Here is a 44,895-nt window from a genome sequence, read left to right as displayed (position 1 = left end):
CCAATGGGCAGCCAACTACAACCTGGCACGCCCACACTCGGCCCTTGGAGGCATCAGCCCGTTCCAAAGACTGAACAACCTTCTTGGAAACGACACCTAGGCCGAGAACCGTGCCTCGACCTGAATCTCCGCCAGCCGCTCGACCTCGCCATAGGTGACGGCCAGTTCGGTGTCGCGGTCCGTCTCGATCCGCGCGCCCAGCGAAGCCAGTAGGGATGCGGTGGTGTAGTTGCGCACGACAAAGATGGCGCCGAAGCCAAATTTTTCCTCATAGGCGCCGAGCAGTTCCAGCAGCAACTGCTGCTGGCCGGCGGTCATGGCGTCGAGGCTCTCTGCGTCCTTCTCGTCGGCGACAATCCTTGCGGCCTTGATGCGCGGATCGAGTGGCGTGTAGGCCTTCACCACCTCGAATTTCTCGGCCTCGTCGGCAGCACGGAACTGGGTACGCAGTGCAAAGAACAGGCCATAGGGGCTATCATTGACAGGCGCCAGCTCGCCATCGAAGGCGCGTTCGGCCAGCACTTCTCCATTGCGGAAGCATTGACCGAAGGTCTCGACAAACCCAACCTTGTCCATCTTCGACGGCACCAGCTTCGGCTTCACATAGGGATGTTCCTTTGCCCAATGCCGGGCGATGTCGATGCGGCGGGCGATCCAGACCTTGTCGTGGCTCTGTACATGTTCGATGAAGCGCTTGAGTGCCGCGATACGGCCGGCGCGACCGACGAGGCGGCAATGCAGGCCGATCGAAAACATCTTCGGCCGGCCGGCCGCCCCTTCGGCATAGAGATAGTCGAAGGTGTCCTTGAGATAGGCGAAGAACTGGTCGCCTGAATTGAAGCCGTTCGGCGTGCCGAAGCGCATGTCGTTGGCTTCGAGCGTGTAGGGGATGATCAGTTGCGCGCGGCCCTGATGCTCGCGCCAGTAGGGCAGGTCGTCGTCATAGGTGTCGGAGACGTAGGCGAAGCCGCCCTCCTCGGAGACCAGGTCAACGGTGTTGACCGAGCAGCGGCCGGTGTACCAGCCGGTGGGGCGCTCGCCGGTGGCCAGCGCGTGCAGGCGGATCGCTTCCTTTATCTGGGCACGCTCCTCATCGGCCGGCATGTCCTTGTGCTCGACCCATTTGTAGCCATGGCTGGCGATTTCCCAATCGGCCTGCTGCATGGCGCGCAACTGTTCAGGTGCGCGCATCAGCGCGGTTGCGACGCCATAGACAGTGACCGGCACGTCGAGGTCGGTGAACAGACGATGCAGCCGCCAGAATCCGGCGCGGGCGCCATATTCGTAGACCGACTCCATGTTCCAGTGGCGCTGGCCCGGCCACTGCGCAGCACCCGGGATTTCCGACAGAAAGGCCTCGCTCGCGGCATCGCCATGCAGGATGTTGTTTTCGCCGCCTTCCTCGTAGTTGAGCACGAACTGCACGGCAACATTGGCGCCGCCTGGCCAGTTGGCATGGGGCGGGTTCTCGCCGTAGCCGCGCATGTCGCGTGGGTATCGCATGAAGGCCTCCTCGGATGCGCGGTCGCTTCCCGCGCGAATGACTGTGTGTTGACGTCCGACGTCGCGGCATAAGCCCGGCGCCTCATATTCGGTTCACTGTGAAAATCGTATCCAATAATTCGGCGAAAGGACTATGGCAGGCCTCTACGCAACGCCTGTGTCAGCCGCGCGACAGGCGCCGCCTGGTCCCACGGCACCTGGCGCGTTCCAAACTTCGCTGCCATCGCCAGCACCGAGGCAAATTCTTCGACGGCAACCGGCGGCTGGTTCTTGAGCCAGTGCCGGTCGAACACCGGCATGGCGAACTGGCCGGCATGCATCTCGATCCAGACTTTCGCGTCGGGCAGCAACGGCCTGATACCATTCCAGTCGACAAAACCTTCGCCGAGCGGTGCCAGAAAGCGTCGGATACCGTTCTCCTGGAAGCGCATGACGGCATCGTCGACATAAAGCTGAGTGGCATATGGCGCAACACGCCGGGCCGCCGCGACAGGATCTTCCAACCGGCAGAGCACGTTGACCGGGTCGAAGGCCACACCGAGCACATCGGCCCCGATCCTTTCGACCAGCGCCACAATCTCTGATGTTGCTATTTCCTCATGCGTTTTGAGCAGCAGCTTCGAGCCATTCCGGCGCAGGGCCGGAGCGCAGCGGCAAAGCAGCTCAGCTACGCCGTCGAGCTGGGCCTGCCAGCTCACATCGGCCTCGAAGCGATCCTCGATCATGCCGATGATGAAGAACATGTCGCGGATGTCGATGCCGGCGGCGAGCTCGACCAGTCTCTCGATACCTGCCTGCATGTCGCCGCCACCGGCGTCGACGATTGGCTGGCTGCGGGCGGGCAGCGCCGGATTGACGATGCCGAGCATCGACGAGATTTCCAGGCCCAAGCGGTTCGCCTCGGCGCGGGCGGCGGCCAATTCTGCCGGATCGAGCGTCGGGCTGACGTCGAAGAGTGAGTTGAACAGCAGCCCCTGCAGCCCCAGCTTCGCGGCGGCCTGCAGCGCCTCGACAGCAGTGAGGTTCCTACCGCCCGGCAATGAACTCTTGATGATGCCGATCATACTGACGCCTCGCCGGAAAAATGGTGCGCAGCAGCCATCTGGGCGCGTCGGACAGCGGCCAGCCTGGCAGCCCAAGCACTTGGATACTATCCTGTATCAAAAAATCCTTGTCAATGGATACAATCGCTGTCATCAGCATCAAACGGAGTTGCCGCGCCTCGCGCGTATCGAAGGAGCCATCCCATGACCCAGACCTATGAAAGCGTCGCCGGCCTTTCAGTCCACCCGGCGCTGCGCGCCTTCGTCGAGCAGGAGGTGCTGCCCGGCGCCCGGCTTGAACCAGCCGCTTTCTGGAGCGGGCTTGCGGAGATCATTCGCGACCTCGCGCCCCGGCATCACGAACTGCTCGCCATTCGCGACGAACTGCAGGGGAAGATCGATGCCTGGCATCTGGAGCACAAGGGCAAGCCGCATGACGGCACCGCCTACGAGCAATTCCTGCGTGACATCGGCTATCTGGTGCCGGCACCTGCCGCCGACGCCTACCAGGTGGCGACCAAGAACGTCGACGCCGAGATCGGCACCATCGCCGGCCCCCAGCTGGTGGTGCCGCTGTCCAATGCCCGCTACGCGCTGAATGCCGCCAATGCGCGCTGGGGTTCGCTCTATGACGCGCTCTACGGCACCGATGCCATTCCCGCGACCGGTGGCGCCGAAAAGAGCAAGGCGTTCAACCCGGCCCGTGCCAGGCTGGTCATCGCCCGTGTCCGCGAATTCCTCGATCAGGTCGTGCCGCTGGCTGCCGGCCGCCATGCCGACGCTGTCGGCTACATCGTCGAGCACGGCAAGCTGCAGGTGACCTTGGCCGACGGCAAGAAGATCGGCCTTCGTTCGCCCAGCCAGTTTGCCGGCTTCACCGGCCCGCGCCATGAGCCGAGAAGCGTGCTCCTGGTCAATAACGGCCTGCATATGGAGCTGGTGCTCGACCGCGAGCATCAGGTCGGCGCGCTCGACGCCGCCGGCATATCAGACGTGGTCATCGAGGCGGCGATCTCGATCATCATGGATCTCGAGGATGCGGTTTCATCAGTCGACGCCGAAGACAAGATTGTCGTCTACCGCAACTGGCAGCGCCTGATGGACGGCAGCCTGAGCTCGGAATTTGTCCGGGACGGCAAGACCGTCACCCGCAAGCTGGTCGAAGACCGGGTCTTCACCGCACCCGGCGGCGGCACGCTTGTGCTGCATGGCCGTTCGACAATGCTGGTGCGCAATGTCGGCCACCACATGTTCACAGACGCCGTGCTCGACGCGGCCGGCAAGCCGGTGCCCGAGGCAATCCTCGACGCGGCGATCACCGTTGCCAGTGCGGCACAAGACATCCGCGGCGAAAATGCCATACGCAACAGCCGCACCGGTTCGGTCTATGTCGTGAAGCCGAAAATGCACGGCCCCGACGAGGTCGGCCTCTCCGACCTGTTGTTCAAGCGCATCGAGGAGCTCGTCGGCCTGCCCAAATACACGATGAAGATCGGCGTCATGGACGAGGAGCGCCGCACATCAGTCAACCTCGCCGCCTGCATGTCCAAGGTGCGCGACCGCACGGTGTTCATCAACACCGGCTTCCTCGACCGCACCGGCGACGAGATCCACACCTCGATGGAAGCCGGCCCGATGATGCGTAAGGCCGAGATGGCAAGCGCCACCTGGCTGAAGGCCTATGAGGCGAACAGTGTCGATGTCGGCATTGCCCGCAACCTTCCCGGCCGCGCCCAGATTGGCAAGGGCATGTGGGCGGCCCCCGACCAGATGGCCGGCCTGCTCGACAAGAAGATCGCCCATCCGCTGGCCGGTGCCAGCACCGCCTGGGTGCCGACACCGACGGCAGCCGTGCTGCATGCCATGCATTATCACCTCGTCGACGTCGCGGCAGTCCAGGACGAACTGCGCGGCAGGGAGCATGCCTCGCTGACCGATCTGCTGACCATTCCGCTGGCGACCCGCAGCTACAGCGCCGACGAGATCAAGGCCGAGCTCGAAAACAACCTGCAGGGCCTGCTCGGTTACGTCGTGCGCTGGGTCGGCCAGGGCGTTGGCGTGTCGACCGTACCCGACCTCGACGATGTAAGGCTGATGGAAGATCGCGCGACGCTGCGCATCTCTTCCCAGCACGTCGCCAACTGGCTGCGCCACGGCATCGTCGGCGAGACGGAGGTGCGCGAAACGATGCGGCGCATGGCAGCCGTCGTCGACAGGCAGAACGCCGAGACCGAAGGCTACAAGCCGCTGGCACCGGGCTTCGACAGCCCTGCCTTCAAGGCCGCCGAGGACCTTGTCTTCAACGGCCGTACGCAGTCGAGCGGGTACACCGAGCATGTGCTCCATATCAGGCGTCGCGAGACCAAGGCGCTGTCGGCCTGAGGCCTTCGACATCGAGATTGGAAGGCCCCGCTTGTCGGGGCCTTTCTTTTCCCCCAGTCGAACATCGGTTGCACCGACTGCCCGGCTGAGGGAATGTCGGCCGAAAGCAAATCGGCCGGAGGTGCATCATGGGCGCAGGCATCCATCACATCACGCTCATCACCCGCAAGGTGCAGGCCAATGTCGACTTCTATGTCGGTTTCCTCGGGCTCCGGCTGGTCAAGCAGACCGGCGGTTATGAAGACGCGACGCAGCTTCACCTGTTCTATGGCGATGGCGCAGCCAAGCCGGGAACGTTGATCACCTTCCTCGTCTGGGAGGACGGCGGACCCGGCCGCATCGGCCACGGCCAGGCGAGCGAGATATCGCTCGCCATCGATCCGGCCAGCATAGGGTTCTGGCTGACGCGGGCGCTATCGCATCACATCGAGATTTCGGGCCCGATGGAAGAGATGGGCGAGCCGACGCTCAGGCTGAAAGACCCCGACGGAGTGATCGTCAAGTTGGTTGGGGTGGCAGGCTTCCCTGCCCCGGTGGATTGGGACGGTTCGAGCGTTCCGGTCGAGCACGCCATCCGCCGCATCCGCGGCGCCACCATCATGACCGAGGTGCCCGAGCTGACCGAAAGTTTCATTGCCAAGCATTTTGGCTATCGGCCCCAGACGAGCACCGAGTTCATCCGCCGGCTGATTTCCGACTCCGGCGACGTTGTCGATATCCGCGACGCCAAGGGTTTCTGGTCGAGCGCGCCGGGTACCGGCACCATCGACCACATAGCCTTCCGTGCCCAAGACGTCGCCGAGGTCGAACGGGTGCATGGCGAATTGGGCTCCAGCAATTCCTCGATCACCAACGTGCATGACCGCAAGTATTTCTACTCGCTCTATGTGCGCGAACCGGGCGGCACGCTGATCGAGCTGGCGACCGATGCGCCCGGAATGGCGGTGGACGAAGCCCTGGACGAACTCGGCACGCATCTGTTCGTGCCGCCCGACCGCGCCGACAAGATCGATGAGCTGAAGACGATGCTGCCGCAATTCGCCTGGCCGGGCGAGGAGCGCGTCATCTATCGCGAACTGCCTTTCGTGCACCGCTTCTATACGCCCGAAAATGCAGATGGCACGACGATCGTGCTGCTGCACGGCTCGGGCGGCAACGAGACCAGCCTTCTCCCCTTCGCCGCCAAGGCCGCGCCGAATGCCACCCTGCTGGCACTGCGTGGCCGCGCCACCGACGAAGGCGCACCACGCTGGTTTCGCCGCTTCTCGGCCAACAAATTCGACCAGGCCGACATCAGGTCGGAGGCCAAGGCGCTGGTCGCCTTCGTGGAGGGAGCCATCGAGGCTTACCGGCTCGATCCGGCAAAGCTAGTGTTTCTTGGGCACTCCAACGGCGCCAACATGCTGGCTGCCGCCATGCTGTTGCATCCTGGCGCCATCAGGCGGGCGGCGCTGCTGCGCGCAGCGATGGTGCTGGAACAACCGCCGGCGGCCGACCTGTCGGATACCGAGGTGCTGTCGATCGCGGGCGACGTCGACGTGTTCAGCAGCTTCGGCCCCGAACTCGCCGACCTGCTGCGCGACGCCGGCGCCGAGGTCGATGCCCGCACCATATCCTCAGGCCACGCTTTCGAGGCGGCCGATATCGAGATCGTCAGAGACTGGCTGGCCGCTCGCAATCTCTAACGGCGCGCCTTGCCGGGTCATACCAGAGGCTTGAGCCTGGCCTCGATCGACGCCCGCCTGTCCTCGAGGAACGGCGGCAGCGACAAGCGTTCGCCGAGCGTCTCCATCGGTTCATCGACGGCGAAACCCGGGCCGTCGGTAGCGATCTCGAACAGCACGCCGGCGGGCTCGCGGAAATAGAGCGAACGGAAATAGTAGCGCTCGACCTCGCCACTCGACGGCAGCCGAAACTCCTGCAGCCGCGCTGTCCATTCGTGGATCTGCTCGACGTCTGGTGTGCGGAAGGCGACGTGATGGACGCCGCCTGCACCTTGCATCGCTGGATTGAGTTTCGGCTGGACGGTGACGTGCAACTCGGCCGCAGGCCCGCCCTCACCCATTTCGTAGGCATGGACATGGCCTTCGCCATCGGGCGAGGGAAAATCGAGCAGCTTGCGCAGATTCATCACCCTGGTCAGCACCAGCTCGGTGTTGGCGAGGTTGGGCACGCTGATGGTGATCGGCCCGAGGCCCCTGATCTGGTGCTCTGATGGAATTGTACTTGCCGACCACTCGTTGGCCGGTCCCTTGCCGCCGTCGTCGACCAGCCGCAGGCGCTGACCCTCGGGATCTTCGAAGTCGACCGACTTGTAGCCGCCAATGTCCGTTGTCTCCGAGGCGTCGATGCCCTTGGCTGCAAGGTGCTCGCGCCACCAGTCGAGCGACGTTTCGCCGGCGACGCGCAGGCCGGTGCGGCAGATGCTGTGGGTGCCGCGCTTCTCACGCCCCACCGGCCAGTCGAAGAAGGTCAGGTCCGAGCCCGGGCTTGCCTTTCCGTCGGCATAAAACAGGTGGTAGGCGCTGGTGTCGTCCTGGTTGACCGTCTTCTTGACCAGCCGCATGCCCAGCGTCCCTGTGTAGAAGCGCAGGTTACCAGGCGCATCCGCGGTAATGGCGGTGAGGTGGTGAATGCCCGTCAGTTGCAGCGTCATCAGAGCCTCCTGTTACCGGGAAGCCTAGAGATAGCGCCTTTGGGCCGTGGCGGCCACGCTCAATATTGCTCGCGCGGCAGGTGCACGACGAGGCCGTCGAGGGCGGCTGACATCTTGAGCTGGCAGGTAAGCCGGCTCCGCTCCGTCGGGTTCATCAGGCATTCGATCATGCCCTGCTCGGAATCGTCTGCTGCCGGCAGCTTTTCGGTCCAGCTCTCGTCGACATAGCAGTGGCAGGTGCCGCAGGCGCAGGAACCGCCGCATTCGGCGAGGATCTGGTCGATGCCGTTGGCAACAGCCACGGACATAACGCTCTGGCCTTCATTGGCCGTGAGTTCGGTTGCCTGGCCGTCGGCATCGACGAAGGTTACGCGGTACATAAGTCATCTCCTGAATCAGGCCGGGGTCAGCGTCAGGCGCAGCGCCTTGGGGCCACGCACGGACAGGCCGGGCTTGTATTGGGGCTCGGCTTCGGCGAGCGAAATCGACTTCAGCCGCTTGATCAGCGTGGTGAAGATCACCTCCATGTCGAGGCGCGCCAGATGGTTGCCGAGGCAGAAATGGGCGCCGCCGCCGAAAGCGAGGTGACGGTTGGGGTTGCGGGCGACATCAAAGCTGCCGGCGTCTTCGCCGAAGGCTGCCGGGTCGCGGTTGGCGGCGCCATAGAGCAGACCGAACTTGGTGCCGCGCGGGAACGCCTTGCCGCCGACCATGCAGTCGGTGGTCGAGTAACGGTGGAAGAAGGGCAGCGGCGATTCGAAGCGGAACATCTCCTGGATCGCCGTGTGGATCAGGCCCGGATTCTGCCGCAGACGCTCCATCTGGTCGGGAAAGCGCAGCAGCGCATGCATGCCAGAGCCGAGCACGTCGATGGTCGAGCCGTGGCCGGCCATCAGGATAAGCATGCAGGTCGAGACCAGCTCGTCTTCATTGAGGAGACCGGCATCCTGCGCCGCCATCAGGCGGGTGATCAGGTCTTCCTGCGGTGCGGTGCGGCGCTCGGCCATCAGCTTGAGCAGGTAGTGGTAGAATTCGGTCGTCGCCTGCTCGGCCAATGCCTTGCGCTCGTCGGAGCGATTGATGTCAAAGAACTGGACAACCCGTTCCGACCAGACGCGCAGCTGCGGGCAATCCTCATCAGGCACGCCAAGCACGCGGCCGATAATGTGGCCCGGCACCTGGGCGGCGAGGTCCTCGACGAAATCGATCTCGCCCTTGCCTATCAGGCCGTCCACCAACTTGTCGACGAAACTCTGGATCATGCCACGCTGCCGAGCAATGAAAGCAGGCGTGAACTCTCGGAACACCTGCTTGCGCAGCCGGTCGTGCACGTCGCCGTCGCTGTCGAGCATGGAGAACTGCACGAAGCGCTGATGGTGTGGCATGTCGAGCCAGTTCTGCCGGCGCTTCTGCTCAATGATCTCTTCTTCGGACATGAAGAATTCGGGCGAACGCACCATCGAGTTGTCGCGGGCGATGCCGGCGACGTCGTCGAAGCGGGCGACCAGCCACATGTCGAAGTCGGGGAAGAACTGCGGCTCACCCTTGTCGCGCAGCGCCGCATAGGCCGGATAGGGGTTCTGGGCGAAGGCGCGCGACAGCGGCTCGAATGCCGTGCCTGATTCGCTTGCCTTTGGGGTAGCGGTCGCCATCTTGTCGCTCCAACTGGATTGCCACCACGATGCGGCAGCTGTCGTCACAGGCTAGCGCCAACGGCGCCGATATGAATGCACCCCAGTCGCGCCTTGATGGATAAAACTCGCATCGTCGGTGACATGCCATTACAACGCTGGCAACGGACGAGCTTACCGGCCTGCGCAAAAATGACCAAAGACCACTGCGACGAGATCCTGTTTCACACGCCTGGGCGGCACGCCGAGGCCTATCCCTACAAGATCCTGGTCGCCGGGCGCACGCACTTCACCGAAAACGACGGGCTGGTGACGCGCCGCTTCCACCACCACACGCTGATCCTGACCATGTCAGGCCGCGGCCTGATCGAGATCGCCGGTCAGCGCTTCGCCGCCGGAGCCGGCAGCGTCGTCTGGCTCGATACGGCGATGCAATATGCCCATGGCTGCCACGCCGAGGCCGACCATTGGCACTATTTCTGGATGAGTATCGACGGCCACGGCCTCGACGCCGTGTTCGCCTTCCTGCGTGTCGGCCAGTCGCCGGTCTTTTCGGGATCGAACACTGCCGAGTCGCTGTTCGAGCAGGCGATCGGCACGCTCGGCCATCGCAGCCAGACCACCGACGCGCTGTCGAGCGCCATTGTCGGCCAGCTGATCGCGCTGCTGGTCGCCGAGCGCGGCGAGCAGGAGGAAGACAGCAGCGAGCGCATCCAGCGGCTGATGCGGGCGCTGAGGGCCGACATCGCCCGCAACTGGCAAATCGAGGACATGGCGGACATTTCCAGCCTCAGCGCCTCACAGTTGCACCGCCAGTTCCGCCAGAAGACCGGCACCACGCCGATGGACTGGATGCGCCACGAACGCATGAACCTCGCCAAGCGGCTTTTGACCTCCTCCGATGCCAAGATCTCGGCGGTGGCCTTGAGCTCAGGCTATGCCGATCCCTATCATTTCAGCCGCGACTTCCACCGCATTTCAGGCCAGTCGCCGAGCGAGTTTCGACGCGCACGCGGGCAGTGACGCATCCGCAACCCTGGCCCATGTCCTGCCCGTCGACATGCCAGATGGTTTCGGGCAGGCTGCGGTCAATCCAAACCAGCAAGATGAGCACGCCGCATGACATCGAAGCCAGCCGTCTACGAATTCAACGCGGCGATCGTGCGCGAGCCGGCGCGCTCGGTGGTCAACGGCCTGCGCGCCGACGATCGCGGCAACCCGACCTATGATGGCGTCAAGGCGGAGCACGCGGCCTACATCACAGCCATGCAGGCGGCGGGCGTCGAGGTCACGGTGCTGCCGGCGCTGGATAACTTCCCCGACTCGATCTTCGTCGAGGACCCCGCACTGGCTTTCCCTGAGGGTGCGATCCTGCTCCGGCCCGGCGCCGAGACCCGGGTCGGGGAAACCGCAGAAATCGCCCCGACACTGAAGGCGATGTTCAGCACCGTGCTCGACCTGCCGTCATCAGGCTTCGCTGACGGTGGCGACGTGCTGACCACGCCCCGGAGCGTGATGATCGGGCTGTCGGCCCGCACCGACCGCGCCGGTGCCGAAGGCCTCGTCGCCAGCCTCGACCGCCTCGGACGCAAGGGCGAGATCGTGCAGACCCCGGAAGGCGTGTTGCATTTCAAAACCGACTGCTCGCTGCTCGACGAAGAGACGATGCTGACCACCGAAAGGCTCGGCCGTTCTGGTGTGTTCGATGGCTTCCGGCAAGTCACCATCCCGGCAGGTGAGGAGCCAGCCGCCAACGCGCTGCGTGTCAACGGCGTGGTGATGGTGGGTTCCGACTATCCACGCACAATCGAGATGCTCGACCGGCTCGGCTACAATGTGGTGCCGCTCAAGACGACCGAGATCGGCAAGATCGACGCCGGCCTATCCTGCATGTCGCTGCGCTGGCATCGGCCAGCCAGCTAAGCGGAGCTTTTGGCGTTGCAGTCGCACGCCGTGACGCTGGGCGATCGTTTTATATATGCACAGACATGCATCACACGTATCGGTCAAGGAAGATCGCTACTCGTTCGGCTGATTAATCTTTCGACCCTTTGATCCACCCCGCAGCGATTGACAGATCCATGCATTTTCATGAATATGCATTTTCATAGATATGCAGCTCGACGCCCGGCAAGCCTGGCGGCCCTGAGGGGCGTCGAGCCATGGTGGCAGCGGTCTTGCCACGCCTGGGAGGGTCGACATGGCGGAACGGTCTTTTGCGCGGGAGGTCGAAGACCTCAAGCTCGGTGAGGGCGATCTCTTTCGCGGCGAGGGCATCCTCGCCATCACCAAGGCGCTGCTGCAGTCCGGCGTCTCTTATGTCGGCGGCTACCAGGGTTCGCCGATCTCGCATCTGATGGACGTTCTCGCCGATGCCAAGCCGGTGCTCGACGAGCTCGGCGTGCATTTCGAGTCTTCCGCTTCCGAAGCCGCTGCGGCCGCCATGCTGTCCGCCTCGGTGATGTACCCGCTGCGTGGCGCGGTGACCTGGAAATCGACCGCCGGCACCAATGTGGCCTGCGATGCGCTGACCAACCTGGCGTCGAGCGGCGTCAAGGGCGGCGCGCTGATCATCCTCGGCGAGGACTATGGCGAGGGCTCGTCGATCCCGCAGGAACGCAGCCATGCCTTCGCTATGAAGTCGCAGATGTGGCTGCTCGACCCGCGCCCCAATCTCGAATCGATCGTCAAGTCGGTCGAAGACGGTTTCGAGCTGTCGGAAGCGTCCAACACGCCCGTGATGATGCAGGTGCGCATCCGCGCCTGCCACGTGCATGGCCAGTTCGTCGCCAAGGACAACAAGCGTCCCGAATTCACGATCAAGGAGGCGCTGGAGAATCCGGTGCGCGATCTCGACCGCATCGTGCTGCCGCCGGTGTCGATCACCGTGCATGACCGCGAGAAGATCGAGAAACGCTGGCCGGCGGCCATCGATTTCATCAAGAGCCGCAAGTTGAACGAATGGTTCGGCCCCGACGCGGGTGATGTCGGCATCATCCTGCAAGGCGGCATGTACAACTCGGTGATGCGGGCGCTGCAACTGCTGGGGCTCGCCGACGCCTACGGCAACACAGCAATCCCGCTCTATGTGCTCAACGTCACCTATCCGCTGATCGACGACGAGGTGTCGGCATTCTGCGCCGGCAAGCGCGCCGTGCTGATGGTAGAGGAAGGGCACCCCGACTATCTCGAGCAGGCGGTGAACTCGATCCTGCGCCGGCGCGACATCAACACCAGGCTCGCCGGCAAGGGTGTGCTGCCGATCCGCGGCGACTATACGGCGGCCGTGCTGATGAACGGCATCCAGGCGTTTCTCGAGGAGCATGCCGTAGCCCTTCTCGGCAACCGCCCGCCGTTGCCCAGCGCCGATGCGGTGCTTGCCGATCCGAAGGTCAAGGCGCTTAACGCCGTCGTGCCCGCGCGCCCCGCTGGCTTCTGCACCGGCTGTCCGGAACGGCCGATCTTCGCCGCCATGAAGCTCGTCGAGCAGGAGCTCGGCGAACACCACGTCTCGGCCGACATCGGCTGCCACCTGTTTTCCATCCTGCCGCCGTTCAACATCGGCGGCTCCACCATGGGCTACGGCCTCGGCCCGGCCTCTGCCTCGGCCTTCAATGTCGACGCCGGCAAGCGCGCCATCTCGGTGATGGGCGATGGCGGCTTCTGGCACAACGGGCTAACCACCTCGGTCGGCAACGCCGTCTACAACAAGCATGACGGCGTCATCATGGTCGTCGACAACTACTATTCGTCGGCGACCGGCGGGCAGGACATATTGTCGTCACGCGCCGACAATCCGGAGCGCTCGACCAACAACTCGATCGTCAAGGCGGTAAAGGGCATCGGCGCCAAATGGGTGCGCCAGATCGACCGCACCTATGATGTGGCGAAGATGCGCGACACGCTGAAGGAGGCGCTGACCTCGAAGGAGGAAGGGCCGAAGATCATCGTCGCCTCCTCTGAATGCATGCTCAACCGTCAGCGGCGCGAGAAGCCGCTATTCTCCAAGGCTGTCAAGTCGGGCCAGCGCATGGTGCGCGAACGCTTCGGCGTCGACGAGGACACCTGCACCGGCGATCATGCCTGCATCCGCCTGTCAGGCTGTCCGTCGCTGTCGCTCAAGCATACCGACGACCCGCTGCGCGACGATCCGGTGGTGGCGATCGACAACACTTGCGTCGGCTGTGGCAATTGCGGCGAGGTCTCGGAGGCGGCAGTGCTATGCCCGTCCTTCTATCGCGCCGACATCATCTACAACCCCACCCGGCGCGACCGTTTCGCAGCCAGACTGCGCAACGCCGTCATCGGCTTCCTGCAGCGCCGCCGCGAAGCCAGGCGCGTGGTCTTCGGGTGAACGACATGAGCAGTCCGATGACCACCATAGCCGCCGACGACAAGCCGATCTCGATTGCCATCCTCGCCATGGGCGGGCAAGGCGGCGGCGTGCTCGCCGACTGGGTGGTGGCGCTCGCCGAGGCCGAGGGCTGGGTCGCCCAGTCGACCTCGGTGCCCGGTGTTGCCCAGCGCACCGGTGCCACGATCTATTATGTCGAGATGCTCAAGCCGAAGGACGGCCAGATGCCGGTGCTGTCACTGATGCCGACGCCCGGCGACGTCGATGTCGTGCTGGCAGCCGAATTCATGGAAGCCGGCCGCTCGATGCTGCGTGGACTGGTCACGCCGGACAAGACGACGCTGATCGCCTCGACGCATCGATCCTATGCGGTCGGCGAAAAGGAAGTGCCGGGCGACGGCACCGGCGATCCGCTCGCCGTCGCCGATGCTTTCGGCGTCGCGGCCAGGAAGACTATTGTCTTCGACATGCAGACGCTGGCCGAAAAGAATGGCAGCGTCATCTCGTCGGCGATGTTCGGCGCCTTGGCCGGCGCCAATGTCCTGCCGTTCACGCGCCAGGCCTTCGAGGCTGCGGTGCGCGCCGGCGGCAAGGGCGTCGAGGCCAGCCTGCGTGCCTTTGGCGCCGCATTCGACAGAGCCCGCGACGGCACGCCTGATAAACTGGCCAGGAAGCCTGAAAAGCTGCTGCCGGACGCACCTTTGTCGGTCGGCCATCCAAAGCTCGACCGGCTGCTCGACCGCATCCATTCCGAGTTCCCGCCAGTGCTGGCGCCGATGCTTTATGCCGGCGCGAAGAAGCTCGTCGACTTCCAGGACCCGCGTTATGCCGAGGAGTATCTCGACACCGCGTCGCGCCTGCTCACGCTTGACCGAAACGCCGGCGGCGAAACGAGGAACTTCGGCTTCAGCCAGGAGATCGCCAAATATCTCGCCATCGCCATGGCCTATGACGATGTCGTGCGGGTCGCCGACCTCAAGACGCGCGCGACGCGGTTCGAACGCGTCCGCAAGGAGATCGGCGCTACCGGCGAGCAACTCGTCTACACCACCGAATACATGCACCCGCGCGCCGAGGAGGTTGTCGGCACGATGCCGGCGTCCCTCGGCCAGTTCATCGAGAACCGCCCGGCGCTGCTCAAGTTGCTGGAGCGCCTGTTCAGCAAGGGCCGGCGCGTGCGCACCGGTACCGTCGGCTGGTTTTTGGCCCTCTATGCGCTCTCCAGCCTGAAGCCGATACGCCGCACCATGCTGCGCCACAAGCGCGAGATGGCGCATATCGCAAGCTGGCTGGAAATGGCGTCATCCCTGCTGCCCGCCAATTATGAGCTGGCGTCAGCGGTGGTCGGCAGCCGTCGGCTGGTGAAGGGCTATTCCGACACCCACAGCCGCGGCCAGGGCAAGTTCGACAAGGTGCTGTCGGCAGTGCCCCTGCTCAAGGGGCGTGAGGATGGCGGAACCTGGCTCAAGCGCCTCGTTCAGGCGGCGTTGCAAGACGAGGCCGGCAAGTCGCTCGACGGCGCATTGGCGACGGTCCGCAGCTTCGCCTGACGCGCTCGCGCCGTAGCTTAAGTCTCGGCGTCGGCCTTTCCGTCGCCGTTCTTGACCGTTGCGTCACCGCCGCCGCCGATCCGGTCGATGTTGCGCAGGACCTTGTGCAGCGTGACGATGAAAGCGTCGTATTCGTCGGGCTCGATGCCCTCGAACAGCTGCGAGAAGATGCCGAACAGCACCGGCCAGAACTGCTGGAAGACGTCGCGGCCAGCGTCGGTGATGTGCACTTCGCGCACGCGCATGTCGTCAGCGCGCGACTGGCGGCGGACAAAGCCCTGCTCCTCCAGCGCGTCGAGCGTACGGCTCATCGTCGACTGTTCGACAACCGCGAGGAATGACAGCTCATTGACGGTAAGCCCGGGCGAGATGGTCAAGAGCGCGATCGCCCGCATCTTCGGCGTGGTCAGGTCGAGCGGGCGCAGCCGTTCCTGCAGGTTGGCGTTGTAGCTTGCCGACAGGCGGTTGATGAGGTGCGGGGCAAAGCGGTTGAGCCCGATTTCGCCGAGGCTGGGCAGACGGTTGCCATCTCCAGCTTCCCTGAACGACCCGGTGAAGTATTTCGTGATCATTGCTACCCGTTCGGCTCGATGGAGTTCGACGCTGTCCGGATTGCCATGAAGCCGATTATCCGGCAACCGTCCAGAGCGTCTCACCTGGCATCAAATGAAAAGGCCGGGCGCCACAAGGCAACCCGGCCCTACGCCTCGAGATGGCTGGTACCCATTCATCTCGAGGCGACAGCGGCGGTGGGAGCCGCCGCAGTCCCCACTGAGGCCCGATCAGGCGCGTGGCGCGAGCGCGAAGGCGCGCACCGGGCTGCCAGTGCCGCCGACAATCTTGAGCGGCGCCACGACCAGAACGGCACCGGTGGCTGGCAGCTTGTCGAGGTTGCACAGGCTGGCGAGGCCGTAGCTGCCGACTTCGAGCAGCAAGCTGTGCGCGGGGAACGGCGGATCCATCGCCACCGCGCTGCCGGCATCGGTGCCGACGCATTCGTTGCCGAAACCGAGCACGCCGCGCTCGACCAGCAGACGAACGCAGTCGACGCTCGGCCCGGGCGTATGCGGGCCATTGTCGTCTGCGTTCAGGAAGGCCTCGGTCGAGGTGTTGCGCGGATACCAGTCCGAGCGCATCAGCACCCAGGCGCCACGCGGAATTTGACCGTGCACCGCCTCCCAGGCCTTTACGCCATCGGCGGTCAGCAGGAAGTCCGGATTGCCGGCGACCTCCTTTGAACAGTCGATAACGACGCAAGGTGCTACGAATGACTGCGGCGACACGGTGTCGGTGGTGCCCTGGGCGACATCCTTGCCGGAGATCCAGTGCACCGGGGCATCGAAATGGGTGCCGGTGTGCTCGCCGAGCTCCATCCAGCCCCAGGCCCACCAAGGACCGTTGGCATCATAGCGCGAGATCTCGTGCATCTTGAACTTCGGCGTGTTCTTGGCGAAGTCCGGCGGCAGGTACAGGACCGGCGTATCTGGCCCCAGCGGTGCGGTCAGGTCGACGATCTGGACCGCGCCCGTGGCGATTGCCGACGCGAAATCCGCCAACGTCTGGTTGGCTGTCATCTTGGCTCTCCTCCTCTTTGCCCGGTCCGGAAGGCCAGGTTTGTTTCAGCCTAATCAAGTCATATGCATTTGCAAATATTATTTTTGCCTAGATGCCAACAAGGCTGGCATCCTTCAAGCTCGAATATCCCCGTATGCATGGTTTCGGTGGGGTTTGACTGACCAAGGGGCAGCTGTCGAGATGCCAGCGTGCCTGATCTTGGCCCCGGCAGGCCGCTGCATTGTGCCTGCTTTCGCCTTCAGGGCAGGTGAAAATCTTCCGAGCCGGCACAAATTCGACAAAAATCCGAAATTCGGACGCTTCGCTTTCCTCCTGCGTTAGGCGGCTACGAAAGACGCTGCTAAATAAATCAAACGTCTGATTACAATCACGTATTTCGGCATTTCCTCCGCCGTTGCGGTCTCAACTCCAGTCTTCCGGCCTCGCTTTACAACCGCAAAATTTTGTGCGCTTATGATCAAATGATGGAAGTGAGGAACGTTTCCGCGACGGCTTGACCAACGGGGCACCAAGGCCTGAGACGAGCACGCGGCTGCCATCATCCATACAAGGGGAACGGACTGATGAACAAAACCAAGGGCCTGATGCTGGCCAGCCTGCTTGCAGCCACCGCATTTTCCACCACCTCGGCAATGGCCCAGGACGCCGCTTGCCCGGTCAAGATCGGCGGCGTGCTGTCGCTGACGGGATCGATGGGTGCGGTGGGCAAGGCCATCGGCAACAGCGCACAGCTCGCCATCGCCAACATCAACGAAGGCGGCGGCGTCAAGGGCTGCCAGGTCGAGTTCGTGCTGCGCGACGATCAGGGCCAGCCCAATGTCGGCGTCGACGCCGCCAAATATCTCGTCGATGTCGAGGGCGTGAAGGCACTGTCGGCGAGCATCGGCAGCGGCGTCACCATCCCGATCCTGACCTCGGTATCGGCTCCGTCGCAGATCCCCCAGATCGCCTGCTGCTCGTCAGCCCCGGTGCTGACGACGATGGCGCAGGAAGGCAAGACCGGCGGCTTTTTCTTTCGCACCTTCCCGGTGGTCAAGAACCTCTCCTACCTGCCGGCCAAGATCGCGGCCGACCGCGGCCTCAAGCGCATCGCGATGATCTATGTGAACACCGACTACGGCGCGAGCTTGGTCAAGGATTTCACCAAGGCGACCGAGAAGTTCGGCGGCGAAGTGGTCAAGGCTGTCGCCTTCAACGAAAACCAGGCGTCTTATCGCGCCGAAGTTTCGGCGGCGCTGGCCGAGAAGCCCGATGCGATGTTCATCGTCGCCTTCCCACAGGACGGCGCCACCATCGCCCGCGAATGGATCTCGCTCGGCGGCACGCAGCAGCTGATCCTCAACAACGCGCTGCGCAGCCCCGACTTCGTCAAGGCGGTCGGCGCCAAGTACCTGACCAAGGCGTTCGGCACTGACAACACCTCGACCCAGAGCGCCACGCTCGACGAGTTCAAGGCGGCGTTCAAGGCGGCTTACAACATCAGCGCCGACGGCCCTGGCATTTCCAACGAATATGATGCCGTAACGATCCTCGGCCTTGCCATGAACATCGCGCCCGACCTGTCCGGCCCTGCGATCCGCGATGCGATCCGCAAGACCCAGACGCCTGGCGGCGAGGTCATCGGCACCGGCCCGGCAGAGTTCAAGAAGGCACTGGAGCTGGTCAAGGCCGGCAAGCCGATCAAGTATGTCGGCGCGCTCGGTCCAATCGAGTTCGACGTCAACGGCGACATCAGCGGCCCCGCGCTGACCTGGCACATCGAGGGCGAGGAACTGGTCATCGACAAGACCATCAGCGCCGAGGATATGGCGAAGCTGCTGGCGGAAATCGACGGCTAAGGCAGCGGCAACAGGTACGGGACGGGCATGACCAGCTACACGCTTTCCCATTGGGGCACCTACGAGGTCGAACCCCGCGGGAATGGCTTGCTCGCCCTCAAGCCGTTCGGGCGCGATCGGGACCCGAGCCCGATCGGCCTTTACCAACTCGACCCGGCGCTCGACAGGCTCCGGGTCCGACGCCCGGCGATACGCAAGAACTGGCTCGATCACGGCCCTGGCACTGCAGCGGAACGACGCGGCAGCGATCCCTTCGTCGAGGTCGAATGGGACCTCGCCCTCGACCTCGCAGCCGGCGAGATCGACCGGGTCCGGACGAGCCACGGCAATGCGTCGATCTTCGGTGGCTCCTATGGCTGGTCGAGTGCCGGCCGCTTTCACCACGCGCAAAGCCAGGTGCACCGCTTCCTGAATGCCGCCGGCGGCTATGTCCGGCATGTCGATTCCTACAGCCTGGGCGCTGCCAACGTCGTGCTGCCGCATATCGTGGCCAGCATGGACGAACTGATGGCCGGCCATTCCTCCTGGGACACGCTGGCCGCGCATTGCGAGCTGTTCGTCAGCTTCGGCGGCGTGCCGGTCAAGAATGCGCAGATCAATGCCGGCGGCGTCGCCCTGCACGGCGTGCCGGCGGGCCTTGCCGGCATGCGCGCGGCCGGCACCCGCTTCGTCAATATCGGCCCGGTGCGCGACAATTTCGGCGCCGTCTCCGATGCGGCCGAATGGATCGCCTGCCGACCCAACACCGACACCGCCCTGATGCTGGCGCTGGCCTGGGTACTCTACAGCGAAGACCTGCACGACGAGGCCTTCCTCGACCGCTGCTGCACGGGTTTCGAGAACTTCGTCCCCTACCTCACCGGAGCCACCGACGGTGTGCCGAAGACACCCGAATGGGCCGAAGAGATCAGCGGCGTGCCTGCCGGAACCATCGTCGATCTTGCCCGCCATATGGCATCGGCACGCACGATGCTCAATGTTTCGTGGTCGATGCAGCGCGCCAGCCATGGCGAACAACCCTACTGGATGGTGGTGACGCTGGCGGCAATGCTCGGCCAGATCGGGAAGCCTGGCGGCGGTTTCGGCGTCGGTTATGGCGCGGCAAATCTTGTCGGCAGCGCCCACACCCGCATCAAGGGGCCGACGCTGTCGCAGCTCAAGCCGGGCATTCCCGACTTCATTCCGGTCGCCCGCATCGCCGACATGCTGCTCAATCCCGGCGCGCCCTTCACCTACAACGGCAAGACGCAGACCTACCCCGACATCCACCTGATCTATTGGGCCGGCGGCAACCCGTTCCACCATCACCAGGATCTCAACCGCCTGCTCAAGGCCTGGCAGAAGCCCGACACAGTCATCGTCAACGAGCAGTACTGGACGCCGACGGCCAAGCGCGCCGATATCGTCTTGCCGGCGACAATCTCGCTCGAACGCGACGATATCGGTTCCGCCACGCTGGAGGCCTTCATCGTTGCCATGAAGCAAGCAGTGCCGCCGGCGGGAGAGGCGCGCGACGACTACGCCATCTTCGCCGAATTGGCCGAGCGGCTCGGCTGCGGCGAAACCTTCTCCGAAGGGCTCGACGCGACGGGCTGGCTGTCGCGGCTCTACGAGGAATGCCGGCCACTCAATCGCGCGCGCGGGCTCGACCTGCCCGATTTCGAAACCTTTTGGCGCGACGGGCTGATCGACCTGACCCCGCTCGACCAGCCGGTCACCATGCTTGCCGATTTCGTCGCCGATCCGGAGCGCAAACCGCTCGGTACACCGTCGGGCAAGATCGAGATCTTCTCGCAGCGTATCGCCGGCTTCGGCCTGGACGACTGCCCCGGCCATGCGACATGGATGGCACCGGTGGAGTGGCTGGGCGCCGGGCTCGCCACCAGATATCCGCTGCACCTTCTGACCGACCAGCCGGCGCGCCGGCTGCACAGCCAGCTCGACGCCAGCCCCCACAGCGCCGGCGGCAAGTCGAATGGGCGCGAGCTGGTCTACATGAACCCTCGGGATGCTGCGCAACGCGGGCTGGAACAAGGACAGATCGTCGAGCTGTTCAACGACCGCGGCCGCTGTCTGGCCGCCGTCACCATCACCGGCGACATCATGCCCGGCGTGGTGCGGCTCAACACCGGCGCCTGGTTCGATCCGGACCCCGTGACCGGGCTCGAAAAGCACGGCAACCCGAACGTGCTGACGCTCGACATGCCGGCGTCCGGCCTGTCGCAAGGCTGCAGCGCCCAGACGTGCCTTGTAGAGATCGCCGCCTTTGCCGGCCCGCTTCCACCTGTCACCGCCTTTTGCCTGCCGGACTTCGCGACATCATGACCACCGCACAGAGCGCGCCGCACCAACACATGCGTACTGTGTGGTGGCAAACCGCCAATCCGGCCCCTGTCACCCAGCCCTTGCGCGCTGCAAGCAAGGTCGACGTGGCAATCATCGGCGCCGGCTTCACCGGCCTGACCGCTGCACTCCACCTCGCCCGACGCGGCGCGCGTGTCGCCGTGCTCGAGGCGGAGACGATCGGCAGCGGCGCGAGCGGACTCAATGCCGGTTTCGTGGTGCCGAATTTCGCCAAGGCCGACCCTGCGGCGGTGGTTCGCAAGCTTGGCGAGGAACGCGGCTACAGACTGCTGCAGATGATCGGTGGCGGCGCCGATCGCGTCTACGCGACCATCCACGAACATGGCATCGCTTGCGATGCCGAGCAGGTCGGCTGGATGCATGTCGCGCATTCGGAAAAGATGCTCGGCATCCTCGAACACCGGGCGCAGGCCTGGCAGGCGCTGGGCCGTCCGGTGCGCATGCTCAATGGCGGCGAGGCGCGCCGCCGCGCCAGCCTCAGGCACAATGCCGGCGCCCTCATCGATGAGAGCGGCGGCACACTGCATCCGCTCAACTACGCCTATGGATTGGCGAGTGCTGCCATCAAGGCCGGTGCATCGATCCACGAACACGCACCTGTCCAGGCCGTGGAGCGGTCGAACGATGGCTGGCGGCTGACCAGCGGACAAAGCACGATCGACGCCGATAAGGTCCTGCTGTGCACCAATGCCTCGGAACAGGGCGCCGCCCGCCGCCTCGGCCGCATCGTCGTGCCGCTGCGCGTCTATCAGATTGCCACCGCCCCGCTCGACGAGGTCACTGTGCGGCGTATTTCGCCGGAGCGGAACCCCGTCGCCGACACGCGTGCCAATCTCTTCACCTTCAGGCTCGACCGCGACAACCGGCTGATCAGCGGCGGCATGTCGATGCTTCCGCTTGGCGCCGAGGCGCGCATGGCCGCGATGGTCGCCGGGCGCCTGCAGGCCGAGCTCGGCTTGCCTCGACCGCCTGCCGTCGAAAGCATCTGGCGCGGCACCGCCGCCATGACCACCGACTTCCTGCCACATGTCTATGAGTTCGGCCCGCGCTTCATCGGCGGCATCGGCTGCAACGGCCGAGGTATCGCCTTGACCGCCATGCTCGGCGAGGTGCTGGCCGACGCTGCGTCAGGCACGCCGCTCGACGCGTTGCCGATCCCCGAGGCTTCGCCGCGCGCCCTGCCGTTTCGCAGTTTCGCCGCTGCAGCCCCGTCGGTCGCCATCGCCCAGGCCAGGTGGCAGGACCGGCGCCAGGGATTGTAATCGCCCGCTAGCGCGGCATATCTCTGTCTGGCCTCGCAAAGGAGCCGTTTCGATGCTGATCCTCAACCGGCAGGCTGTCGCCGCCGCCTTGCCCATGGCCGACTGCATCGATGCGATGCGTACAGCGTTGTCGGACTTTGCCACCGGAAGCTACCGGCTGTTTCCGCGCCAGCAGCTCAATGCCGGCCCCGGCGAGGTGCTGATGGGGCTGATGCCGACATTCTCGCAAGCAGGCGGCGAGAAGCTCTGGTGCCTGAAGGATGTGCTGGTCGCTCACGACAATGCGGCGCGTGGCCTCGACAACCACCAGGGCGCCGTGCTGCTCAATGACGGCGAAACCGGCCAGTTGCGCGCCGTGCTCGACGCCACCGAAATCACCGCCCGGCGCACCGCCGCGACCTCTGCCGTGGCAACCGCGACCCTGGCCCGGCCCGGCGCCAGGACGGTTGCCATCCTCGGAACCGGCACGCAGGCCGAGACGCATATCGAGGCACTGCGCCATGTCATACCGGACGCAGCCTTCGTGCTCTGGGGCCGCTCGCGCGACAAGCTCGTGGAACTTGCCCGCAAGAGCGGCGGCGCGGTGGCCGACAGCGCGCAGGCCGCGGTCGCAGATGCCGACGTCGTCTGCACCTTGACCGGCTCGAAGGAACCTATCGTCGAGCTCGGCTGGCTGAAGCCGGGCTGCCACATCAATGCCGTCGGCTCGAGCAACCGAGCGGCCCGCGAGCTTGGCGACGACATCGTCGCCACTTCCGCCTTCTTCGTCGATTCGCGCAGCCAGGCCGCCGTCGAGTGCGGCGAGCTGCTGCAGCCGCTCGAGCGCGGCGTGATCGGTCCCGACCATGCCCGTGCCGAGCTCGGCGAGGTGCTTGCCGGATTGCATCCGGGGCGGTCTTCACCGCGGGAGCTTACGGTGTTCAAGTCGCTCGGCATTGCCGTGGAGGATGCAGCGGCGGCCATCCGCGCCGTGAAGAACGCGACCGACAGGGGCCTCGGCCAAAGGATCGACTGGTAGAGCCATCGCGGGCAAACAGTTCATGCGCGCCGTGCCGGCTTGATACCGTACGGCGCGATTTCTATGCTATGTACGAATTCATCGTTTGATCAAAAAAGGATGCTGGATGAGCGTCGATTTCCTGGAGCCCGTGTCGTCGCGCTCGACGATTCAGGACGGTATCTATCGCCAGCTGCGCAAGGCGCTGATGTCGGGCCATTTCGACCCCGGCCAGACACTGACCATCGCCATGCTGTCGGACACGTTCAAGACCAGCCACATGCCGGTGCGCGAGGCGCTGCGTCGCCTGATCGCGGAAAACGCGCTTGTGGTGCTGACCACCGGCTCGGCGCAGGTTCCCACCGTCAGCCTGGCCGCCCTGGACGATCTGTGCCTGACGCGCATCGCACTGGAAACGCTGGCGACCAAGCTCGCCACCGAGCGTTCGACGCCCGCCGACCGCAAGACCTTCCGGCATCTCGTCGAAGAGCATGAGGCGGCCGCCAACGACCGCAACCTCGAGGACATGATGGTCCGGAACCAGGAGCTGCATTTCGCCATCTACGAGTGCTGCGGCTCGCCCGTCATCATCCAGTTCATCCAGAGCCTGTGGCTGCGCTTCGGCCCCTACATGCGCATGTTGTCCGGCCATATCGAGCCGGTGTTGATCTCCGGCAAGTACCAGCCGAGCTCGCACCATCGCGACCTGATCGAGGCGATGGATGCCGGTGACGCGCGTGGCGCCGCCAAGGCGATCAAGGGCGACATCGAGACGACGCAGGCGTTGCTGCGCCGCCTGTGCAAGGAAACTGTCGAGACGAACTGACGGGCCGGCGCGCCGGCGCCGGCCCTTGCTGTCAGGCCGCTCAGACGGCGTGGCGCGAGGTGACCGGTTGCTCGCCGATCAGGCCGCGTGGGCGCAGCAGCAGCACCAGCACCAGCGCCAGGCCGATGATCATCGCCTGGGCGGCACCGCCATAGATCTGGAGCTGCACCGGCAACATCTTCGACGCCACAGCACCAATGACGCTCCAGATGCCCCAGACGACGATCGCGCCGAGGATGGCGCCGCGATTGTTGCCGCTGCCGCCGATGATCAGCATCGCCCAGATCTGGAAGGTCAGGATCGGCAGGAAGTCGAACGGGCTGACGAAGCCGATGAAGCTGGCATAGAGCGCGCCTGCAAGGCCCATCAGCGTCGAGCCGATGACGAATGCCTGCAGGCGGAAGCTGCGGGTGTTCTTGCCCAGCGTCTCGGCCGCGACCTCGTCCTCGCGAATTGCCTTGAGCACGCGTCCCCATGGCGATCGCGCGATGCGCTCAAGCGCGACATAGGCGACGGCAAGGATCGCAACGATGACGGCGAGGTAGCCGAGATTGTTGGCCAGCGGCGTGGCAAACAGGCCGCGGAACGGGTTGGGGATCGAGGCGATGCCCATCGTGCCGCCGGTCAGTGCCTCGAAGTTGGTGGCGACGAGCTGGATGGTGACGGCGATGCCGAAGGTGGCGACAGCGAGGTAGTCGCCGCGCAGCCGGACCGTTGCCAGTCCGGTGATGAGCGCCGCAAGTGCTGCGGCCGCCATCGCGCCGACCACGCCGACGATCCAGGGCAGTTCGAAATTGCCAAGCAGTTCCGGCCGCGGTGGTGCCGTCAGGATCGCAAAGGTGTAGGCGCCGATGGCGTAGAAGCCGACGATACCAGCGTTGAACAGGCCGGTGCCGCCCCATTGCAAGTTGAGCCCAAGCGTCGCGATGCCGAGTATCAGCGCAACGGTGAGGAAGAATACGAGATACGAAACAAATCCAATCATCTGAGCCTCACACGCGTGCCGACCTGGAGAACAGGCCCTGCGGCCTGAGATAGAGGATGATGAGCAGCAGGCCGAAGGGCACCGCCGCCTTGTAGCCGGTCGGAATGACCAGCGCCGACAGGCTTTCGGTGAGGCCGACGATCAGGCCGCCGGCGACCGCGCCAAACAGGCTGCCGGTACCGCCGAGGATCGCCGCCGTGAACAGCGCCAGAAGCATGTTGAAGCCCATCTCCGGACGGATCTGCACGGTCAGGCCAGCAAATACGCCGGCTATTGCGGCAAGGGCGCCGCTCAGCATCCAGGTCCAGCGGACCACCTTGGCAATGTCAATGCCGCAGACCTGCGACAATGCCGGGTTCTCGGCCATCGATCGCATGGCGACGCCGATGCGGCTGTGTTTCAGGAACAGGTGCAGTGCCACGACCAGCGCCACGGTCAGCGCCAGGACGAGCACCTGGTCGGGCATCATCCTGACGTTGGGCAGGATCTCCAGCGAGATCTGCAGCTCCTGGCCATAATAGTGGGCGTCGGCACCCCAGACGAAGAGCACCAGATTGCGCAGGATCAGCGCGATGCCGAAGCTGGCGAAGACCAATGTCAGGCTGCTTGCGCGGCGCTTTCTGAGCCTGGAAAACACCAGCGTGTCGGCGGCGATGGCGATCAGCCCGGTGCCGATGCAGGAGACGACGATTGCCACGAGCAGCGGCCAGCCGAAGGAAAACGGGCCGATGGCTTGACCGGCGGGCAGGACGGTGACGACGGCAAGCGCCATGTAGGCGCCCCAGGTCAGCATTTCGGCATGGGCGAAGTTGGCGAATTTCAGCATGTGCGCGCACAGCGAATAGCCGATTGCCCCGAGCGCGAGGATACCGCCGGTCAAGAGACCGTCGGCGATGGCTTGTCCGATCATGATTTCCTCCGGAAGCCCAGGAATGCTTCGGCAATGGCGTCGTTGTCGAGCAGGTCGGCCGCCGTTCCCGTCATGTGGTTGCGGCCCTCGACCAGGACATAGGCGCGGTCGGAAACCCGAAGGGCTGCCTTGGCATTCTGCTCCACCATCAGCACCGCGACCCCGCTCTTGGCGAGGCGGCGCAGGTCGTCGAGCACCTCGTGCACGATCTTGGGCGCCAGGCCAGCCGTGGGCTCGTCGAGCATGATGACGCGCGGGTCGGTCATCAGCGCGCGTGCCACCGCGAGCATCTGGCGCTGGCCGCCCGACAGCACGTTGGCAGCGGCGCGGCGGCGATCCGCCAGAGCAGGAAAATGCTCGAAGGCCCGTTGCACGCGTTCGCGCAACAGCGAACGCGGCAAGGTGTGGCCGCCGCTGATCAGATTGTCCTCGATCGACAGCGACGAAAAGACGTTGCTGGTCTGCGGCACGAAACCGACGCCCGCGGCGATGATCTCATGCGTCGGCAGCCCGGAAATGCGCTGGCCGCCGAGCCTGACCTCGCCGCCCTCGACCAGCACCAGGCCGGCCAACGCCTTGAGGAAAGTCGACTTGCCGGCCCCGTTCGGGCCGATCAGCGTGACCAGTTCGCCGGCATCGACGATGACCGAGATGTCGAAGACGATCGGCATGCCGGGGATATAGCTGGCGCGCAGGTTGCGCGCCTCGCAGACGGGTGCGCTCATGCCAGTTCTCCCACACTGACGTCACCGAGATAGGCGTCGACGACGCGCTGCTCCTTCATCACGCCGGCCGGGTCACCTTCGAAGATCACCCGGCCCTGCGCCATCACCACGATGTGGCGGCAGATGCGCATCACCATGTCCATGTTGTGCTCGACAATGAGGAAGGCGACGCCACGTTCGTTCAGCGCCACGATCTTGTCGATCAGCGTCTCGATGAGCGTCGGGTTGACGCCGGCCGTCGGCTCGTCGAGCAGGATGAGCGGCGGATCGACCATCATGACGCGGGCAAGTTCGAGCAATTTTTGCTGGCCGCCCGAAAGCACCCCGGCGAGGTCGCGCGCCTTGTCGGCGAGGCCGGTGAAGGCGAGCACCTCCATCGCCCGTTCGCGGGAGCGGCGCTCCTCGGCGGCGACAAGGCCGCTGCGGAACCAGTTGTTCCAGAATGTCTCGCCCGACTGAGCGGTGGCCGACAGCATGACGTTCTCGAGTACCGACATCTGGGGAAACGGCCGCGGGATCTGGAAGGTCCGCGCCAGGCCGGCGCGGAAGATCCTATCGGGCCTGAGGCCCGAAATGGGCTTGCCGTCGAAGATCACCTCGCCGGCGCTCGGCTGGACTTCGCCGGCAATGAGGCCGAACAACGTGCTCTTGCCGGCGCCGTTGGGACCGATCAGGCCGGTGATCTGGCCCGCCTTGACCGAAATGTCGACACCGTCCACGGCCTTGAGCGCGCCGAAGCTCCTCGAGAGGCCCCGGGTCTGCAGGATGACATCGCCGGTCTGTGTCATGCGCTGCCCCGCCTTTCGCCGCTGGCCGGCGCGCCATCGCGGCCGTCCCATAGATTGTTGAAGAACCTGGACAGCCGATCCATGCCTTCGTCCAGCCGCTCGAGGCTTTCGGAGCCGAAGCAGACGCGAAGATGGCCTTCGCCCGACCGACCATAGAAGCTGCCGGCCTCGACGACCACATCCGCCTCGTCGAGGATCCTCTCCGCCAGCGCCTGCGACGGGATGCCGAAGGCCGAGATGTCGGGGAAGGCGTAGATGGCGCCTTGCGGCGACGGGCACTTCACACCCGGCATCTGGTTCAGGCGGCGAACGACGAGATCGCGCTTTTGGCGGTCGTGGTCGACCAGTTCGGCAAGCACTGCGGAAGGGCCGGTGATCGCGGCACGACCACCGGCCTGGATAAATGTATTGACGTGGGTGGCGTCGTTGGCGGTGATCTTCAGCAGCCCGGGCATCGCCCAGGAAGGGGCTGCCATGTAGCCGAGACGCCACCCATCCATGGCAAAGGATTTGGTGAATGCAAAAGCGGTGATGGTGCGCTCGGCCATGCCGGGCAGTGCCGCGATGCTGACATGCTCGCGGCCATCATAGACCATGTCTTCGTAGACCTCGTCGGAGACGACGAGCAGGTCGCGCCGGATCGCCAGTTCGGCGAGGCCCTCGAGCTCGGTGCGCGAGTAGACGCGGCCGGTCGGGTTGACCGGATTGACCAGCACGATCATCCGGGTGCGCTCGGTGATGGCGGCCTCGATCAGCTCGGGCCTGAGGGCGAAGTCGTCGGCTGCATCCAGCGTCACGAACACCGGTCTGGCGCCGGCCAGTTCGATCTTGCCGATGTGCTGGGGATAGAATGGGTCGAGCAGGATCGCTTCGTCGCCCGGATCGAGCAAGGCAAGGAACGCCGCGAACGAGGCATGCGTCAGGCCATTGGTGACCAGGATGTCGGCTGCGCTCACATCCATGCCGTTCTGGTTGCGCAGCTTTTCGGCGAGCGCCTCACGAAAGCTCGCGGTGCCTTTGAGGTCGCTGTAGTGGACGTCGCCGGCCAGGATCGCCGCGATCGTCGCCTGCTTGATGTGTTCGGGCGTGTCGGCCGCCGGGCGGCCGAGTTCGAGATGGATGAGGTCGCGCCCGCTGCCGGCGAGTGCCGCAGCCTTCTGGTACATGCCGAATGATTTCTGTGGCGTCCCGGAGATACGCCGCGCGACCCGCCTCATTGTCCCACCTTGGCAACATCTGCAGCGGTGTCGGCCTGACGCCGCGCGATGACCTCGAGCTCGACCTTGATCTCCTCGACGGCGAAACCGACGATGACGGTGGTGTTGGTCGGGCGCGGATCGGAGAAGGTCTGGCCGAGCAGGCGCGAGACGGCATTGACGTCGTCGCGGCTGGCAAGATTGACGCGCACCGACACTATGTCGCGCATGCTGGAGTCCGCCTCGGCCAGGGCGGCGGCGATGATGTCGAGCGCGCGGCGCGTCTGCACCGCCGCGTCCGGGTCGAAGCCGCCGATCTCGGGATCGTATCCCGCCGTACCCGAAACGAAAATCCAGTCGCCATCGACCACGGCTCGTGAGTAGCCAGCCAGTTCCTCGAAGGGAGAACCTGAATAGATCGCTTTTCGGGTCATTGGTCGCCTCTGCCTTTCGCGCTCATTTGATCAAACCATCATCGTGATAACGTAAGTTCGCGGTGAGATCAACCGCCTCGGATTGGTGTCGGCGTTTTGCCTTGATGAACGGACGCTGCAGGGAAACGGTCGGTAGCCCCGGACACCGGCTCGCGACCGCCGGCCTGACCGGCGCAGCAGTCAAATGCGCGTGACCCACGGCGATATCGCGTAACAAAGCCACCTCCATCTCCGTATCCTCTACTGGCGGGCCGAACAGGTCCCCGGGCGTCCCGCAAGCGGCATGGCCCAGGAACGACAAACGGGAGTAGTTCGATGACAAGGAAACTCGTTGCGGCAAGACGGACCGTTGCCAGCTGTCGCCCGGCATTCTGGCTTTCGGTCGCGGCTGCCGTATTTGGCGCCTGGGCTCTGACGACCCCTGGCGTGGCGCAGGAGGGGATAAAGATTCCGCCGCCGGCGATCGACGCGACTGCGCAAGGCAATTCGGAGGTGGCGGTACTCGCAGGCGGCTGCTTCTGGGGCGTGCAAGGTGTGTTCCAGCACGTCGAGGGCGTCACCAACGCCGTGTCAGGCTATGCCGGCGGCGACAAGCAGACGGCGCAATACAACGTCGTCGGCAGCGGCGCGACCGGCCACGCCGAGGCGGTCAAGGTCACCTTCGATCCGAGCAAGATCAGCTATGGTCGGATCCTGCAGGTCTATTTCTCGGTCGCGCATGACCCGACCCAGCTCAACCGCCAGGGTCCAGATACCGGCACCCAATACCGCTCGACCATCTTCCCGACCGATGCCGAACAGGCGAGAGTTGCCAAGGCCTATGTCGCACAGCTCGACAAGGCCAAGGTCTTCGACGCGGCGATCGCGACGACGATCGAACCCGGACGCGCCTTCTACAAGGCCGAGGACTATCATCAGGACTTCCTGACCTTGAACCCGACCTACCCCTACATCGTCTACAACGACCTGCCGAAGATCGAGAACCTCAAGCGCCTGTTCCCGGATCGCTACCGCAATGACCCGGTGCTGGTCTCGGAGGCCAAGGCATCCAACTGATAACAATGGGCGTTCCAGCAGGCAGCATCTTGGCGCGATGTGCCCGACCGGAACGTCGCAAGCAGGCGCCTGGAACAACCGCGTGGGTGAAGCCTAGTCCTGCTTCGGGAACCAGCCGCCACCGGAGCTGCGGCTGAGGCGCGGCGAGGTAATGGCGCCGTGGATATGGGCGATGTAGCTGGCATCGAGCTCGGTGATCGCCCGGCGCCAGACATCGCCCTGCAGCATGGCAAAAATGGCCGCGACCGGCCGGATGTTCGCCTTGGCCAGCAGCTTCAGCACCGCCAGCATCGAGGTGCCGGAACTTATCACATCGTCGACGACCAGCACTCGCCGTCCCTCGAGCAGCGGCAGCATGCGCGGGTCGAGATAAAGCCGCTTGGCGTGCTCCGGACTGGTGATCGAGCTCATCGGCTCGGAAAGGTCCTCGCTGTACCAGAACTTTCGCGACGTCCCGAGCGCCACCATCCTGTCATGCCCGAGACGCCGGGCAACGCCATTGGCCAAAGGCAGGCCGAGCGTCGGCACGCCGATGACGACCTCGGGCGCGTAGACCCGGGCATGGGCCGCCATGGCATCCGACAGCGCATCCTCGACGGCGAAGCTCGCCTGGTTGACGATCATCGAGGCCACTGCCTGGCTACCGTCGCCCGGCAGGACGCGGACGGGCAGCGCGATCTGACGTCCGTCGGGCAGCGATGCCGGATAGAGGTCGTGGAAGCCGTCCGCCGGTGCAGCGTCGAACGTGTCCGCGGGATAAACTGTCTGCCAGAATTGATGCGGAGCGAGTGGCACAACGGGCCTTTCTGTTGCAGAAGGGGACATGCGGCGCCGATGGCCCTGGGCGCCTTAGATTGCAGAACCGGGCCGAACGGAGTTTGCGTGATGACATCGACGGCCGGGCACGACAAGGGCGAAATCGAGCTGCTGACGGCGCTGCGCCGCGACATCCACGCCCATCCCGAGCTGGGCTTCGAGGAACTACGCACATCAGGCATCGTGCAGAAGATGCTGGCCGAGGCCGGCATCTCGGTGCAGACCGGGCTCGGCAAGACCGGCGTCGTCGGCACGCTGAAGCTCGGCGACGGCTCGCGGCGCATCGCGTTGCGCGCCGACATGGACGCGCTCGCCATGCCCGAGATGGCCGAAGACCGGGCCTACAAGTCGACCGTGTCAGGCAAGATGCACGCCTGCGGCCATGACGGCCATACCGTCATGCTTTTGGGTGCCGCCCGCGAACTCGCCCGTCGCAAGAGCTTTTCCGGCACTGTGCATTTCATCTTCCAGCCGGCCGAGGAAGGTCGTGGCGGCGCCAGGGCGATGATCGAGGACGGTTTCTTCAAGCAGTTTCCGGTCGATGCCGTCTACGGTCTGCACAACATGCCCGGCATCGCCACCGATAGCATGGCGGTTGTTTCAGGGCCGCAGCTCGCCTCGTCCGACCGCTGGACCGTCACCTTCAAGGGCATCGGCACCCATGGCGCCAAGCCGCATCTCGGCCGCGACGCGATGACGGCAGCCGGCCAGTTCCTGACAGCACTCCACACCATCGTCGCACGCCGCGTCGATCCCCTCCAGCCGGCGGTGGTCAGCGCCTGCGCCATGGAAGCGGGCAGCTTCGAGGCGCTCAACGTCATCCCCGATCTGGTCAAGATCGGCGGCACCTCGCGCGCCTATTCGGCCGCCGTGCGCGACCAGCTGGAAAAAGAGATCGGCGCGCTGGCCGAGGGCTCGGCGAAGCTCTACGGCATCGAGGCAGAGTATCGCTACTTCCGCCAGATGCCACCCGTGGTGAACGACAGGGACGCGACACGCCGCGCGCTGGCTGCGGCCCAGGCGGCCTTGGGCATCGACAAGGTGATGACCGAGTTTCCGCCATCGACCGCCGGCGACGACTTCGCCATGTTCAGCCAGGAAGTGCCCGGCGCCTATGTCTGGCTCGGCAACGGCCCCGCCGTCGACGGCGCCCTGCACCACAACAGCCACTACGACTTCAACGACGACGCACTGGCGAGCGGCGTGAAGTTCTGGACGACGCTGGTCGAGCAGGAGCTGGCGGCGTAATTGTTGGTCGTCAGCGCGCGCTGAAAGCCCCCTCTCCGTCACGGCTTCGCCGTGCCACCTCTCCCCACTTCGTGGGGCGAGGAAATGCTAATCGCCAGCGATGCCCTGAACACATAGGTTCACCCAGAATGAACCAAGCTTTGCTGCAGCAACGATATCCGGACCTCAGAACTTGGGTTCCTCACCCCCACGAAGTGGGGGAGAGATGGCACGGCAGACCCGTGACAGAGATGGGGCCTTCCCTTCTGCTACGAAGCGCTACTCCGCCTTCAGCCTGGCATAGAGCAGCTTCAGCACCGCAGCGCTCTCGACCTTCAATGCCACCGAAACCGCAGCCCCATCTTCTGAAACCGTCAGCGCGCCCGCATCGCGAGTCGTGCCGGTGTCGACCGCCAGCTTCAGCGTCTCGCAGCCAAACAACTCTTCGTCCAGCGCCAGCAGCATCACGCAGGGGTCGTGCAGCGGCCGGCTTTCGCCGCCAGTGGTCGACTGGAAATAGGCGTCGATCAGCGCACCCGAAGCGACAGCCGCCGGTACATCGGATGCCTGCAGCATGGCCGTGTCGTCGCGCGTGGCGCGGACCTTGCGGGTAACGTCGAGCGGGATCAGCGTCATGTCGAGCCCGGCGCCAAAGACGATCTCGGCGGCCTCCGGATCGGCGGCGATGTTGAACTCGGCGCGCGGGCCGATATTGCCCGGCTCGTGCACCGCACCACCCATGGCGATGACGCGGCCGATGCGGCCAGCGGCCTCCGGGTACTCGGTAACCAGGCGAGCGATGTTGGTCAGCGGGCCGAGCGCCAGGATGTCGATGCTGCCGGTTTCCGCGGCCCGGAGCGTGTCGCGCAACCAGGTGACTGCGTCGCCGGCCACGGGCTGTGAAAGCGCATCGGGGAAGGCCACACCGCCGAGGCCGTCATTGCCGTGAATGTCGGCGGTGTCGAAACACTTGCGCGACAGCGGCCCGGCGGCACCGGCGATGACAGGCACGTCGACCCGGCCCTCAAGCGCGAGGATGCGGCCGGCATTGCGCGTCGTCGTTGCAATGCCGATGTTGCCGGCGACCGTCGTGATTCCGATGACGTCGAACTCGGCCGACTTCAGCGCCAGCAGGATCGCCACTGCATCGTCGATGCCGGGATCGGTGTCGATGATCACCTTGCGGGTGGGTTTCAGCTGCATGGCGCGACCTTTCGTTCCAGTCTCAAATCAAGTCCGTCTGGCTTCACATCATCGCATCAAGGGAATCAAGCCGAAATGCTTGTCCCAGCACCGCTCGACCGCTCACTGCTGGCACAGTGGAAACGGGTTCCGATTTCGCTGGTGATGCAGTAGAGGCGAGGCCATGACCAAGACAGCTCCTTTGCCCGCCGACCTCCTCATCGATCCCGCCGACGAAATCCTGATCAGGCAGGACCTCGTGCTTGTTGCCCTCGGCAAGCGCGAAGCCGATCGCCTCGTCCAGCTCGGCCGCGTGCTCGACGTGCACACCGGCACCTGGATGGACGATTGCGAGGTGGCGATCCGCGGCCGCCGCATCGCCTATGTCGGCCCCGCCGGCAGCTTCCCGGGCACGGCGCGCGAGACCATCGACCGCACGCATCTTGCGGCGGTGCCGGGCTTCGGCGAGGTGCACAAGCACATCGAAAGCTCGCACCTGACGCCAGAGCACGAGGCAGCCCTTGTCATGCCGCGCGGCAACACCTGGACCTGCGAGGCGAGCCACGAATTTTCCAACGTCAACGGCCCCAACAATCTCGAATTCTGGCTGACGGCGCGCCGTGCCGGCTCGCCGATGAAGATCTTTCCGCTGCCCGGCTCGGCGGTTCCGCCGACGGCTTATGAAGGCGGCGGCGGCCATTTCGGCTATGCCGAGCAGATCGGCTTCCTCGGCGAGAGCACGATGGTCGCCGGCCTCGACGAGGTCATGGACTGGCCGGCCGTCTGGAACCCCGAGAACCCGTCCTATGGCAGGCTCTGGGGCATGATCCAGGCGACATTCGAGAAGCGCGGCGTGGTCGAGGGCCATGGCGCCGGCCTGCGCGACCTGCCGTCGATCAATGCGTTCGCCGCCGCCGGCCTGTCCTCCGACCACGAAGCGTGGACGCCCGAGGAGGCATGGGACAAGCTCCGGCACGGCATTTTCATCGAGGTCCGTCCGCATTCGATGCCCGACATCATCAAGGGCCTGCTCGAACGCGGCTTGCGCGACTGGAGCCAGGTGGCCTTCGCCACAGACGACCGCAGCGCCTCCGACACGCTGAAGATGGGCGCGACCGACCACAATGTCCGCCTCGCCATCGAAAGCGGCCTATCGCCGGAGATCGCCTACCAATGCGTGTCGATCAACCCGGCGCGGCACATGCGGCTGACACCCTTTGTCGGCTCCATCGCCCCCGGGCGCTTCGCCGACATGGTGCTGCTCGACAAGGCAGCGACCGTGTCGATCGCGGAGGTCTGGGCCGATGGCGAACAGGTGTCCGAGGGCAAGCGTTTCACCGGCCACCTGCCTGCCATCGACTGGCCTGACTGGGCGACGAAGACGGTCAATGTCGGCCGAAAGCTGACCGCCGCAGACTTCGCCGTCGCTGCCGAGCCGGGCCGCGCGACGATGCAGGCGGCACTGCTGCGTCCGTTCCACTGGGATGACAACTTCATCACCACGGAACTTCCGGTGGCCGATGGCGCCGTACAGCGCGACAGCGACCGCAACATAACCAAATTCGCCGTCGTCGACCGCTATTCAGGCAAGGGCCGCGTCGCCAAGATGTTCTGGCTCGGCTGTGGCCCGAAGACGCCTGACACGGCCGTTGGCTGCACGGTGGCGCACGACCAGCACAACATCTGGGTCGTCGGCTCGTCCGATGCCGCCATGGCCGAGGTGGTCAACCGCATCTCGCAGAACCAGGGCGGCTGGGCGCTGGTCACATCAGGCAAGGTCGTCGCCGACGTGCATTACGAGGTCGGCGGCCTGATGACCAACCGCCCGGCCGAGGCGCTCGATGCCGAGATGGAGGCGCTTTATGCAGAAGCCAACAAGATCGACTGGCTCTATGAACCAACGTTTTCGCCGCGCTGGTTCCCCGGCTTCCCCGAGCGCCTGCAGTTCGCCACGCTGACCTGCGCACCTTGGCGCTGGGTGCTTGTGGCGCCGACGGATGCGGTGCCCGAGGGGTTCGTGAACGTGCAGACGGGTGAGAGCCACAAGGTGGTTTGGTAGGCGAGACTTTGGTGCGTCCTTCGAGGCGCCCCCCTCTCCGTCACGGCTTCGCCGTGCCACCTCTCCCCCGCTTTGCGGGGGCGAGGAAAAGCCAATCGCCCGCCGCTCCGGACCTGGTGAAACATCAGCGGGCGAGCGTCGAAGGACGCCCCACCTGCAGCCTCAGCCCTTGTCGTGCGCAAACGCCGCGAGGATGCGGGCCCAGGACCGGATGCCTTTCCGGAAGCTCGAAAGGTCGTATTTCTCGTTCGGGCTGTGAATGCGGTTGTCGAAGCGGGCGAAGCCGATCAGCAAAGAATCCATGCCGAGCTTTTCCTTGAAGGCGGAGACGATCGGGATCGAGCCGCCGCTGCCGGCCACTGCCGCCTCGCGCTCCCACTCTTCGGTCAGCGCGCCGAGCGCCTTGGTGAGAAACGCGCCGTCGATCGGCATGACGGTCGCGGCACTCGCACCGTGGTCGATGAACTCGACCGAACAATCGGCCGGGATGCGGGCGCGGACATGGGCACGGAAGGCATCGCGGATCTTTTCCGGATCCTGGCCGGCGACGAGGCGGAAGGAGATCTTGGACTGCGCTTTGGCCGGTATGACCGTCTTGAAGCCTTCTTCGGTGTAGCCGCCGATGATGCCGTGGATTTCGCAGCTCGGGCGTGCCCAGACCTGCTCGAGCACCGAGCGGCCGCTTTCGCCGGCGGGAATCGAGAGGCCGATATCGCCCAGAAAGCCCCTGTCATCGAAAGGCAGGCGCTGCCACTGCGCCTTGATGGCGTCGGGCAGTTCGGTGACGCCGTCGTAGAAACCTTGGACGGCCACGCCGCCGTCTGGCGTGCGCAGGCTGGCGACGATATCGGACAGCACCTGCAAGGGATTGCGCGCGGCGTTGCCGTAGATGCCCGAATGCAGGTCGCGGTTGGAGCAGGAGATGACGATCTCCTCCTTCAGCACGCCGCGCAGCATGGTGGTCACCGCAGGCGTCTCGGCGTCCCACATGTCGGTGTCGCAGACGAGCACGACATCAGCCTTGAGTTCGGCACCGGTCGTGTCGAGAAAGGGCGGCAGGCTCGGGCTGGAGATCTCTTCCTCGCCCTCGAACAGCACCGACACCTGGATCGGCAGGCTGCCGGCGACGGCCTTCCAGGCGCGGCACGCCTCGACGAAGGTCAAGAGCTGGCTCTTGTCGTAGGAGGCGCCGCGGGCAACGATGTGGGTCTCGCCATCGGGCTGCGGCACGAGCTTCGGCTCGAACGGGTCGGAGTGCCACAGACCACGCGGATCGACGGGCTGGACGTCGTAATGGCCGTAGAACAGCACATGCGGCCCCTGCCCCGTGCGGTCGTGGCCGACCACCATCGGGTGGCGCGCGGTCGGACGCACCGAGGCGTCAAAGCCGAGTTCGCCGAGTTCTTTCTTCAGCCATTCGGCGGCGCGCTTGCAGTCCGGGGCATGCGCCGGATCGGTCGAGACAGATGGAATACGGATCAGGTCGAACAGGCGCGCAAGGCTTGCGTCGATATTGGCGTCGACATTGGCGAGCACCTTGTCGAGATGCGTCGAGGCTTCTGATCGGTTCATTGCTTTGTCCTTCCCTGTACGTCCCGGACGCTCGTCCGGACCTCAGCCCGCAGCGTCGATGCGGGCCATCTCGGCTTTGAAGCTGTGCGCCACCTGCAGCGCGTCGCGCAGCACCTTCTTGCGTTCGAGGCTCAGTACCTCGCGGCCGCGCATCAGCCAGCCGCCGCCCACCATGACGTCGCACACGTCGGTCGGCAGGGTGGCGAAGACCAGCGTGGAATAGATGTCATAGACCGGCTGCTGACGCGGCGAGGCCAGGCTGACGCGGATGAGATCGGCCTGCTTGCCCGGCTCGAGCGAGCCGACCTTTGCATCCAGGCCCAGCACCTTGGCGCCATCACGGGTCGCCATGCGCACGACGTCGACCGAGGCCATCGGCTTGCGGCTGTGGCCGAGCAATTTCTGGAACATCGACACCGGCGCGAACTGCGAGAACAGGTCGAGCGTGTTGCCGCTCATCGCGCCATCGGTCGAAATCCCTACCGGAATGCCGGCCTTTCGCATCGCCTCGACGGGTGCGATGCCGCGCCCGGCCTTGCCGTTGGAGCGGGCATTGTGGGCGACGCAGACTTTTGCATGCGCCATGCGCTCGATGTCGGTCTCATCGACATGCAGGCAGTGCGCGCAGATCAGGCCCCGGCGCAGCAGGCCCGCCTTCTCGACGACCTCGATCGGTCGCATGCCGTGGGTTTTCTCAGCCCACGCCATCTCGGCATCGCTCTCGGCCAGATGCATCTGCACAGGCACGTCGGGATGGTCGTCCGCCCAGCGGGCGATGCGCTCCATCGTCGTCATGCCGGTCGAATAGGGCGCATGCGGGGCAATCGACGGGATGACCCTATCATGTCCGGCGAATTCGGCGACGAGTTGTTCGGTGAGAGCAAAACCTTCGTCGACCGACTTGTGGTCGGGCGGATCGAAGTCGGCGATGGTCTGGCCCAGCACGCCGCGGATGCCGGCATTGGCCACAACCCGCGCGACTTCGGTCTCGAAGTAATACATGTCGGCGACTGTGGTGACGCCACCCTCGATCAGCTCGAGCGCGGCAAGTGCCGTTCCCGCACGCACTGCCTCGGGCCGCACGAACTTGCGTTCCAAGGGCAGGATGTAGCGGTAGAGCCGGTCGTCGACGTCCTCGCCGAGGCCGCGGAACAGCGTCATCGCCATGTGGCAATGCGGGTTGACCATGCCGGGCATGACGACATCGCCGCCGACGTCAACAATTTCCGCGCCGACAATTGCGGGGGCCTCGCCCACGCCGACGGCCTTGATGACCTCGCCCTCGACATGGACCCAGCCCTTGTCGACGACGGGCATGTCCTCCGTGCAGGGGAGGACGGTGGCGTTGGTGATGAGGATGGACATGGTCGCTCCTCGGGTCACTCCGGTTTCAGCACGCAGCACTGGTCGGGCACCGGCACCAGCTTGGCCAGCGCGCCCGGTTCCAGCGGCGCCGACAGCGAGCCGTTGGCGATCAGTTGGCCGGCAGCAGTGTCCGCCTGGTACTGGTAGGCGCGACCAAGATAGGTGCGCAGGCCAAGCGTTGCGGGAATGCCCTCGGCGTTGGCGTCCGTCGAGACGGCCAGGCCATCCGCGCGTGCGGCCAGCACGAACACGTCTGGGATCGCGCCGAAACGGTCCTGCGACAGCTTGAGCTGCGATCCGCCATCGGTCACGGCCGTCACTTCAGCGCCGTCGCGTGCGGAAACCGTCATCGGCACCAGGTTCTCGAAGCCGACGAAGCGGGCGACAAACGTGTTGGCCGGGCGCTGGTACAGCGTCTCGGGCGTGTCGAACTGCATGATGCGGCCGGCATTCATGATGGCGACGCGGTCGGAGATCGAGAACGCCTCTTCCTGGTCGTGGGTGACATAGACCGAGGTGGTGCCATTGGCGCGCTGCAGCTGGCGGATCTCGACGCGCATGTCGACACGCAGCTTGGCATCGAGGTTGGACAGCGGCTCGTCGAACATCAAAAGCGGCGGCTCGATGACGAGTGCACGCGCAAGCGCCACGCGCTGCTTCTGGCCGCCGGAGAGCGCGCCCGGCAGGCGGTCGGCGAGCTGCGACAGGCCGACGCGTTCGAGCATTGCCCTGGCGCGCTTCTCGCGATCACCTGGAGCCACGCCGCGCTGCTTCAATCCGAAGCCGACATTGTCGAGCACCGAGAGATGCGGGAACAGCGCGTAGTTCTGGAACACCAGGCCGATGTCACGCTTGTAGGCCGGCAGCCGGGTCAGGTCCTTGTCGCCAAGGCGGATCGAGCCGGAGGTCGGCTCGAGGAAGCCGGCGATGAGGCGCAGCGTCGTCGTCTTGCCGCAGCCCGAGGCGCCGAGCAGCGAGACGAGCTCGCCTTTGCCGACCGAGAGCGACAGGTCCTCCAGCACCTTGGTGGCGCCGTAGTGGGCGGTGAGATTCTGGACTGTAAGTGCCTGGGTCATATGGGTCTACTTCGCAAGGAAGGTGAGGCCGAGCGTGCGCTCGACGATGGACATGACTGCCACGGTCAGCAGCATCAGCAGCACCGACACCGACGCGATCGTCGGATCGAAGAACTGCTCGACATGGGCGAGGATCTGGATCGGCAGCGTCGAGACGCCTGGTCCGGTGAGGAACAGCGACGTCGACACGTCGTTGATCGAGGTGATGAAGGCCAGGATGAAGGCCGCGATCACGCCAGAGCGGACGTTGGGCAAAACGATGGTGAAGAAGGTCTTCACCGGCGGGCTGCCGAGGCTGACGGCGGCTTCCTCGATCGAGAAATCGAACGAGGCGAGGCTCGCCGAAACGACACGCACGCAATAGGGCAGCACCAAGAGCATGTGGCCGACGAGCAGCGTCAGGAAGATCGGCGTCTGCATGCCCACCGCCACCGATTTCAGCAACGAGAAGCCGAGCACGATCTCGGGCACCAGGATCGGCAGCACAAAGACGGTCGACAGCCAGGACGGCAACTTGATGCGGTAGCGGTTGAGCGCATAGGCCGCCGGAATGCCGATCAACAGCGCCAGTCCCGTCGCCAGGAAAGCGAGCTCGAGGCTGGTGATGATGGTGCGCTTGAAGGCGCTGATCTCGAAGATATTCTCGAACCAGCGCAAAGTCAGGCCTTGCGGCGGGAAGGTCAGATAGGTGGTGTCGCTGACCGAGGCGCCAAGCACGATGATCAGCGGCCCCATCAGGAAGATGTAGACCAGGACGGTGAACAGGATGAGCAGGGGATTGATACGGCTGGTCATCATGTCGCCATCGGGTTGAGACGCCGCGCAACGCGGCTCATGGCAAGAACGACGGCGACCGTGATCACCACCATGATTGCCGCGATTGTGGAAGCGCCGACCCAGTCGAACGACACCATGGCACGCTGGTACATCAGCGTGCCCATCACCATCTGGCGCTCGCCGCCGAGCAGCTGGGGCGTGGCGTAGGCAGTGAACGAGCCGGTGAAGACGAGAACGGCGCCGACGATCAGACCGGGCACGGCGAGCGGCAGGATGACCTGCCGGAAGGTCGCCGCCGGCGTGGCGCCAAGCGATGACGAGGCCTGGACGACGTCGTCGGGGATGTTCTCCAGCACGCCAACAAGCGTCAGGATCATCAGCGGCACGAAAAGATAGACCATCGCAACGATGACCGACCCTTGCGTGTAGAGCATCGACAGCGGCTCTGAGATCGCGCCGATGCCGACCAGGAAATTGTTCAGGATGCCATTCTTGCCGAGGATGATCAGCCAGGCGAAGGAGCGGACGACGACACCGGTCAACAGCGGGAAGACGGCCGCGATGATCAAAAGGCTCTTCAGCTTGCCCGGCGACTTCGACACGACATAGGCGGTGAGGAAGCCGACGACGAGCGAAATCGCTGTGGTCGCCAGCGAAATCTCGATGGTGCGCCAGAGCACGGTGCGGCGGAAGCCGCTGTTGAAGAAGGCGATGTAGGGCGCAAAGATGCCGCCATCCTCGCCGAAGGTCGTGGCGATGGTCGCGGCCACCGGCAGTATCAGGAACACCAATACGGCCAGCGTAGCCGGCCCTGCGAGCCACCATCCGGCAAAGCGTTTCAGCATGAAATCTCTTCCAGTTTCCACGGACAGATGGCGTCCGGGAGATCTTGTTGCGGCGTGCTACCCCTCATCGGGCGGCCGCGAAAGGCGCAGAATGCCGCAAGGGCTGTGACAGCGGCAAGAAAACGTCCGGGGCGTTGCCCCCGTCACACAGTGGCGGGCGGGAAAGCCATGCCTTCCCGCCCTGAAAGCAATTACATGCCGAACACTTCATTCCAGCGGTCGACCCATTCGGTCTTGGCCGTGTTCATCTTCTCGTAGTCGACCTGCTTCAGCGAGGCGATCATGTCGGCGCCGTAGGTCCACAGCTTGGCCTGCTCGGGCGTCAGCTCGACGGCCTTGACGACGGGCGCATCGACGCCGTTCTCGGCGGTCTTCTGCTGCACTTCCTTCGACAGCACGAAGTTGATGAACTCATGCGCCAGCTCGACATTGGCGGCGCCCTTCGGGATGTTGATGGTGTTCAGCGTTGCGATCGCGCCATCAGAGAGATTGGCCCATGCAGCGGTGGGCACGGCGGCCTGGATCTGGGCCAGCGTGAAGTCCTGCGCGACAGCCGCCGAGATTTCACCGGTTGAGAACAGGTTCACCAGCTCGGAGCCGGTGTTGTAGTTCTTGACGACGTTCGGCTTCAGCGCCTCGACAGCCTTGAAGGCGGCGTCGGCATCGGCAAAGGCGTCGACGCCGGCGTGGGTGCCGGCCACCATGACGGCCATCGGGCCGGCGGTGGTGGTGATACCGGGCAGCGACAGCGAGGCCTTGAAGTCTTCCTTCCAGAGGTCGTTCCACGAGGTGATCGGCGCCTTGACCTTGGCGCTGTCGTAGATCACGCCGACGCGGCCGATGGTGTAGGCCGGGCCGAATTCGCCCTGCGGTGCCTTGGCAAGATCGTAGAGACCTTCAAGGTTCGGCACCTTGGACTTGTCGATCGGCTGGAACAGGCCTTCCTTGATGCCGATCTGCGAGTAGGCATCCGTGAAGTAGGCGACGTCGACGCCCTCGCCATTGCGGATCTTGATCTTGTTGAGACGGTCGGCGTTGTTGCCGGTCTCGAACACGATCTCGCAACCGCATTTCTCCTTGAACGGCTTGACGATGTACTCGTCAAGCTTGTCGCCGTTGAAGCCCCACCAGGAGATGGTCAGGGTCTTGCCCTGGGCGAACGCCGGCGCAGCGACGAGGGTCGTCGCGAGGCCGGCAACGCCAGCCGCGAGGAGGGTGTGAAATCGTGTCATGGAAAGCCTCTGTTGTTTGACGCCCTGGCACCTGGGGGCGCACGGAGGGACAATTCAGCCTATTTTCGTGACAGCTAAGGTGCAACTCCAAATGTTGTGCAACGCACATCAAAATCTGCTGCATCCTGAGGCGGATAGGCGCTTTTCTGGCGTTGCCGACCATGTTCGGTGGTCAACTCAACGTTGCCGCGGGCGACAGCATCCTCGCCCAGGATTATCGTGATCTTGAATTCATCGTCGTCGTCGACCTTACTGGCCGGAAGGAGCTGTTCGACAGAGCCGCCCGTCGCGATACCCGCATCCGTGGCGATCCATCCGACCATCATCAGCACTGCCGCCATGGCCAACCTCGGCATCGAGGCGCCACCCACCGACATCATCGTAAGACTCGACGCCAACGCCATTTCCGAGCCGGCTCGGGTCGGTCGCCTGGTGGCGGCGCTCGATGAAGATCCCGAGCTCAGGCTGGTCGGTAGCGCCGTGATGTTGACCGCCGACTGTGCGTGGACGATCCCTTTCCATTGTCCGTTCCATCATTGGACCATCGCCCTTCGCGCGCTCACGACGCCGAAGACCGGCGCCGGCTCCGCAAGAGCATCGTTGCCCGCATGCTCGCCAATCCTCCGGACGGAGCGTCGGACAAGCTCGCGCCTAATGCGCGATGCTTGCCGCTCGCCCCGGGCCGAACAGAGGAGGCCGGGGCGAAGCGACTGGCGCACCCGTTCAGGCGCCGCCGGCCGTAAGCGTTTCCGCTACACGATGAAGCGAATGGCGCGTTGGATCTCGAAGAAATCACTGGCGCGGAAGCGCAATGTACGCGGCGCCGGATGCTCGACGCCGGGATACCAGCTGACGCGATAGGCTTCGTGCGGGTTGGTGTATTCGACCACCAGCTCGAAGCTGTCGGCGAGTTTCGGCAGGCAGGATTTGAGGTCGCGCGACAGCGCTTCCTCGACGCCGGCGCGGATCGCAGCGACCGAGGCTTTTGGGGTCAGCGATCTTGTGGCCGGGCCAAACCCCTCGCTCGTCGCAACCGTGCCGATGCGCGGCACCAGAAGCTTGGCTTCCGCGCACATGCCGGCATCGCCTGACAGGAACACCGACGGCACCCCATAACGCGCCGCACAAAGCGCATTGAGCGTGTATTCGGATGCCACCTCGCCATTGATCAGGAGCCGCGATACGGTGCCGGTCAGCGTATGCGCCAGCGGATTGGTGTCGGTGCCAGCCTTGTTGTGATAGCCGGTGTAAAGCGCCGCCGAAAAGCTGTCGTCGATGCCGAACATCATCATATCCGGGTGACCGCTCCAATCCCTGACGATCGTGACATAGGCCGGCAGCTTCGACAGGATCAGGTTGCGCCCGGTGGAATGCGCGTCCTTGACCAGCACTTCCTTCGCGCCGGCAGCCTTGGCGCCCTCGCAGGCCGCCACCAGTTCGTCGGTCATGTATTCGCGGAATTCTTCGTAGGCGGCATGTCCCTTGCGGGCCTCGTCCCACACGGTAATGCCGGCGGTGCCTTCGATGTCGGCGCTGATGAACACCTTCATGATCGTAATCCTCGGTTCTAGAGAAGCTCAGCCATCGACCGCAGCAGCCGGTCGATCTGGTCGGGGGAATGCTCGGAAAACACCGCCAGCCGCATGCTCGGCACATCCGACGCGTCGGAATAGCCGCCCGGCTGCTGGACCCTGACGATGATGTCGCGCTCGGCAAGACGATCGCGCAGGAGTTCGAGGTCGGTGACGCCCTTGATGGTGACGATCGGCACCGGCGTGTCGGCGACCTCGAAGCCGAGGCCGCGCAGGCCGCTGCGCATCCGGCTGACATTGCGGGACAGCCTGGAACGCCTGTCCGTCGTCTGCAGGATCCGCAACGACGCTGCGGCGGCGGCAGCCAATCCGGGCGGTGCGGGTGAGGCGCCGCGCATGATCATCGCGTTGCGGGTGATCTTTTCGGCCAAGGTCGCGTCGCCGGGAACGACCCCGCCCAGCGCACCAAACGCCTTGCTCATCGTGCCGGCGAGGAAGTTGCCCTCGCCTTCGAGCCCGGCATGCTGCAGCGACCCGCGCCCGGTCTCGCCGAGCACGCCGACACCGTGGGAATCGTCGATGCACAGCAACGCGCCGTCGTAAGGTGCCATCGCCTGCCTGAGGTCGTTGAGCGGCGCCAACCGGCCGGAGGACGGAAACACCCCGTCAGTCAGCACGGCCGGCCTCTGCCCGACCCCGACATGCAGCGCCAGCTGCGCTGCCAGGTCATTGGCATCGCCATGGCGGAACTCATGCACTGGCTTGCCCAGCGTCGGGATCGCGTCGCGGGTGCTGTAATGCGTCGCGGCATCGATGAAGACGAGGTCGAAATCCTCACGCAGCCCCTGCAGCAGCACCATCGGGCTGGTGTAGCCCGATATCATGTAAACGACCTCCTCGGTGCCGAACCACTGGCGCAGCCGCTCCTGCAAATCGGCATAGACCTGCATGTGAGCCAGCGTGCCCGGACCCATGCCATACTGCCTGGTAGCAGCGCAGGCCGCCTCGATCACCTCGGGGTGGCCGTGCAGGCAGAAATAGGAGGTGCCGCAGTAATAGTCGACCTCGCGCCCGGCGATGACCATGCGGGAGCCGATCGGCGACTCCATCTTGAAAGGTGCGGTCATGCTGCTGCTC

General features: G+C 64.8%; 40 protein-coding genes (1 of these 40 only partly in view). 14 read left to right on the top strand and 26 right to left on the bottom strand.

What is annotated here, in order from left to right; all coding sequences use genetic code 11:
• Window positions 1-96: 96 nt before the first annotated feature.
• Both puuE and HNQ95_RS16040 read right to left on the bottom strand, forming a co-directional pair.
• Entirely contained in the window at window positions 97-1,503 is a 1,407-nt protein-coding gene (gene puuE / locus HNQ95_RS16045; protein ID WP_067955501.1) for an allantoinase PuuE, read from the bottom strand.
• A gap of 131 nt (window positions 1,504-1,634) precedes the next feature.
• On the bottom strand, window positions 1,635-2,567 hold the full coding sequence (locus tag HNQ95_RS16040) for a sugar phosphate isomerase/epimerase family protein (RefSeq protein WP_067955504.1): 933 nt from the start codon (window positions 2,565-2,567) through the stop codon (window positions 1,635-1,637).
• A 183-nt stretch (window positions 2,568-2,750) separates the two neighbouring features.
• Here HNQ95_RS16040 and HNQ95_RS16035 point away from each other — a divergent pair, with 183 nt between their 5' ends.
• Both HNQ95_RS16035 and HNQ95_RS16030 read left to right on the top strand, forming a co-directional pair.
• Window positions 2,751-4,928 carry a malate synthase G gene (locus HNQ95_RS16035; protein ID WP_182574513.1) on the top strand — a complete coding sequence of 726 codons (2,178 nt, stop codon included), beginning with the start codon at window positions 2,751-2,753 and terminating at the stop codon, window positions 4,926-4,928.
• 128 nt (window positions 4,929-5,056) lie between these two features.
• A complete protein-coding gene (locus HNQ95_RS16030; protein ID WP_067955507.1) occupies window positions 5,057-6,613 on the top strand; it encodes a VOC family protein in 1,557 nt (518 codons plus the stop codon).
• Between the two features lie 17 nt (window positions 6,614-6,630).
• Here HNQ95_RS16030 and HNQ95_RS16025 read toward each other — a convergent pair whose 3' ends face one another.
• From HNQ95_RS16025 to HNQ95_RS16015, 3 genes are read right to left on the bottom strand one after another with little or no spacing between them, the layout of a single operon-like run.
• The gene (locus tag HNQ95_RS16025) at window positions 6,631-7,584 is read right to left on the bottom strand and encodes a ring-cleaving dioxygenase (RefSeq protein WP_154385209.1); all 954 of its coding nucleotides are present in this window, start codon (window positions 7,582-7,584) and stop codon (window positions 6,631-6,633) included.
• A 59-nt stretch (window positions 7,585-7,643) separates the two neighbouring features.
• Entirely contained in the window at window positions 7,644-7,964 is a 321-nt protein-coding gene (locus tag HNQ95_RS16020) for a 2Fe-2S iron-sulfur cluster-binding protein (protein ID WP_067955512.1), read from the bottom strand.
• A gap of 15 nt (window positions 7,965-7,979) precedes the next feature.
• Window positions 7,980-9,236 carry a cytochrome P450 gene (locus HNQ95_RS16015; RefSeq protein ID WP_154385210.1) on the bottom strand — a complete coding sequence of 419 codons (1,257 nt, stop codon included), beginning with the start codon at window positions 9,234-9,236 and terminating at the stop codon, window positions 7,980-7,982.
• A gap of 171 nt (window positions 9,237-9,407) precedes the next feature.
• Here HNQ95_RS16015 and HNQ95_RS16010 point away from each other — a divergent pair, with 171 nt between their 5' ends.
• The 4 genes from HNQ95_RS16010 to HNQ95_RS15995 all read left to right on the top strand — a co-directional run bounded on the left by HNQ95_RS16010 (window position 9,408) and on the right by HNQ95_RS15995 (window position 15,119).
• Complete coding sequence (locus tag HNQ95_RS16010; RefSeq protein ID WP_067955516.1) at window positions 9,408-10,238, top strand: AraC family transcriptional regulator; 831 nt, start codon at window positions 9,408-9,410, stop codon at window positions 10,236-10,238.
• Window positions 10,239-10,334: 96 nt separating this feature from the next.
• Complete coding sequence (locus tag HNQ95_RS16005) at window positions 10,335-11,138, top strand: arginine deiminase family protein (RefSeq protein ID WP_067955518.1); 804 nt, start codon at window positions 10,335-10,337, stop codon at window positions 11,136-11,138.
• Between the two features lie 277 nt (window positions 11,139-11,415).
• The gene (locus HNQ95_RS16000) at window positions 11,416-13,569 is read left to right on the top strand and encodes a ferredoxin family protein (protein WP_067955519.1); all 2,154 of its coding nucleotides are present in this window, start codon (window positions 11,416-11,418) and stop codon (window positions 13,567-13,569) included.
• Between the two features lie 17 nt (window positions 13,570-13,586).
• Entirely contained in the window at window positions 13,587-15,119 is a 1,533-nt protein-coding gene (locus HNQ95_RS15995; RefSeq protein ID WP_246340773.1) for an indolepyruvate oxidoreductase subunit beta family protein, read from the top strand.
• Between the two features lie 17 nt (window positions 15,120-15,136).
• On the opposite strand, the gene HNQ95_RS15990 is transcribed toward HNQ95_RS15995, so the two are convergent.
• Both HNQ95_RS15990 and HNQ95_RS15985 read right to left on the bottom strand, forming a co-directional pair.
• Window positions 15,137-15,688 carry a MarR family winged helix-turn-helix transcriptional regulator gene (locus HNQ95_RS15990; RefSeq protein ID WP_083948718.1) on the bottom strand — a complete coding sequence of 184 codons (552 nt, stop codon included), beginning with the start codon at window positions 15,686-15,688 and terminating at the stop codon, window positions 15,137-15,139.
• 213 nt (window positions 15,689-15,901) lie between these two features.
• Entirely contained in the window at window positions 15,902-16,693 is a 792-nt protein-coding gene (locus HNQ95_RS15985) for a cyclase family protein (protein ID WP_067955525.1), read from the bottom strand.
• 564 nt (window positions 16,694-17,257) lie between these two features.
• On the opposite strand from HNQ95_RS15985, the gene HNQ95_RS15980 reads away from it, so the two are divergent.
• From HNQ95_RS15980 to HNQ95_RS15960, 5 genes are all read left to right on the top strand, one after another.
• Window positions 17,258-18,532: an ABC transporter substrate-binding protein gene (locus HNQ95_RS15980; protein WP_067955527.1), complete on the top strand. Its 1,275-nt coding sequence runs from the start codon at window positions 17,258-17,260 to the stop codon at window positions 18,530-18,532.
• A gap of 27 nt (window positions 18,533-18,559) precedes the next feature.
• Entirely contained in the window at window positions 18,560-20,857 is a 2,298-nt protein-coding gene (locus tag HNQ95_RS15975) for a molybdopterin guanine dinucleotide-containing S/N-oxide reductase (protein WP_182574512.1), read from the top strand.
• Window positions 20,854-22,158: an NAD(P)/FAD-dependent oxidoreductase gene (locus HNQ95_RS15970; RefSeq protein WP_182574511.1), complete on the top strand. Its 1,305-nt coding sequence runs from the start codon at window positions 20,854-20,856 to the stop codon at window positions 22,156-22,158. Before HNQ95_RS15975 ends, HNQ95_RS15970 begins: the two co-directional genes overlap by 4 nt.
• A gap of 52 nt (window positions 22,159-22,210) precedes the next feature.
• Window positions 22,211-23,176 (top strand): ornithine cyclodeaminase family protein, encoded by a 966-nt coding sequence (locus tag HNQ95_RS15965; RefSeq protein WP_154385218.1) that lies wholly within the window; start codon window positions 22,211-22,213, stop codon window positions 23,174-23,176.
• Between the two features lie 106 nt (window positions 23,177-23,282).
• On the top strand, window positions 23,283-23,981 hold the full coding sequence (locus HNQ95_RS15960; RefSeq protein WP_067955535.1) for a GntR family transcriptional regulator: 699 nt from the start codon (window positions 23,283-23,285) through the stop codon (window positions 23,979-23,981).
• A gap of 40 nt (window positions 23,982-24,021) precedes the next feature.
• Here the strand turns inward: HNQ95_RS15960 and HNQ95_RS15955 are convergent, their stop codons facing one another.
• Genes HNQ95_RS15955 through HNQ95_RS15925 form a run of 7 tightly spaced genes read right to left on the bottom strand, consistent with a single transcriptional unit; the run spans window position 24,022 to window position 29,248 of the window.
• A complete protein-coding gene (locus HNQ95_RS15955; protein WP_154385219.1) occupies window positions 24,022-24,966 on the bottom strand; it encodes a branched-chain amino acid ABC transporter permease in 945 nt (314 codons plus the stop codon).
• A 7-nt stretch (window positions 24,967-24,973) separates the two neighbouring features.
• Window positions 24,974-25,876, bottom strand: coding sequence for a branched-chain amino acid ABC transporter permease (locus HNQ95_RS15950; RefSeq protein ID WP_154385220.1), 903 nt, complete (start codon window positions 25,874-25,876; stop codon window positions 24,974-24,976).
• The gene (locus HNQ95_RS15945; RefSeq protein WP_067955541.1) at window positions 25,873-26,601 is read right to left on the bottom strand and encodes an ABC transporter ATP-binding protein; all 729 of its coding nucleotides are present in this window, start codon (window positions 26,599-26,601) and stop codon (window positions 25,873-25,875) included. Before HNQ95_RS15945 ends, HNQ95_RS15950 begins: the two co-directional genes overlap by 4 nt.
• Entirely contained in the window at window positions 26,598-27,389 is a 792-nt protein-coding gene (locus tag HNQ95_RS15940) for an ABC transporter ATP-binding protein (RefSeq protein ID WP_182574510.1), read from the bottom strand. Before HNQ95_RS15940 ends, HNQ95_RS15945 begins: the two co-directional genes overlap by 4 nt.
• Window positions 27,386-28,606: a pyridoxal phosphate-dependent aminotransferase gene (locus HNQ95_RS15935; RefSeq protein ID WP_154385222.1), complete on the bottom strand. Its 1,221-nt coding sequence runs from the start codon at window positions 28,604-28,606 to the stop codon at window positions 27,386-27,388. The genes HNQ95_RS15940 and HNQ95_RS15935 overlap by 4 nt, the downstream gene beginning before the upstream one ends.
• The gene (locus tag HNQ95_RS15930; protein ID WP_067955545.1) at window positions 28,603-29,019 is read right to left on the bottom strand and encodes a Rid family hydrolase; all 417 of its coding nucleotides are present in this window, start codon (window positions 29,017-29,019) and stop codon (window positions 28,603-28,605) included. The genes HNQ95_RS15935 and HNQ95_RS15930 overlap by 4 nt, the downstream gene beginning before the upstream one ends.
• A gap of 22 nt (window positions 29,020-29,041) precedes the next feature.
• The gene (locus HNQ95_RS15925) at window positions 29,042-29,248 is read right to left on the bottom strand and encodes a hypothetical protein (protein ID WP_182574509.1); all 207 of its coding nucleotides are present in this window, start codon (window positions 29,246-29,248) and stop codon (window positions 29,042-29,044) included.
• 86 nt (window positions 29,249-29,334) lie between these two features.
• On the opposite strand from HNQ95_RS15925, the gene msrA reads away from it, so the two are divergent.
• Window positions 29,335-30,075, top strand: a complete 741-nt coding sequence (gene msrA / locus HNQ95_RS15920; RefSeq protein ID WP_182574508.1) for a peptide-methionine (S)-S-oxide reductase MsrA — start codon at window positions 29,335-29,337, stop codon at window positions 30,073-30,075.
• Between the two features lie 93 nt (window positions 30,076-30,168).
• Here the strand turns inward: msrA and HNQ95_RS15915 are convergent, their stop codons facing one another.
• Window positions 30,169-30,870: a phosphoribosyltransferase gene (locus tag HNQ95_RS15915; RefSeq protein WP_182574507.1), complete on the bottom strand. Its 702-nt coding sequence runs from the start codon at window positions 30,868-30,870 to the stop codon at window positions 30,169-30,171.
• Between the two features lie 90 nt (window positions 30,871-30,960).
• Between HNQ95_RS15915 and HNQ95_RS15910 the strand changes: the two genes are divergently transcribed.
• Entirely contained in the window at window positions 30,961-32,139 is a 1,179-nt protein-coding gene (locus HNQ95_RS15910) for a M20 aminoacylase family protein (RefSeq protein WP_182574506.1), read from the top strand.
• A gap of 258 nt (window positions 32,140-32,397) precedes the next feature.
• On the opposite strand, the gene HNQ95_RS15905 is transcribed toward HNQ95_RS15910, so the two are convergent.
• A complete protein-coding gene (locus tag HNQ95_RS15905; RefSeq protein ID WP_182574505.1) occupies window positions 32,398-33,321 on the bottom strand; it encodes a nucleoside hydrolase in 924 nt (307 codons plus the stop codon).
• A 163-nt stretch (window positions 33,322-33,484) separates the two neighbouring features.
• On the opposite strand from HNQ95_RS15905, the gene HNQ95_RS15900 reads away from it, so the two are divergent.
• Complete coding sequence (locus tag HNQ95_RS15900) at window positions 33,485-35,359, top strand: adenine deaminase (RefSeq protein ID WP_182574504.1); 1,875 nt, start codon at window positions 33,485-33,487, stop codon at window positions 35,357-35,359.
• 162 nt (window positions 35,360-35,521) lie between these two features.
• Here HNQ95_RS15900 and HNQ95_RS15895 read toward each other — a convergent pair whose 3' ends face one another.
• From HNQ95_RS15895 to HNQ95_RS15850, 10 genes are all read right to left on the bottom strand, one after another.
• On the bottom strand, window positions 35,522-36,931 hold the full coding sequence (locus HNQ95_RS15895; RefSeq protein ID WP_182574503.1) for a M20/M25/M40 family metallo-hydrolase: 1,410 nt from the start codon (window positions 36,929-36,931) through the stop codon (window positions 35,522-35,524).
• A 42-nt stretch (window positions 36,932-36,973) separates the two neighbouring features.
• On the bottom strand, window positions 36,974-38,296 hold the full coding sequence (locus HNQ95_RS15890) for an amidohydrolase family protein (RefSeq protein ID WP_182574502.1): 1,323 nt from the start codon (window positions 38,294-38,296) through the stop codon (window positions 36,974-36,976).
• A 14-nt stretch (window positions 38,297-38,310) separates the two neighbouring features.
• The gene (locus tag HNQ95_RS15885; protein WP_182574501.1) at window positions 38,311-39,372 is read right to left on the bottom strand and encodes an ABC transporter ATP-binding protein; all 1,062 of its coding nucleotides are present in this window, start codon (window positions 39,370-39,372) and stop codon (window positions 38,311-38,313) included.
• 6 nt (window positions 39,373-39,378) lie between these two features.
• Window positions 39,379-40,170: an ABC transporter permease gene (locus HNQ95_RS15880; protein ID WP_210283784.1), complete on the bottom strand. Its 792-nt coding sequence runs from the start codon at window positions 40,168-40,170 to the stop codon at window positions 39,379-39,381.
• Window positions 40,167-40,991 (bottom strand): ABC transporter permease, encoded by an 825-nt coding sequence (locus tag HNQ95_RS15875; protein WP_067965855.1) that lies wholly within the window; start codon window positions 40,989-40,991, stop codon window positions 40,167-40,169. The genes HNQ95_RS15880 and HNQ95_RS15875 overlap by 4 nt, the downstream gene beginning before the upstream one ends.
• 194 nt (window positions 40,992-41,185) lie before the next feature.
• Window positions 41,186-42,226, bottom strand: a complete 1,041-nt coding sequence (locus HNQ95_RS15870; RefSeq protein ID WP_067955562.1) for an ABC transporter substrate-binding protein — start codon at window positions 42,224-42,226, stop codon at window positions 41,186-41,188.
• Between the two features lie 74 nt (window positions 42,227-42,300).
• The gene (locus HNQ95_RS15865) at window positions 42,301-42,606 is read right to left on the bottom strand and encodes a hypothetical protein (protein WP_067955563.1); all 306 of its coding nucleotides are present in this window, start codon (window positions 42,604-42,606) and stop codon (window positions 42,301-42,303) included.
• A 372-nt stretch (window positions 42,607-42,978) separates the two neighbouring features.
• Window positions 42,979-43,776 carry a M55 family metallopeptidase gene (locus HNQ95_RS15860; protein ID WP_067955565.1) on the bottom strand — a complete coding sequence of 266 codons (798 nt, stop codon included), beginning with the start codon at window positions 43,774-43,776 and terminating at the stop codon, window positions 42,979-42,981.
• 17 nt (window positions 43,777-43,793) lie between these two features.
• A complete protein-coding gene (locus tag HNQ95_RS15855) occupies window positions 43,794-44,885 on the bottom strand; it encodes an aminotransferase class I/II-fold pyridoxal phosphate-dependent enzyme (RefSeq protein ID WP_182574500.1) in 1,092 nt (363 codons plus the stop codon).
• A gap of 8 nt (window positions 44,886-44,893) precedes the next feature.
• Window positions 44,894-44,895 carry a 2-nt sliver of a serine hydrolase domain-containing protein gene (locus HNQ95_RS15850; RefSeq protein WP_182574499.1) on the bottom strand. The gene runs 1,675 nt beyond the window's last position, so only 2 of the gene's 1,677 nt are visible here; its start codon lies beyond the right edge, outside the window; only part of the stop codon is in view: it crosses the right edge, with 2 bases visible at window positions 44,894-44,895.

This window comes from Aminobacter ciceronei (genome assembly GCF_014138625.1).
Taxonomy (GTDB): domain Bacteria; phylum Pseudomonadota; class Alphaproteobacteria; order Rhizobiales; family Rhizobiaceae; genus Aminobacter; species Aminobacter ciceronei.
This window is presented reverse-complemented; position numbering and strand designations above follow the sequence as displayed.

What these genes read in the sequence shown, in the direction of transcription:
- HNQ95_RS15890 (WP_182574502.1), bottom strand. Translation starts at nt 38,296, where the DNA reads ATGTCCATCCTCATCACCAACGCCACCGTCCTCCCCTGCACGGAGGAC.
- HNQ95_RS15950 (WP_154385220.1), bottom strand. Translation starts at nt 25,876, where the DNA reads ATGATCGGACAAGCCATCGCCGACGGTCTCTTGACCGGCGGTATCCTC.
- HNQ95_RS15960 (WP_067955535.1), top strand. Translation starts at nt 23,283, where the DNA reads ATGAGCGTCGATTTCCTGGAGCCCGTGTCGTCGCGCTCGACGATTCAG.
- HNQ95_RS15925 (WP_182574509.1), bottom strand. Translation starts at nt 29,248, where the DNA reads ATGGAGGTGGCTTTGTTACGCGATATCGCCGTGGGTCACGCGCATTTG.
- HNQ95_RS16005 (WP_067955518.1), top strand. Translation starts at nt 10,335, where the DNA reads ATGACATCGAAGCCAGCCGTCTACGAATTCAACGCGGCGATCGTGCGC.
- HNQ95_RS15905 (WP_182574505.1), bottom strand. Translation starts at nt 33,321, where the DNA reads ATGCAGCTGAAACCCACCCGCAAGGTGATCATCGACACCGATCCCGGC.
- HNQ95_RS15885 (WP_182574501.1), bottom strand. Translation starts at nt 39,372, where the DNA reads ATGACCCAGGCACTTACAGTCCAGAATCTCACCGCCCACTACGGCGCC.
- HNQ95_RS15940 (WP_182574510.1), bottom strand. Translation starts at nt 27,389, where the DNA reads ATGACACAGACCGGCGATGTCATCCTGCAGACCCGGGGCCTCTCGAGG.
- HNQ95_RS15935 (WP_154385222.1), bottom strand. Translation starts at nt 28,606, where the DNA reads ATGAGGCGGGTCGCGCGGCGTATCTCCGGGACGCCACAGAAATCATTC.
- HNQ95_RS16010 (WP_067955516.1), top strand. Translation starts at nt 9,408, where the DNA reads ATGACCAAAGACCACTGCGACGAGATCCTGTTTCACACGCCTGGGCGG.
- HNQ95_RS16000 (WP_067955519.1), top strand. Translation starts at nt 11,416, where the DNA reads ATGGCGGAACGGTCTTTTGCGCGGGAGGTCGAAGACCTCAAGCTCGGT.
- HNQ95_RS15870 (WP_067955562.1), bottom strand. Translation starts at nt 42,226, where the DNA reads ATGACACGATTTCACACCCTCCTCGCGGCTGGCGTTGCCGGCCTCGCG.
- HNQ95_RS15985 (WP_067955525.1), bottom strand. Translation starts at nt 16,693, where the DNA reads ATGACAGCCAACCAGACGTTGGCGGATTTCGCGTCGGCAATCGCCACG.
- HNQ95_RS15865 (WP_067955563.1), bottom strand. Translation starts at nt 42,606, where the DNA reads ATGATGTCGGTGGGTGGCGCCTCGATGCCGAGGTTGGCCATGGCGGCA.
- HNQ95_RS15975 (WP_182574512.1), top strand. Translation starts at nt 18,560, where the DNA reads ATGACCAGCTACACGCTTTCCCATTGGGGCACCTACGAGGTCGAACCC.
- HNQ95_RS16035 (WP_182574513.1), top strand. Translation starts at nt 2,751, where the DNA reads ATGACCCAGACCTATGAAAGCGTCGCCGGCCTTTCAGTCCACCCGGCG.
- HNQ95_RS15955 (WP_154385219.1), bottom strand. Translation starts at nt 24,966, where the DNA reads ATGATTGGATTTGTTTCGTATCTCGTATTCTTCCTCACCGTTGCGCTG.
- HNQ95_RS16030 (WP_067955507.1), top strand. Translation starts at nt 5,057, where the DNA reads ATGGGCGCAGGCATCCATCACATCACGCTCATCACCCGCAAGGTGCAG.
- HNQ95_RS16025 (WP_154385209.1), bottom strand. Translation starts at nt 7,584, where the DNA reads ATGACGCTGCAACTGACGGGCATTCACCACCTCACCGCCATTACCGCG.
- HNQ95_RS15855 (WP_182574500.1), bottom strand. Translation starts at nt 44,885, where the DNA reads ATGACCGCACCTTTCAAGATGGAGTCGCCGATCGGCTCCCGCATGGTC.
- puuE (WP_067955501.1), bottom strand. Translation starts at nt 1,503, where the DNA reads ATGCGATACCCACGCGACATGCGCGGCTACGGCGAGAACCCGCCCCAT.
- HNQ95_RS15945 (WP_067955541.1), bottom strand. Translation starts at nt 26,601, where the DNA reads ATGAGCGCACCCGTCTGCGAGGCGCGCAACCTGCGCGCCAGCTATATC.
- HNQ95_RS15970 (WP_182574511.1), top strand. Translation starts at nt 20,854, where the DNA reads ATGACCACCGCACAGAGCGCGCCGCACCAACACATGCGTACTGTGTGG.
- HNQ95_RS15995 (WP_246340773.1), top strand. Translation starts at nt 13,587, where the DNA reads ATGACCACCATAGCCGCCGACGACAAGCCGATCTCGATTGCCATCCTC.
- HNQ95_RS15930 (WP_067955545.1), bottom strand. Translation starts at nt 29,019, where the DNA reads ATGACCCGAAAAGCGATCTATTCAGGTTCTCCCTTCGAGGAACTGGCT.
- HNQ95_RS15965 (WP_154385218.1), top strand. Translation starts at nt 22,211, where the DNA reads ATGCTGATCCTCAACCGGCAGGCTGTCGCCGCCGCCTTGCCCATGGCC.
- HNQ95_RS15900 (WP_182574504.1), top strand. Translation starts at nt 33,485, where the DNA reads ATGACCAAGACAGCTCCTTTGCCCGCCGACCTCCTCATCGATCCCGCC.
- msrA (WP_182574508.1), top strand. Translation starts at nt 29,335, where the DNA reads ATGACAAGGAAACTCGTTGCGGCAAGACGGACCGTTGCCAGCTGTCGC.
- HNQ95_RS16015 (WP_154385210.1), bottom strand. Translation starts at nt 9,236, where the DNA reads ATGGCGACCGCTACCCCAAAGGCAAGCGAATCAGGCACGGCATTCGAG.
- HNQ95_RS15880 (WP_210283784.1), bottom strand. Translation starts at nt 40,170, where the DNA reads ATGATGACCAGCCGTATCAATCCCCTGCTCATCCTGTTCACCGTCCTG.
- HNQ95_RS16020 (WP_067955512.1), bottom strand. Translation starts at nt 7,964, where the DNA reads ATGTACCGCGTAACCTTCGTCGATGCCGACGGCCAGGCAACCGAACTC.
- HNQ95_RS15895 (WP_182574503.1), bottom strand. Translation starts at nt 36,931, where the DNA reads ATGAACCGATCAGAAGCCTCGACGCATCTCGACAAGGTGCTCGCCAAT.
- HNQ95_RS15860 (WP_067955565.1), bottom strand. Translation starts at nt 43,776, where the DNA reads ATGAAGGTGTTCATCAGCGCCGACATCGAAGGCACCGCCGGCATTACC.
- HNQ95_RS15910 (WP_182574506.1), top strand. Translation starts at nt 30,961, where the DNA reads ATGACATCGACGGCCGGGCACGACAAGGGCGAAATCGAGCTGCTGACG.
- HNQ95_RS15980 (WP_067955527.1), top strand. Translation starts at nt 17,258, where the DNA reads ATGAACAAAACCAAGGGCCTGATGCTGGCCAGCCTGCTTGCAGCCACC.
- HNQ95_RS16040 (WP_067955504.1), bottom strand. Translation starts at nt 2,567, where the DNA reads ATGATCGGCATCATCAAGAGTTCATTGCCGGGCGGTAGGAACCTCACT.